54 protein-coding genes and 1 riboswitch (2 of these 55 only partly in view) are annotated in these 57,671 nt (G+C 56.4%); of the genes, 32 read left to right on the top strand and 22 right to left on the bottom strand.

Features of this window, described 5'->3' with window-relative positions; all coding sequences use genetic code 11:
* Positions 1–19, top strand: the end of a protein-coding gene (locus ACR0EV_RS04985) for a cytochrome D1 domain-containing protein (RefSeq protein WP_480799064.1). The gene continues 1,607 nt to the left of window position 1, outside the view; the window shows 19 of its 1,626 coding nt (coding positions 1,608–1,626); the start codon falls outside the window, past its left edge; its stop codon occupies positions 17–19.
* On the top strand, positions 1–239 hold the 3' portion of the coding sequence (locus ACR0EV_RS04980; RefSeq protein ID WP_480799063.1) for a hypothetical protein. 25 nt of this gene lie to the left of the window's left edge; 239 of the gene's 264 nt are visible here — the last part of the coding sequence; its start codon lies off the left edge, out of view; its stop codon occupies positions 237–239. The genes ACR0EV_RS04985 and ACR0EV_RS04980 overlap by 44 nt, the downstream gene beginning before the upstream one ends.
* Before the next feature lie 88 nt (positions 240–327).
* Entirely contained in the window at positions 328–792 is a 465-nt protein-coding gene (locus ACR0EV_RS04975) for a DUF2946 family protein (RefSeq protein WP_480799062.1), read from the top strand.
* Positions 793–836: 44 nt separating this feature from the next.
* Positions 837–2,960 (top strand): 4Fe-4S binding protein, encoded by a 2,124-nt coding sequence (locus ACR0EV_RS04970; protein ID WP_480799572.1) that lies wholly within the window; start codon positions 837–839, stop codon positions 2,958–2,960.
* 17 nt (positions 2,961–2,977) lie between these two features.
* Positions 2,978–4,885 carry a TAT-dependent nitrous-oxide reductase gene (nosZ, locus tag ACR0EV_RS04965; RefSeq protein ID WP_480799061.1) on the top strand — a complete coding sequence of 636 codons (1,908 nt, stop codon included), beginning with the start codon at positions 2,978–2,980 and terminating at the stop codon, positions 4,883–4,885.
* A 3-nt stretch (positions 4,886–4,888) separates the two neighbouring features.
* Positions 4,889–6,145, top strand: a complete 1,257-nt coding sequence (locus ACR0EV_RS04960; RefSeq protein WP_480799060.1) for a nitrous oxide reductase family maturation protein NosD — start codon at positions 4,889–4,891, stop codon at positions 6,143–6,145.
* Complete coding sequence (locus ACR0EV_RS04955; protein WP_480799059.1) at positions 6,135–7,028, top strand: ABC transporter ATP-binding protein; 894 nt, start codon at positions 6,135–6,137, stop codon at positions 7,026–7,028. The genes ACR0EV_RS04960 and ACR0EV_RS04955 overlap by 11 nt, the downstream gene beginning before the upstream one ends.
* Positions 7,025–7,846, top strand: a complete 822-nt coding sequence (locus tag ACR0EV_RS04950; protein ID WP_480799058.1) for an ABC transporter permease — start codon at positions 7,025–7,027, stop codon at positions 7,844–7,846. Before ACR0EV_RS04955 ends, ACR0EV_RS04950 begins: the two co-directional genes overlap by 4 nt.
* Positions 7,843–8,358 carry a nitrous oxide reductase accessory protein NosL gene (locus ACR0EV_RS04945; protein ID WP_480799057.1) on the top strand — a complete coding sequence of 172 codons (516 nt, stop codon included), beginning with the start codon at positions 7,843–7,845 and terminating at the stop codon, positions 8,356–8,358. Before ACR0EV_RS04950 ends, ACR0EV_RS04945 begins: the two co-directional genes overlap by 4 nt.
* Complete coding sequence (locus tag ACR0EV_RS04940; protein ID WP_480799056.1) at positions 8,355–9,251, top strand: FAD:protein FMN transferase; 897 nt, start codon at positions 8,355–8,357, stop codon at positions 9,249–9,251. Before ACR0EV_RS04945 ends, ACR0EV_RS04940 begins: the two co-directional genes overlap by 4 nt.
* A 142-nt stretch (positions 9,252–9,393) precedes the next feature.
* Positions 9,394–9,900, top strand: coding sequence for a ferredoxin-type protein NapF (gene napF / locus ACR0EV_RS04935; RefSeq protein ID WP_480799055.1), 507 nt, complete (start codon positions 9,394–9,396; stop codon positions 9,898–9,900).
* Positions 9,897–10,190, top strand: a complete 294-nt coding sequence (locus ACR0EV_RS04930) for a chaperone NapD (protein ID WP_480799054.1) — start codon at positions 9,897–9,899, stop codon at positions 10,188–10,190. Before napF ends, ACR0EV_RS04930 begins: the two co-directional genes overlap by 4 nt.
* Entirely contained in the window at positions 10,187–12,679 is a 2,493-nt protein-coding gene (napA, locus tag ACR0EV_RS04925) for a nitrate reductase catalytic subunit NapA (protein WP_480799053.1), read from the top strand. The genes ACR0EV_RS04930 and napA overlap by 4 nt, the downstream gene beginning before the upstream one ends.
* Positions 12,680–12,707: 28 nt before the next feature.
* A complete protein-coding gene (gene napG, locus ACR0EV_RS04920; protein ID WP_480799052.1) occupies positions 12,708–13,526 on the top strand; it encodes a ferredoxin-type protein NapG in 819 nt (272 codons plus the stop codon).
* Positions 13,523–14,440, top strand: a complete 918-nt coding sequence (gene napH / locus ACR0EV_RS04915) for a quinol dehydrogenase ferredoxin subunit NapH (protein ID WP_480799051.1) — start codon at positions 13,523–13,525, stop codon at positions 14,438–14,440. Before napG ends, napH begins: the two co-directional genes overlap by 4 nt.
* A gap of 12 nt (positions 14,441–14,452) precedes the next feature.
* Positions 14,453–14,890, top strand: a complete 438-nt coding sequence (locus tag ACR0EV_RS04910) for a nitrate reductase cytochrome c-type subunit (protein WP_480799050.1) — start codon at positions 14,453–14,455, stop codon at positions 14,888–14,890.
* A gap of 29 nt (positions 14,891–14,919) precedes the next feature.
* Positions 14,920–15,612, top strand: a complete 693-nt coding sequence (locus tag ACR0EV_RS04905) for a NapC/NirT family cytochrome c (protein WP_171185653.1) — start codon at positions 14,920–14,922, stop codon at positions 15,610–15,612.
* Positions 15,613–15,625: 13 nt separating this feature from the next.
* On the top strand, positions 15,626–15,883 hold the full coding sequence (locus tag ACR0EV_RS04900) for a hypothetical protein (protein ID WP_480799049.1): 258 nt from the start codon (positions 15,626–15,628) through the stop codon (positions 15,881–15,883).
* A 57-nt stretch (positions 15,884–15,940) separates the two neighbouring features.
* Here the strand turns inward: ACR0EV_RS04900 and ACR0EV_RS04895 are convergent, their stop codons facing one another.
* On the bottom strand, positions 15,941–16,987 hold the full coding sequence (locus tag ACR0EV_RS04895) for a glycosyltransferase family 8 protein (RefSeq protein WP_480799048.1): 1,047 nt from the start codon (positions 16,985–16,987) through the stop codon (positions 15,941–15,943).
* 69 nt (positions 16,988–17,056) lie between these two features.
* Entirely contained in the window at positions 17,057–17,755 is a 699-nt protein-coding gene (locus tag ACR0EV_RS04890; RefSeq protein WP_480799047.1) for a hypothetical protein, read from the bottom strand.
* 469 nt (positions 17,756–18,224) lie between these two features.
* Between ACR0EV_RS04890 and ACR0EV_RS04885 the strand changes: the two genes are divergently transcribed.
* Genes ACR0EV_RS04885 through ACR0EV_RS04865 form a run of 5 tightly spaced genes read left to right on the top strand, consistent with a single transcriptional unit; the run spans position 18,225 to position 26,368 of the window.
* On the top strand, positions 18,225–21,422 hold the full coding sequence (locus ACR0EV_RS04885; protein ID WP_480799046.1) for an adenylate/guanylate cyclase domain-containing protein: 3,198 nt from the start codon (positions 18,225–18,227) through the stop codon (positions 21,420–21,422).
* Positions 21,423–21,475: 53 nt separating this feature from the next.
* Complete coding sequence (locus ACR0EV_RS04880; protein ID WP_480799045.1) at positions 21,476–22,360, top strand: encapsulin; 885 nt, start codon at positions 21,476–21,478, stop codon at positions 22,358–22,360.
* A gap of 14 nt (positions 22,361–22,374) precedes the next feature.
* Positions 22,375–23,199, top strand: a complete 825-nt coding sequence (locus ACR0EV_RS04875) for a DUF3237 domain-containing protein (protein WP_480799044.1) — start codon at positions 22,375–22,377, stop codon at positions 23,197–23,199.
* Positions 23,192–25,294, top strand: coding sequence for a hydroxysqualene dehydroxylase (locus ACR0EV_RS04870; RefSeq protein ID WP_480799043.1), 2,103 nt, complete (start codon positions 23,192–23,194; stop codon positions 25,292–25,294). The genes ACR0EV_RS04875 and ACR0EV_RS04870 overlap by 8 nt, the downstream gene beginning before the upstream one ends.
* A 3-nt stretch (positions 25,295–25,297) precedes the next feature.
* Positions 25,298–26,368, top strand: coding sequence for a polyprenyl synthetase family protein (locus ACR0EV_RS04865; RefSeq protein ID WP_480799042.1), 1,071 nt, complete (start codon positions 25,298–25,300; stop codon positions 26,366–26,368).
* On the opposite strand, the gene ACR0EV_RS04860 is transcribed toward ACR0EV_RS04865, so the two are convergent.
* The 4 genes from ACR0EV_RS04860 to ACR0EV_RS04845 all read right to left on the bottom strand — a co-directional run bounded on the left by ACR0EV_RS04860 (position 26,359) and on the right by ACR0EV_RS04845 (position 30,857).
* Positions 26,359–26,829 (bottom strand): hypothetical protein, encoded by a 471-nt coding sequence (locus tag ACR0EV_RS04860; RefSeq protein WP_480799041.1) that lies wholly within the window; start codon positions 26,827–26,829, stop codon positions 26,359–26,361. The genes ACR0EV_RS04865 and ACR0EV_RS04860 overlap by 10 nt on opposite strands.
* A gap of 66 nt (positions 26,830–26,895) precedes the next feature.
* Positions 26,896–27,675 (bottom strand): carnitinyl-CoA dehydratase, encoded by a 780-nt coding sequence (locus ACR0EV_RS04855; RefSeq protein ID WP_480799040.1) that lies wholly within the window; start codon positions 27,673–27,675, stop codon positions 26,896–26,898.
* A gap of 3 nt (positions 27,676–27,678) precedes the next feature.
* Positions 27,679–29,694: an acetate--CoA ligase family protein gene (locus ACR0EV_RS04850; protein ID WP_480799039.1), complete on the bottom strand. Its 2,016-nt coding sequence runs from the start codon at positions 29,692–29,694 to the stop codon at positions 27,679–27,681.
* 2 nt (positions 29,695–29,696) lie between these two features.
* Positions 29,697–30,857, bottom strand: a complete 1,161-nt coding sequence (locus tag ACR0EV_RS04845; RefSeq protein ID WP_480799038.1) for an acyl-CoA dehydrogenase family protein — start codon at positions 30,855–30,857, stop codon at positions 29,697–29,699.
* 80 nt (positions 30,858–30,937) lie between these two features.
* Between ACR0EV_RS04845 and ACR0EV_RS04840 the strand changes: the two genes are divergently transcribed.
* Positions 30,938–31,870 carry a GlxA family transcriptional regulator gene (locus ACR0EV_RS04840; protein WP_480799037.1) on the top strand — a complete coding sequence of 311 codons (933 nt, stop codon included), beginning with the start codon at positions 30,938–30,940 and terminating at the stop codon, positions 31,868–31,870.
* 22 nt (positions 31,871–31,892) lie between these two features.
* Here the strand turns inward: ACR0EV_RS04840 and ACR0EV_RS04835 are convergent, their stop codons facing one another.
* From ACR0EV_RS04835 to ACR0EV_RS04785, 11 genes are all read right to left on the bottom strand, one after another.
* Complete coding sequence (locus ACR0EV_RS04835; protein ID WP_480799036.1) at positions 31,893–32,192, bottom strand: DUF202 domain-containing protein; 300 nt, start codon at positions 32,190–32,192, stop codon at positions 31,893–31,895.
* Between the two features lie 43 nt (positions 32,193–32,235).
* Entirely contained in the window at positions 32,236–32,598 is a 363-nt protein-coding gene (crcB, locus tag ACR0EV_RS04830) for a fluoride efflux transporter CrcB (protein ID WP_480799035.1), read from the bottom strand.
* Entirely contained in the window at positions 32,591–32,977 is a 387-nt protein-coding gene (locus ACR0EV_RS04825; protein ID WP_480799034.1) for a fluoride efflux transporter FluC, read from the bottom strand. Before ACR0EV_RS04825 ends, crcB begins: the two co-directional genes overlap by 8 nt.
* Positions 32,978–33,066: 89 nt before the next feature.
* Positions 33,067–34,647: an FMN-binding glutamate synthase family protein gene (locus ACR0EV_RS04820; RefSeq protein ID WP_480799033.1), complete on the bottom strand. Its 1,581-nt coding sequence runs from the start codon at positions 34,645–34,647 to the stop codon at positions 33,067–33,069.
* Between the two features lie 40 nt (positions 34,648–34,687).
* Entirely contained in the window at positions 34,688–36,430 is a 1,743-nt protein-coding gene (locus ACR0EV_RS04815) for a thiamine pyrophosphate-dependent enzyme (RefSeq protein WP_480799032.1), read from the bottom strand.
* Between the two features lie 325 nt (positions 36,431–36,755).
* On the bottom strand, positions 36,756–37,811 hold the full coding sequence (locus ACR0EV_RS04810) for an ABC transporter ATP-binding protein (RefSeq protein WP_480799031.1): 1,056 nt from the start codon (positions 37,809–37,811) through the stop codon (positions 36,756–36,758).
* Positions 37,811–39,058 (bottom strand): MGH1-like glycoside hydrolase domain-containing protein, encoded by a 1,248-nt coding sequence (locus ACR0EV_RS04805; RefSeq protein WP_480799030.1) that lies wholly within the window; start codon positions 39,056–39,058, stop codon positions 37,811–37,813. Before ACR0EV_RS04805 ends, ACR0EV_RS04810 begins: the two co-directional genes overlap by 1 nt.
* Positions 39,059–39,063: 5 nt before the next feature.
* The gene (locus ACR0EV_RS04800) at positions 39,064–40,272 is read right to left on the bottom strand and encodes a carbohydrate ABC transporter permease (RefSeq protein ID WP_480799029.1); all 1,209 of its coding nucleotides are present in this window, start codon (positions 40,270–40,272) and stop codon (positions 39,064–39,066) included.
* Positions 40,272–41,504 carry a carbohydrate ABC transporter permease gene (locus ACR0EV_RS04795; RefSeq protein ID WP_480799028.1) on the bottom strand — a complete coding sequence of 411 codons (1,233 nt, stop codon included), beginning with the start codon at positions 41,502–41,504 and terminating at the stop codon, positions 40,272–40,274. Before ACR0EV_RS04795 ends, ACR0EV_RS04800 begins: the two co-directional genes overlap by 1 nt.
* Positions 41,505–41,561: 57 nt before the next feature.
* Entirely contained in the window at positions 41,562–42,917 is a 1,356-nt protein-coding gene (locus ACR0EV_RS04790; RefSeq protein ID WP_480799027.1) for an ABC transporter substrate-binding protein, read from the bottom strand.
* A complete protein-coding gene (locus tag ACR0EV_RS04785; RefSeq protein ID WP_480799026.1) occupies positions 42,914–44,071 on the bottom strand; it encodes a LacI family DNA-binding transcriptional regulator in 1,158 nt (385 codons plus the stop codon). Before ACR0EV_RS04785 ends, ACR0EV_RS04790 begins: the two co-directional genes overlap by 4 nt.
* A 217-nt stretch (positions 44,072–44,288) precedes the next feature.
* Positions 44,289–44,491, top strand: a riboswitch (cobalamin riboswitch).
* Between the two features lie 129 nt (positions 44,492–44,620).
* On the opposite strand from ACR0EV_RS04785, the gene ACR0EV_RS04780 reads away from it, so the two are divergent.
* Genes ACR0EV_RS04780 through ACR0EV_RS04760 form a run of 5 tightly spaced genes read left to right on the top strand, consistent with a single transcriptional unit; the run spans position 44,621 to position 48,033 of the window.
* Positions 44,621–45,406 (top strand): DUF4198 domain-containing protein, encoded by a 786-nt coding sequence (locus ACR0EV_RS04780; RefSeq protein ID WP_480799025.1) that lies wholly within the window; start codon positions 44,621–44,623, stop codon positions 45,404–45,406.
* A gap of 5 nt (positions 45,407–45,411) precedes the next feature.
* Entirely contained in the window at positions 45,412–46,023 is a 612-nt protein-coding gene (gene cbiM, locus ACR0EV_RS04775; RefSeq protein ID WP_480799024.1) for a cobalt transporter CbiM, read from the top strand.
* The gene (locus tag ACR0EV_RS04770) at positions 46,020–46,598 is read left to right on the top strand and encodes a cobalt ABC transporter permease (RefSeq protein ID WP_480799023.1); all 579 of its coding nucleotides are present in this window, start codon (positions 46,020–46,022) and stop codon (positions 46,596–46,598) included. Before cbiM ends, ACR0EV_RS04770 begins: the two co-directional genes overlap by 4 nt.
* On the top strand, positions 46,598–47,380 hold the full coding sequence (gene cbiQ, locus ACR0EV_RS04765) for a cobalt ECF transporter T component CbiQ (protein ID WP_480799022.1): 783 nt from the start codon (positions 46,598–46,600) through the stop codon (positions 47,378–47,380). The genes ACR0EV_RS04770 and cbiQ overlap by 1 nt, the downstream gene beginning before the upstream one ends.
* Positions 47,377–48,033 carry an energy-coupling factor ABC transporter ATP-binding protein gene (locus ACR0EV_RS04760; protein WP_480799021.1) on the top strand — a complete coding sequence of 219 codons (657 nt, stop codon included), beginning with the start codon at positions 47,377–47,379 and terminating at the stop codon, positions 48,031–48,033. Before cbiQ ends, ACR0EV_RS04760 begins: the two co-directional genes overlap by 4 nt.
* Positions 48,034–48,142: 109 nt before the next feature.
* Here the strand turns inward: ACR0EV_RS04760 and ACR0EV_RS04755 are convergent, their stop codons facing one another.
* Both ACR0EV_RS04755 and ACR0EV_RS04750 read right to left on the bottom strand, forming a co-directional pair.
* Positions 48,143–49,189, bottom strand: coding sequence for an aromatic ring-hydroxylating dioxygenase subunit alpha (locus ACR0EV_RS04755; protein ID WP_480799020.1), 1,047 nt, complete (start codon positions 49,187–49,189; stop codon positions 48,143–48,145).
* A 99-nt stretch (positions 49,190–49,288) separates the two neighbouring features.
* Positions 49,289–50,212 carry a LysR substrate-binding domain-containing protein gene (locus ACR0EV_RS04750; RefSeq protein ID WP_480799019.1) on the bottom strand — a complete coding sequence of 308 codons (924 nt, stop codon included), beginning with the start codon at positions 50,210–50,212 and terminating at the stop codon, positions 49,289–49,291.
* Between the two features lie 96 nt (positions 50,213–50,308).
* On the opposite strand from ACR0EV_RS04750, the gene ACR0EV_RS04745 reads away from it, so the two are divergent.
* The 3 genes from ACR0EV_RS04745 (at position 50,309) to ACR0EV_RS04735 (ending at position 53,878) form a co-directional block, all read left to right on the top strand.
* A complete protein-coding gene (locus ACR0EV_RS04745; protein WP_480799018.1) occupies positions 50,309–51,394 on the top strand; it encodes a hypothetical protein in 1,086 nt (361 codons plus the stop codon).
* Positions 51,395–51,547: 153 nt separating this feature from the next.
* Complete coding sequence (locus ACR0EV_RS04740; protein ID WP_480799017.1) at positions 51,548–52,126, top strand: carboxymuconolactone decarboxylase family protein; 579 nt, start codon at positions 51,548–51,550, stop codon at positions 52,124–52,126.
* A 234-nt stretch (positions 52,127–52,360) separates the two neighbouring features.
* Complete coding sequence (locus ACR0EV_RS04735; protein WP_480799016.1) at positions 52,361–53,878, top strand: cryptochrome/photolyase family protein; 1,518 nt, start codon at positions 52,361–52,363, stop codon at positions 53,876–53,878.
* 49 nt (positions 53,879–53,927) lie between these two features.
* Here the strand turns inward: ACR0EV_RS04735 and ACR0EV_RS04730 are convergent, their stop codons facing one another.
* The 3 genes from ACR0EV_RS04730 to ACR0EV_RS04720 form a co-directional block, all read right to left on the bottom strand.
* A complete protein-coding gene (locus tag ACR0EV_RS04730; RefSeq protein ID WP_480799571.1) occupies positions 53,928–54,938 on the bottom strand; it encodes a cytochrome d ubiquinol oxidase subunit II in 1,011 nt (336 codons plus the stop codon).
* A 5-nt stretch (positions 54,939–54,943) separates the two neighbouring features.
* Positions 54,944–56,329, bottom strand: coding sequence for a cytochrome ubiquinol oxidase subunit I (locus tag ACR0EV_RS04725; RefSeq protein WP_480799015.1), 1,386 nt, complete (start codon positions 56,327–56,329; stop codon positions 54,944–54,946).
* A 228-nt stretch (positions 56,330–56,557) separates the two neighbouring features.
* A complete protein-coding gene (locus ACR0EV_RS04720; RefSeq protein ID WP_480799014.1) occupies positions 56,558–57,550 on the bottom strand; it encodes a helix-turn-helix domain-containing protein in 993 nt (330 codons plus the stop codon).
* Positions 57,551–57,671 lie beyond the last annotated feature (121 nt).

Here is a 57,671-nt window from a genome sequence, read left to right as displayed (position 1 = left end):
GGAAGGCACCAGTCACTGACGGCAAATGGCCGGTTTGGAAACTCGCCATTCTGCTCTATCCCGCCACGGCACTGACCGTGGCCATCAATCTGTTTTTGCTGGGCCTAATTTTACACAGTGCTGGTTTCGGAGCGATTGAACCTGTTCCCGCACTTCTGTGGTCCGTCCCTTTAGGCATTCCGGCGACATGGCTGGCAGGGCGCTGGGTACGCGGATTGATGGACGAGGCAGACGGCTGAGCGAAAAACCTGCCTGCCTAACGAAAGTCAAGTATCGGAAAGAGAGAATCCCATACGGTTCAGGAAAGACTTCCGAGTTGGATTCTCCATGTCCGCCTATCAATTTCTCCACATCCTCCCTGACCGCGTCTTCCGCGCGGCGTGTGGATTGGCGGGCATCCTTCTTCTGTTGTTACAAATGCTTGCTCCGGCGCTGGCGAGTCCCGGGCAAAGCATGTGGGTGGAGATCTGCTCGGAGGCAGGCGCGGTTTGGGTTGAGGTTGACCTTGAGGAGGAAAACACCGATCCAACCGCGCCCTGCCCCAAATGTGCCGACTGCGCACTTTGCGCGGTCACATCTGCAGGACCCGTGCCAGACGCTCTGCTGCTGGTCACAGACCGCAACGAGCATGTTGTCCGCGTTTTGCATGCGAGTCTGTGTGGTGTGTACAGTTCGAAAGGACTGTGGCCTGAAACCCGAGGCCCCCCGTTAGCGACCCTAGAAGAATCTGAACGCGCCCTGCGCGCGTCCATGGCGTCCACCCAAGTAACCGGAGGTGCGCCGTGGTCGTAAGTCGCGCAATCCATTTCCTGCTGGCTGTTTTTCTGTCCTGCCTGATGCCCATCAGCGCTCATGCGGACAGCCTGGCCAGTTTCCTGCCTGAAATTGAACCCGCCAATCTGGCCCCCGGTGCCGATGCCTTTGGTCCGGTGCGCGATGACATTCCGGTTGCGCCGGTCCTGAAGGATGGCGAGACCATCGCCTGGGCTTTCCTGACATCTGATTTTGTCGGCACGACGGGATATTCCGGCAAACCCATCCATGTTGTGGCCGGCATCGATGAAGAAGCGGTGCTGACTGGCGTTCAACTGGTCAAACACTCGGAACCCATCGTTCTGATCGGTATCCCCAATTCCCGCATGGTTGAGTTGACCGAGGGCTATGCCGGTCTGGACCTGAAGGTCGAGGCCGAAACCGGTGGTGAGGGGCATGACCTCGACATCATCTCAGGCGCGACGGTCACGATCATGGTCATCGACGACAGCCTTGTACGTGGCGGCATCAAGGTCGCGCGCGCGCTGGGGTTGGGCGGGCTGTCTCCGCTTCAGTCGGATGGGCCTAAGCGTGAAGTCGATATGGCGCAAGACACGGTCTATGACTGGACCAGCCTGTCCGGGGACGGATCGGTACGGCGGTTGACGCTGGATATCGGGCAGGTCAATGCGGCGTTTGAAGCAACCGGCGATGAGCGCGCGATCAAACGCCCAGAACCTGGCGAACCCGATGACACCTTCATCGACATGCATATGGCGCTGGTTTCGGTCCCATCGATCGGCAAGTCACTGCTGGGTGAGGCAGAATACCAGAACCTTGTGAATTGGTTGGATGAAGGCGAGCAGGCCATTCTAGTGTTGGGTCGAGGGGCCTACAGCTTCAAAGGGTCGGGTTATGTTCGGGGCGGAATTTTTGACCGGATACAGCTGATCCAAGGCGATGCCTCGGTACGCTTCTTCGACAAGCAACAGCGCCGATTGGGTGCAGTTGCCGCGCCGGATGCGCCGAGTTTCACTGAGCTGGATATCTTCAAGATCCCTGCCGATGCCGAGTTCGATCCGACCGAGCCGTTCCGCCTTCAACTGCTGGTACAGCGCGCGATTGGTGCAGTCGAAAAGACGTTCTTAACGTTCGATCTGGGCTACAAGCTACCGGAACAGTACCTGCTGCCTGTCGCCGCGCCCGTGGTGGTCGACGACGCCACCGGTGAAGCCGCCGCCAAAGCGGCACTGTGGCAGCGTATCTGGAAGGATCGCACCGTCGAGATCGCGATTCTGGGTGTGATGCTGCTGGTTCTGACTGCCACCTTCTTCTTCCAGTTCCACGCCACGATGAACGCACGCGTCTTCTACTGGTTCCGCATCGGATTCCTGACCATGACGCTGTTCTTCATTGGCTGGTACGCCAATGCGCAGCTGAGCGTCGTGAACCTGATGGCGCTAGCGGGCAGCCTGCGAACAGGTTTCTCTTGGGACGCCTTCCTGCTCGACCCACTGGTGTTCATCCAATGGTTCGCCGTGGCCGCTGCGCTGTTGTTCTGGGGTCGTGGGGCCTATTGCGGCTGGCTCTGCCCGTTCGGTGCGCTGCAAGAGCTTACCAACAAGATCGCGCGGGCCTTCAAGGTGCCTCAATGGACCTTGCCATGGGGCTTGAACGAACGCCTTTGGCCCGCAAAGTACATGATTTTCCTTGTGCTTTTTGGCATCAGTTTTGTCTCGATCCCGCTGGCTGAAAAATATGCCGAGGTCGAGCCGTTCAAGACCGCGATCATTCTGAAATTTATGCGCGACTGGCCGTTTGTGGTCTTTGCGCTGGCTCTGCTGGGGATCGGGCTTTTCATCGAACGGTTTTATTGCCGCTACCTCTGCCCGCTGGGCGGAGCGCTGGCGATCCCTGCCCGAATTCGCATGTTCGATTGGCTGCGCCGTTACAAGGATTGCGGCACCCCCTGTCAGACCTGCGCCAACGAATGCCCCGTTCAGGCGATCCACTCCACCGGTGAGATCAATCCGAACGAGTGCGTCACCTGCCTGCATTGTCAGGTGCTCTACCAGTCCGAGGACAAATGTCCCGTCGTTATCCGCCAGTTGAAACGGCGGGCCAAGACAGGGTCGGTCCGGATGAAGACCCCACTCGGACAGCCACCGGCGAACCATCCGAACGCCAAACCGCAATCCGTTTCCTAAAAAAAGGAGGAACGATCATGTCGGAACACGATAAGAAACTGAACATCACACGCCGCGGGATGCTGGGGGCAACCGCCACCGGCGCGGTGATCGCGGGAACGGGTCTGGGTTCAACCCTGATGACTGCGCGCGAAGCCAGTGCTGCCGCGAAGGCGCATTTGGAGCCCGGCGAGTTGGACGAATACTATGGCTTCTGGTCCTCAGGCCAAACCGGTGAGCTGCGCATTCTGGGCGTGCCCTCGATGCGTGAACTGATGCGGGTACCCGTTTTTAACCGCTGCTCGGCCACCGGCTGGGGTCAAACAAACGAGTCTCTGAAGATCTTAACTGAAGGTCTGCTGCCGGAGACTAAGGAATACCTGGCCGCAAACGGCAAGGTCACATATGACAACGGCGACCTGCACCACCCGCATATGTCTTTCACCGATGGCACCTATGACGGCCGCTATCTGTTCATGAACGACAAGGCCAACACCCGCGTGGCCCGTGTGCGCTGCGATGTGATGAAGTGCGACAAGATCATCGAGATCCCGAACGCACATGACATCCACGGCCTGCGCCCGCAGAAATATCCGCGCACCGGCTACATCTTCGCCAATGGTGAGCATGAGGCACCGCTGGTCAATGACGGCCAGATCCTCGACGATCCGTCGCAATACGTGAACATCTTCACCGCCATCGATGGTGATACGATGGAGATCGCATGGCAGGTGATGGTGTCGGGCAACCTGGACAACACCGACTGTGACTATCAGGGCAAATATGCCTTCTCTACCTCGTATAACTCGGAAATGGGTATGAACCTGGCCGAGATGACCGAGAATGAGCTGGACCACGTGGTCGTGTTCAACCTCAAGGCCATTGAAGATGCGGTTGCTGCCGGGAACTTTCAGGAATTGAACGGCGTCAAAGTTGTGGACGGCCGCAAAGAGGCCGGCGGCAACCTGACCCGTTATATCCCGATCCCGAACTCGCCACACGGTGTGAACGCAGCACCCGACAAGAAGCACATCATGATCAATGGCAAGCTGTCGCCGACCGTATCTGTGATTGATGTGGAGAAAGTCGATGCGCTGTTTACTGACAACGCTGATCCACGTTCCGCAATCGTCGCTGAACCGCAGCTGGGTCTCGGCCCGCTTCACACCGCGTTTGACGGGAAGGGCAATGCCTTTACCACCCTGTTCCTGGACAGCCAGGTGGTGAAATGGGACATCGCCAAAGCCATCGAAGCCTATGGAGGAGCGGACGTCGACCCGATCCTCGATAAGGTGGATGTGCAGTATCAGCCCGGTCACAACTCGACCTCGATGGGTGAGACCGCCGAAGCGGATGGCAAGTGGTTGATTTCGATGAACAAGTTCTCGAAAGACCGCTTCCTGAACGTAGGCCCGCTGAAGCCGGAAAACGAGCAGTTGATCGACATCTCGGGCGACAAGATGAAGGTGGTCCATGACGGCCCAACCTTTGCGGAACCGCACGACTCGATCCTTGTGCACCGGTCCAAGGTGAACCCGGTCAATGTCTGGGATCGTAATGACCCGATGTGGGAGGACGCACGCAAACAGGCCGAGGCCGACGGCGTTGATCTGGACGAAGGTGCCGAAGAACCTATCCGGGACGGCAACAAGGTCCGAGTCTACATGACCTCGACCGCGCCTGTCTTCAGCATGGAGAAGTTCACTGTCAAACAGGGGGATGAGGTGACCATCTATGTCACCAACCTGGATGATGTGGATGACGTGACCCACGGGCTTTGCCTGTCGAACTTTGGTATCGCGATGGAAATCGGGCCGCAGGCGACCGCCTCGGTCACCTTCATCGCCGACCGTCCGGGTGTGCACTGGTACTATTGCCAGTGGTTCTGCCACGCGCTGCATATGGAAATGCGCGGCCGGATGTTTGTTGAGCCGCGGAGCGCATAAGCCATGCGTTGGTCCCTGCTCATACCGCTCCTGCTCGGCTCGCCCCTTTGGGCGGCGGACTGGGATGTGCCCAACCGGGCGGGGGCCATCAACGAGATACTGGCGCAGGCGGCGGATGGAGACACCCTCCGCCTGCGCCCCGGTGTTTACACTGAAACGCTGGTTCTGGACCGGCCCGTCACCATTGACGGGCTGGGACAGGCCACGATTGACGGACAGGGCGAAGGCAGCGTCATTACCGTAACCGGGCCTGGTGTGACCGTGCGCGGGCTGACGGTGATCGGGTCGGGCTCGGACCATGACGGGATCGACAGCGGCATTCAGTTGACCAAGACGGCATACGCGCCGGTGGTCGAGGATAACGTGCTGATGGGCAATCTCTACGGCATCGACATTCACGGCGCGAAAGACAGCATCGTACGGCGCAACCGGATCGAAGGACGGCAAGACCGTCACATGAACGCGCGCGGCAACGGTGTTTATGTCTGGAACGCACCGGGTGCAGTGGTTGAAGAAAATGATATAAGGTTCGGCCGCGACGGGATTTTTGTGAATTCGTCGAAGAAGAACACCTTCACCGGCAACCTGTTCCGCGATCTGCGCTTTGCCGTACATTACATGTATGCGGATAATTCGGTGGTCAGCGATAATGTCTCGATCGGTAATGATCTGGGCTACGCGGTAATGTTCACGACCAATGTGACCGTGGCCAACAATGTCTCGATCGGCGACCGCGAGCATGGCGTGATGCTGAACTACGCCAACAAGAGCGTTATCACTGGCAATGTGGTGAAAGGTGCGAAAGAGAAATGCACCTTCCTCTATAACTCGAACAAGAACGAATTCACCGACAACTGGTTCCAAGGGTGCGGCATCGGCATCCATTTTACCGCTGGCAGCGAGCGCAACCGTATCGTTGGCAACTCTTTCATCGGCAACCGGACGCAGGTGAAATACGTCTCGACCAAGTGGGTCGAGTGGTCTGAAGACGGGCGTGGAAACTACTGGTCCGATTTCGCCGCCTTTGACGTGGATGGCAACGGCATTGCCGACGCCCCCTATCGCCCCAACGACTCTATGGACCATGTGCTGTGGACCCAACCCGCAGCCAAATTGCTGCTCGGCTCGCCAGCCGTGCAACTGGTGCGCTGGTCGCAATCGGCCTTCCCGGCCCTACTGCCGGGGGGTGTGATGGACAGCAATCCGCTGATGCAAGCCCCTGAACCCCCAGCTATGAAAAAGGTGCCTCATGACGGATAAGGCCCTGACGATTGACCATGTTCTCAAGGACCGAGGGAAAACCCGCGTTCTTGACGATATCACCCTGTCTCTTGCCCCCGGACAGCGCGTTGCGCTGCTAGGCCATAACGGAGCAGGCAAGTCGACCCTTATCAAATCCATCCTCGGCCTGACGCGGATCCAAGGCGGAGCCATACGGATCGGTGACGCCACGCCCGGCAGCGCGCAAGCGCGGCGCGAGACGGCGTATCTGCCCGAGGCGGTGTCGTTTCATCCCGCCCTGACAGGGCGCGAGCAGTTGACTCTGTTTGCTAAACTGTCCGGCGCGAAGGCCGATGTGCCCGGTCTGCTGGACCGCGTCGGTCTGAGTGACTCTCTGGACCGCCGGATCGGAGCCTATTCCAAGGGGATGCGACAACGTCTGGGTCTGGCGCAGGTGCTGCTGGGCCAGCCGAGTGTGGCGCTGCTGGACGAGCCGACAAGCGGTTTGGACCCGATTTCACGGCAGGATCTTTATGCCATCATCGACGAGCTGGCTGCTCAAGGCACCGCCGTGCTGATTGCATCCCATGCGCTGACCGAGGTCGAGGCCCGCACAGATCGCATCGCCATCATGCGCAAAGGCCGGATGGTCGCCGACGACACGCTGAACAATCTGTCGGCTCTGGCCGGTCTACCGATCCGCTTGAAAGTACGTGCCAGCGCCAACCCTGATGCGCTGGCCGCTGAACTGGGCGGTAACCGGATCAACGGCGCGTCGGTGGAACTGCTCTGTACCCCGGCTGACAAAATGGAAGCCCTGCGCCGCATCGCTGGTATGGGCGACGCAGTGGCGGATGTCGAGATGACGCCACCAAAACTGGAAGACCTCTATCGTCACTATGCACAGGAGGAACTGCAATGACCCGTTTCCTCGCCATCACCCGCACTGAAATGCTGATCCTGCGCCGTAACCGCTGGCTGCTGGTCGCTACGTTGATCATGGTGCTGTTCGCTTTGGCTCTGACTTTTGCGGGCAGCGCGCCCACCGGTACGCTAGGCGTCGACATGCTGACCGTCTCGGTCGCGTCCATGACCACTCTGTCGGTCTATCTTGCGCCGCTATTGGCTCTGATGATTTCCTTCGACGCTATTGCGGGCGATGTGGACCGGGGCAGCCTGTCGCTGCTTTTGTCCTACCCGGCGGGACGTGGAGAAATCCTGTTGGGTAAGTTCACCGCCCATCTGGCTGCGTTGGCCTTCGCCATGACCGTCGGTTTTGGCACCGCTGGCGCAGTGGCCGCTTTCTTTGGCGGCGCAGGACCGGAGAGCCTGATGGCGCTGGCGCGTCTGATCCTCACATCCATCCTGCTGGGCGCCGTCTTTCTGGCGCTGGGATACCTGCTGTCCGCCCTGGCAAAGGGGGCCACGGCGGCGGCGGGTCTGTCGGCCGGGCTCTGGCTGGTTTTTGTCGTCCTCTATGATCTGGGCCTGTTGGGGGCTGTCGTCATGGACAGGGGCGGCAGCTTCACCCAATCCGTCTTTCCATGGGTGATGGTGGCCAACCCGGCTGACGCGTTCCGGCTGTGGAACATTGCCGCGACCGAAGGCGTCGCCATGGCCTCCGGCATGACCGGTGCTGCGCAGGCTTTACCAGTTTGGGCCGCACCTGCCTCACTGTTGATCTGGCCCGTGCTGGCCTTCACGCTTGCGCGGCTGGCGTTCCGGAGGGTTGAGCCATGAAACATCTCGCCCTGATAGCGCTGGTCGCACTGGCGGCTTGCAAGGAAGAAATTGCCGAAGCCCCCGATCCGGTCGACCTAACCCCGGATGCGCTGAGCTATTTCTGCCAGATGAACATTGCCGAGCATGGCGGTCCTAAGGGTCAGATCCATCTGGAAGGCTACCCCGCCCCACTGTTTTTCGCACAGGTGCGTGACATGGTTGCATACCTCAAAAGTCCCGAACGAGATGCAGACATCACGGCTGTATACGTCAGCGACATGGGCGTCGCGCCAAGCTGGCGACAGCCGGGAATTTCGAACTGGATCGCTGCTGATGGCGCGACCTTTGTTGTCGGTGCCAATGTCGCTGGTGGTATGGGCGCACGAGAAGTGGTGCCGTTTTCCGATCCTGCGGACGCCGAATCCTTCATCACTATTTACGGCGGCGCGGCGATGAGCCTGCCGGACATCCCGGATTCCGAAGTGCTTGGTCCTGTTGATCTCGATCTACCGCTGGAGACACCCGTATGACTGCCCTGACTCGCCGTCGTTTTTTGTTCATCTCGGCTGCCTGTTCCGTGTCCGGCCCGGCGTTTGCGTCGGATGCACGGTGGAATGGAACAGCGCTTGGTGCTGCCGCAAGTCTGCGGCTGGTTGGACTATCGGATACGGACGCTGCACCAATCATCAACGCCGTTGAATCCGAGATAGCCCGGTTAGAGGATATTTTCAGCCTCTACCGCCCTGCCTCGCAGCTCTGCCAATTAAACAGGCATGGTACACTGAACGCACCGGCTCCTGAGTTGTTGAGTGTATTGGGCGTATGCACAGCACTGCATCGGGCTTCGGAAGGTGCGTTTGATCCAAGCATTCAACCTCTGTGGTCGGCTATAGCGACACAACCCCCTTCTAAAAATCTGGATGAAGTTCAGCGGCTAATCGGTTGGGAAAATGTCTATTTCGACACTTCAGTGGTGCGCCTGCCTGTGCCCGGTCAATCAGCGCTGACATTGAACGGTATCGCGCAGGGTGCGATTACCGATCGGATCGCTGCACTTCTGCGCGGATTTGGTTTGCGTGATGTTCTGGTAAACATGGGTGAGGTCGCCGCTTTGGGGACAAGAGGCGATGGTACGGCCTGGAACGTCGGGATCGCTGCACCGGATCAAAGAGTGTTGAAAAGCATTTCGTTGCAGAACCGTGCAGTTGCCACATCGTCGTCCTTAGGCTCGGAACTGGGCCCTGGGCTTGGCCACATCATCACCTCAAACGGGCCAGCGCGCGACAACAGGACGGTTTCGATATCAGCCCCAGACGCAAGTCTGGCGGATGGTTTGTCGACGGCGCTTTGTGCCGCTCCATACCGGCAAGCCAACGAAATTGCACGACAGTTTCCCGGTGCCCGGATCGAATTGGACGTATGAAAAGCGCCCCTCAAGTCTCAAGGTGATCAATAAAATTTCTGAACGAATATGACTTAAGTCAAATCGCGCCGACTACAGGGCGGTTATGAAAACAAACACGCGAACAAAACTATCCAACTTCGAGTCACCAGCAATGAGCCAGATGACGAGTAGACGCGCTTTCCTAAGCGCGCGCATCCTTCGGGAAGATCGCAATGCGATCCGACCGCCGGGCGCTGTCGCGTCGGACTTTGCCGATCTTTGCACACGTTGTGAGGATTGCGCTGGCGCCTGCCCCGAAGACATCATCACGTTCGACGATAGTGGTTTTCCGGTACTGGACCTTTCCGCAGGCGGCTGCACCCTTTGTGGTGAATGTGCTGACGCTTGCCCTACACCTGCGCTGTCGCCAGAGCTTGTCGCCGAGTGGCCGTGGCGCGCGCAGGTTGATGCCGCGAATTGCCTATCAATGAATGGGGTAAGCTGTCGTCTCTGCCAGGACAATTGCGAGCAAGACGCCATCCGCTTTCGCCTACAACTGGGCGGACGGGCGGAGCCTGCGCTTGATACCGAAATTTGCATCGGATGCGGCAGTTGTTCCGCCGCGTGCCCTGCCGGGGCCATAGCGCTTCACCGCCCCACCCCACAACACCCGGAGGTGACTTTATGAATATCTGTGGCTGTCTCGTCCACATCGCCCCCGATCACACCGACGCCGCACGCGCGGCGATAACCGGCACTCAAGGCGTCGAGCTTCATGCCGAAGCCGAAGATGGCCGGTTTGTGGTGGTTGTCGAGGATACCGCCGACCGGCTGGCCTCGGAAACCATCATGGATCTGCATCAGATCCCCGGCGTGATCTCCTTGTCGCTGACCTATCACCATTTTGAAGATCTCGCGGAGGCATCTCCGCAATCTAATGCCCAAAGCCAACCGACCAGCAGGAGGCCCATGCAATGACTGTTTCTGAATCCCGCCGTACTTTCCTGAAGGCATCCGCCGCTGCCGCGACGGCATCGGCTGCCGGCATTCCCATGGCGACCGGCCAGGCCAATGCTCAGACCGGAGCGCCCGATATCCGCTGGGACAAGGCCGCCTGCCGGTTCTGTGGCACAGGCTGCTCAGTTCTGGTCGGCACCAAAGACGGTCGCGTGGTCGCCACGCAAGGGGACCCGGACGCGCCGGTGAACCGGGGCCTGAACTGCATCAAGGGTTATTTCCTGTCCAAGATCATGTACGGCAAGGATCGCCTGACTACGCCTTTGCTGCGCAAAACCAATGGCGAATACGACAAAAACGGTGAATTCGAGCCCGTCAGCTGGGATGAAGCCTTTGATGTCATGGCCGCCAAGTGGAAAGAAGCCCTGGCCAAGAAAGGCCCGACCAGTGTCGGCATGTTCGGCTCGGGCCAGTGGACCGTCTGGGAGGGCTATGCCGCCGCCAAGATGATGAAGGCGGGCTTCCGGTCGAACAACATCGACCCCAACGCGCGGCACTGCATGGCCTCAGCCGTTGTGGGTTTCATGCGCACATTCGGCATCGATGAACCGATGGGCTGCTACGACGATCTTGAACACGCGGACACCTTTGTGCTGTGGGGTTCGAACATGGCCGAGATGCACCCGATCTTGTGGTCGCGCCTGACAGATACCCGCCTTACCAAGCCGGGATGCGAGGTGCATGTGCTGTCGACCTTCGAGCATCGCTCGTTCGAACTGGCCGACAATGGTATGGTGTTCGAGCCACAGACAGACCTGGCAATCCTGAATTATATCGCCAACTACATCATTCAGAATGGCGCGGTGAACGAATACTTCGTGCGTAACCACGTCAATATCACCAAAACCGCAACGGATATCGGTTATGGCCTGCGTGAAACCAATGCGTTGCAGCAGGAAGCGGCGAACCCGAATTCAGGTAAGCTCGAAACCATCAGTTTCGAGGAATATGCCGAGGCTGTCGCGCCCTATACGCTGGAATACACTTCTGAATTGTCGGGTGTCCCTGCGGACAAGCTGGAGAAACTGGCGCAGCAATACGCAGACCCAACACGCAAGGTCATGAGCCTGTGGACCATGGGCTTCAACCAGCACACACGCGGGTCCTGGGTGAACTCGCTAATGTACAACGTTCACCTGCTGGTGGGTAAGATTTCTGAACCCGGCAACTCGCCCTTCTCGCTGACCGGTCAGCCGTCTGCTTGTGGTACCGCGCGTGAGGTCGGCACCTTTGCCCATCGCCTGCCTGCCGACATGGTCGTCGCAAATGACGAACACCGGAAGATTTGCGAGACTGCTTGGAACATCCCGGAAGGAACCATTCCGCCCAAACCCGGCTTCCACGCCGTATTGCAGCACCGCAAGCTGAAGGATGGTGAGCTGAACGCTTACTGGGTTCAGTGCAATAACAACATGCAAGCCGCGCCCAACATCAACGAAGAAGGCTATCCCGGCTACCGCAACCCGGAAAATTTCATCACCGTGTCTGATCCTTACCCGACAGTCACGGCAGTGTCCGCCGACTTGATCCTGCCCACCGCGATGTGGGTCGAAAAAGAAGGTGCCTACGGCAACGCGGAACGCCGCACCCAGTTTTGGCGGCAGCAAGTTCCAGCACCGGGTGAGGCCAAATCTGACCTGTGGCAGTTGATGGAGTTTTCGAAACGCTTCACCGTCGAAGAGGTCTGGGGCGAGGAGTTGCTCGCCAAGATGCCCGAGCATCGCGGCAAAACCATGTATGACGTGCTGTTCGCCAACGGCAAAGTTGACCAATTCCCGCTGTCCGAAACCGCGGAGGGCTTCGACAACGACGATGCAGAGCATTTCGGCTACTACGTCCAGAAAGGTTTGTTTGAGGAATATGCCGAGTTCGGGCGTGGCCACGCGCACGACTTGGCTCCGTTCGACATGTACCATCAGGCGCGCGGCATGCGTTGGCCGGTCGTGGACGGTAAGGAAACGCTCTATCGCTTCCGCGAAGGCTATGACCCCTACGTTCCGGAAGGCGCTGATGTGAAGTTCTACGGTCACAAGGACGGCAAAGCCAAGATCATCTTCGCACCTTACGAGCCCGCCGCCGAAGTACCCGATGAGGAGTACGATCTGTGGCTGTCCACGGGCCGCGTGTTAGAGCACTGGCATTCGGGTTCCATGACCCGTCGCGTGCCGGAACTGCACCGCGCTTATCCGTCGGCTGTCGTCTACATGCATCCGCAGGACGCCAAGGATCGCGGTTTGCGTCGGGGACAGGAAATCGTTCTGTCCACTCGCCGCGGCGAGGTCACCAGCCGGGTCGAGACGCGAGGTCGGAACAAAGTGCCGCGTGGTCTGGTCTTCATGCCCTGGTTCGACGAACACCAGCTGACCAACAAATTGACGCTGGACGCGACCTGCCCGCTCTCGAAAGAGACCGACTTCAAGAAGTGCGCCTGTAAGGTCGAACGCGCGTAGCCAGCAAGGATTGCAAGGGTAATTCCGCATGTCTCTTGTCGACAAACCCCTTTCACCGCAGCGGCGCCGGTTCCTGCAGGACTCGGCGCGGGCGGCGGGCGGCTGTGTGGTCGCCGGGTCGGTGCTGGCCTATCTGGCCCGCGACGCCCGCGCCCTGCCGGCCGAGGCTTTGCGCCCACCCGGCGCACTGCCGGAAAAGGAGTTTCTGTCGGCCTGCATCCGCTGCGGTCTGTGCGTGCGGGATTGCCCCTACGACACCCTGAAACTGGCCGAGCTTGGATCGGATGCGGTGGCAACCGGGACGCCGTATTTCACCGCGCGGGATATTCCCTGCGAAATGTGCGACGACATTCCTTGTGTCGCCGCATGTCCAACAGGGGCTTTGGACCCCGGGTTGGACAATATCGACGATGCCAAAATGGGCGTTGCGGTGCTGGTTGACCAAGAGAATTGTCTGAACTTCCTCGGCCTGCGTTGCGATGTGTGTTACCGCGTTTGTCCGGTGATTGACGAGGCGATCACGCTCGAGACCGAGCATAATACTCGATCCGGTCATCACGCGCTGTTCATTCCAACCGTTCATTCCGATCGCTGCACAGGCTGCGGCATGTGCGAGAAAAGCTGTGTTCTACCTGAAGCAGCCATCAAGGTTCTGCCGGCAAGGTTGGCACGCGGTCGTTCGGCAGAACACTACCGCAAAGGCTGGGAAGAAAAGGCCGCCAAGGGCGCGCCAGTGATCGAAGGGATCATTGATTTGCCCGACCGCTTGCCAGGACCCGGCACCGACAACTTGGTCGCGCCGGGCGGGTTTGCACCCGTGTATGATTTGCCGGGGGTCGGACAATGAGTGCCCGCACACATATGCCTGTCGGTCAGGAAGCTGTCGAAAGCAAAGGCTGGATCGGTGCGCATCGGTATCTGCTGCTGCGCCGCGCAAGTCAGCTGTTCTTTCTGGTCCTGTTTCTGCTGGGCCCATGGTTCGGCATCTGGATTGTCCAAGGTACTCTGGCAGGATCGCTGACGCTTGGCGTGTTGCCTCTGACTGACCCGTTCATCCTGTTACAGAGCTTCGTTGCGGGTCATTGGCCCGAAGTGACAGCGCTGATCGGGGGGGTGATCGTGCTTGCGGCCTACGCGCTGATCGGTGGCAGGGTCTATTGTTCCTGGGCCTGCCCCATCAACCCTGTGACCGATGCCGCGAACTGGCTGCACCGAAAGCTGAACCTGCCAAAAGGTTGGCAGCCCAAGCGCAGCACGCGCCTATGGATACTTGCGACAGTCCTGCTTGTGTCGGGCCTGAGCGGTGTGATCGCGTGGGAGCTAGTAAACCCAATCACCATGCTTCATCGCGGGCTGGTTTTCGGCATGGGCTTTGTTTGGGCCATGATCGCAGCCATCTTCGTCTTTGACGCTTTCGTCTCGCGCCACGGCTGGTGTGGTCATCTGTGCCCTGTAGGTGCGTTCTATGGACTGATCGGTGCAAAAAGCCTGTTACGGGTCAGCGCCACCAATCGCGCCGCCTGTGACGACTGCATGGATTGTTATGCGGTCTGTCCGGAAAATCAGGTGATCTCACCTGCGCTGAAAGGCAAGCCGGGACATACACCACTGATTCTGTCTTCCGACTGCACAAACTGCGGACGCTGCATCGATGTCTGCGCAGTCGACGTCTTTAACTTTACTCACCGGTTCGACGACCACCTCGTCCAACCTTCCGATCCAGTTGCCGCGCCTGAGCCGCGCGCTGCCAGACCTATCTAGGGGAGTGCCAAGATGAAAAAATCAATCGTTACAGGCGGATTTGCCCTTCTACCCGTATTATTGCTGAGCGGATGGGCCCTTGCCCAATCCGCTCAGGTCGAAACCCTGCGAGGAGCGGAAGTCGATGAGCCGATCCCTCTGGATCAAATACACAAAACAGTGGAAGGGCGTATGCAGCGTAACTATCGTCAGCAGCCGCCTTTGATTCCACACTCGATCGAGCAGTACCAGATCGATGTGCGAACCAATCAATGCCTGTCCTGCCATGACTGGTCCAAAGCCGGTGAACGCAATGCGCCGACACTTTCGATGACCCATTATCTGGATCGCGAAGGTCGCGAATTGGATCGCATCGCCGGGACTCGTTACTTCTGCAACCAATGCCACGTCCCACAAGCTGACGCGCCACCGCTGGTCGAAAACGTGTTCCAGCCCTCCACCGGCAATTGATCCAAAGCAAGACTGAAAGGAGCACCAACATGGCAGACTCCCCTGAAAAACGCGGCATGCTGGGTCGCCTGTGGAACGCGATTTGGACACCGGCAGTGATGTTCAGCTCGGGTTTTCTGATCCTGGCCGGCTTTCTGGCCGGTATCCTGTTCTGGGGTGGATTTCACTGGACGCTGGAATTGACCAACACTGAAGAGTTCTGTGTCTCGTGCCACACGATGGAAACCAACCTGGGTGAATACCGCGAAACGATCCACTACAACAATCACTCTGGTGTGCGCGCGATTTGCTCCGACTGCCACGTTCCGGATGAGTGGAACCACAAGATCAAAGCCAAGATCATGGCCGTGAAAGACGTTTATCACGAGCTGGCTGGCACCATCAGCACACCCGAGAAATACGAGGATCACCGTCTTGCAATGGCCTCTGCCGTTTGGAAGAAGATGAAAGCTTCAGACAGCCGCGAATGTCGTAACTGTCACAACTTTGATTACATGGACTTCACTATTCAGGAAACCCGCGCCGCGTCGGAACACCAACGCGCCATCGATACCGGCATGACCTGTATCGATTGCCATCAGGGCATCGCGCATAGTCTGCCGCCGAACTATCTGGAAACATATGAGAATGTGACCGCAGGGCTTGAAGGCGAAGTTCTGGAAGAACATGCGAATGCATCGGGTGACGATATCCGTGACTTCCTGAACAACAGCTCGAATTGATGGGGGAGCGGAGATGCTAGAGATACTGGGAACCATTGGCGGCAACATCTTGAGCCTGCCCGGCATTCTGGGGCTGGCCCTTGGCATGATGACCCGCAAGTTGTGGCTTGGAGCGGCACTTGGCGGTGCGGTTGGAGTGTTTGAAACGCTGGTTTTTGCTGGCTTTCAATTCGCGCACGTCGAAGGGTTGGAACTGATTATCGCGGTTGTTGTTGGTGTCTGCGCAGGCAGTTTGGGGACAGCTATCCGACTTAAGGGGGCTACGGCCTGACACAGGTCCGGTTCCGCCACTCCGGCGGGACCGACACACACGAACAGACCTTCGGGCTCAATCTGGCTTCAATCCAAGGAAGTTAAACAGGTCAGGAAACGGAAAATCCTGCCTGTCGGCATCAGCCCCAAAAGCAAGAATGCCGGATTGGCGGTCGGCAAATGTTCCATCTGAAAAGTAGGGCAAGCTTTTGTCGTACCTAGATAGGGTGTTTCCTGAAATGCCATGCGTTCTTTTCATGTAATGCGTCAGGCGTTTCTTCGGATAATTCTCGACCGTCATCGCATTGTGTACATCTTCCAGTCCGAAGTGCTTTAGAAAGGCCAAAAAGGACAGGGTATAGATCTCTTCTATTTCGCGGGTCGTGTTGGCCCAGGGTTTGACCGGTCCTGTAAAGTGCACATAGCGGGGGTTCAGCAATGCTATGATCTTGCCTGGCAGGTATGAGTGCTGCCAATTCCACGATGGCGACAACTCAAGCCAGTTTCCATCCACAGCAATGTTGAGTGCGCTTTGATCGGCCAAAGGCAGAGGATCAATCGCACCCGTCAACGCTTCAAGCGCCTTTTCAAAGATGTTTTCCGCAATCAAAGCCCTGCTGTTGACGAACAGCATGCCAGCATTGAAGTACTTTTGCTGTGCGCCTGCAGGAAGCAAATTGAAGTCTGCGTTTTTCCAGAACCGGCCTTGTGTCCAGCGGGTGTTATCAGCCACGGCCGCAATGGGCTGTTCGAAACCCTGCAATTGCATCAGATCTGACGGTGACCCCCAACGCTGCACAATGTCATTATCGAGATACAGTACAAATTCGTGCAAGTGAGACAGATCGCCTATTGCTTTCAGCCTGAGTAAAGTCGCTTGGGACACGTAACCATGCGATTGGAATTTTTCGGGCGGAACGATGCCGTCCAAACAATAAACGATCCTGAAATACCTTGAAAACAGAGTTTCCAACCGCGGATCGACCTTAGCCGAAACATAGAGATAATGCTGAATCTCGTTGGTCGTGTCGAGTAAGTAAGACCGTACCAGCGCATAGGCCGCCTGCCAAATCTGGTTTTCGTCCGTGCACAGCACGACGGCCATTCTTTTATCGCTTGTCATCTGGCACAATCCTGTGGGTCACAAAATGAACGCACAATTGGTCCGAAAGGTATCAAGAGCGGTGGGCTATCAATCATACTGACCAAGTACTTTTTGCATCGCCAGGATTTTGGGTGTGCCGCGTCGCTTGAACTGGTCAGGGAAGACGAAGGCAAATCCGATTTCATCCGCGAGTGCATTCAGGTCGCGCTCGATCTCTTGATCAGAGTGCCTAAACCTGCGGGTGCGTTGGAAGTCATGGAACAGATCGCCAGTCTTGGGAAAATCCGGGTTCTCAAACGTGCCCGGTTGCCAGTGGAGGTCCTCGATAATGTAAATCCCGCCATCTTTGAGTATTGACCACATCTCCAAAAGCCCGAATTGCTGATGATGCGAGGCGTGAGAAGCGTCATCTATGATCACATCAAAGGGCTGTTCAAACTGGGCGGCTGCAGCTTTGATGTTTTCACGTTTGTCCATATCGCATTGGACGAAATCAAACCTAGGCCCCTTGCGCCAGGAAAAGTCCGAGATATCCAAACCCGTGACATGCGCGTGTTCGAAATACTCCAACCACATATCGACAGATGGAACGCGATCCGTTTCACGGTCGGCCTGACGTCCCCGCACCTCGGGGCCACCACGCAACAAACCCATTTCGAGAAGTCGAATAGGTTTATCCCGAAGCGAGTGAAACAGAAGCTCGTATAGCCGTGTGTAACCATGAGCCAGATCTGTCAGCCCTTTGTCAGTACCGTGTTTTTTGGCCAGCTGAGTGAGATTAGGCATTTTGGGACTGCGCTCCGTGAATTCAGACTTGTGATCATCCCTACCGAATTGAGCGAGGGCCATGAAATTGTCAATCGGCGAAACTACTGCTCTTGAACGCAGTCAAGGTTGAGCACTATCAGGGATGGGCAGAGGCTCCAAATAGTCTCTTTGCTGTGTGGTCTGGCAGGATCAGATCGCTTCTTATGCTGAATTCCATTGGAACGCAGGGAAGCTTGAACAAAGTAGAAGAGCGAGAAATGAATCTCCCGAAGGATCATATTGAAACTTAATAACTCGGTTCTTTCACAAAGGCAGTCAAAGCGTGTTGTAATTTCATCAAAATTTTTTCAAACAAGATAACTCGTTAACGAATGCGCCGTTGCGTTATGTGGATTCAATAAAAATTCCTCTCTATTTTTGCCTATACAAATACAATATAAAAAGTCTTGAGCGATGAGGGGAAAAATATGAGCGGGATCGCAGAACAATGACGCGAGTCCTTGAGGCAAGACGAATCTCCAATGTTCTTAATCTGGCCGGTCTGAAGGATCATCTTTCGATGTTCCGGCAAGAAGGTGTGGACGACCAGCTTTTGGACGACTTGACAGACCCCGAACTACGCGACCTTGGGTTAAGCGTTGGGGAAAGAAAGCGGTTCCGCAAAGCACAAGCGGAGCTAAGAAGCAGAGACACTTCGAACAAAGATGGTGTGCGGTCCGAGGCTGAACGCAGGCAACTAACCCTTGTGTTTTGTGATCTCGTCGGATCCACCCAGCTGGCCCAACGGTACGACCCTGAAGACCTGATGCAGATTATGAATCTGTATCTGGATACGGCGATCGGCACATTGAAACAGCATGGTTGTCACCTGGCCTATCGTCAGGGCGATGGAATCATGGTGTATTTTGGTTACCCCAAAGCCATGGAGGACGACGCAGAACGCGCCGTGCGCGCGGTTCTGGAGACGATAGAGGCAGTTCAGAACCTCGAGAATAAGTTCGGCGAAAAATTGAATCTACGTGCGGGAATCGCAACAGGTATGGTTGTTGTGGGGGTCGTGTCGTCGAAAAGTTTGGGGTCAGAGGAATTTCTGGTCGGCGAGACAGCGAATCTGGCGTCTCGGCTACAAGGGCTGGCCGATCCTGGCGAGGTGATTGTATCGTCAGAAACCATGCGCCTTACGCATGGCACGTTCGAATTCGAACCTCGTGGCAGCCACGATCTTAAAGGCTTCGAAAATCAGCGCAAAGTTTATTGCGTGCTAAAGGAAACGGTATCCACCAGTCGGTTCGACGCCCGGACCGGTCGGTCTGCCGTTAAGCTTGTAGCTCGAAACGATGATCTGTCGGCTCTTAGGCAGCTCTGGTCTGAAGCGCAGGAAGGGGCCGGCCGGATGGCCCTTGTCGGCGGTGCAGCAGGTATTGGCAAGTCGCGACTCATCAAGTCGTTGTCGGAAGCAATTGGGGTTAGGCCACTCACATTGCAGTGCACACCGCATCTGGCCAGCCTTCCTTTGCACCCCGTGGTCAGTGAACTGAGGCGCGTGTCAGGCGACCAAACAGACGACAATATCCGGGCTGCAATATCTGGTTTTGTTCAATCTGCGCCTCGAGTCAACGAAATGGACTTGCCTGTCCTGCTGGACTTGGCGGGCATCGACTCGGGCGCACCTGCCGAACCGGACCCTCTTAAAAAAGCACGCAAATCCATGGATGTACTGCTGCGCAGCCTCGGCAGCATATGCGACAGACGCGGCACATTGTTGTTGGTGGTCGAGGATATACATTGGGCCGATGCAACTACGCTCGATTTGCTAGACGCGCTTGCGAACAATCTGGTTGGCTTTCCTGTTCTTGTGGTTCTGTCACATAGACCTGAGTACGAGCCGCCCGCGCATTTTCAGGACAAGGCGACAAGCATTGATCTATCACCGCTGGCACGCACCGAAGCGTCCGAATTGGTTCGCCGCGTGGCCGAGCCTTACAGCCTGCCAGTTATTCTGATCCGTCAGATCATCGAAAAGGCGGATGGGGTGCCTCTGTATATCGAAGAAATGACCAAAGCGGTTCTGGACCAACTGCCCGCCGACGCACCGATCAACGCCGAAGTTCTGGACGCACTCAGCGTGCCATCCACACTTCAGGATTCGTTGATGTCGCGTCTTGACCGGATGGAAAACGCCAAGCCGGTTGCGCAGCTGGGTTCCGTCATCGGGCGAAGCTTTACCGCCCGTATGATCAAAGCGGTCGCTCAGGCTGATATGGATGTCGACCGCGCCTTGCTGCAACTGATAGCCGCTGGTGTTTTGTTGGCCACCAGCGATGAAGGATCGGCCACCTATACGTTCAACCACGCACTGGTTCAGGACACAGCGTATAACTCGCTGTTGCGGGAAGACCGGCAAAAACTTCACCTGAAAATTGCCGAGGCCCTGCTCGAAGGGAACAAGGCCTTTGGCAGCCCTGCCCCTGACACCATCGCGCATCACTGCGATTTGGGTGGGCTAAAGAACGAGGCCGTCACCCACTGGTTCACGGCTGGAGAACTGGCTCTGTCCCGACTGGCGAACCTTCCTGCGATATCAGCGTTTCGGGCGGCACTGCGCAACCTCGGGACTATGCCCGCAACTGCCGAACGTGACGGGTTCGAATTGCGGGTTCAGATGAACATTCTACCCGCCTATATGGCGATCTATGGCTGGTCCGCAGATCAGGTCGGAGAGACAGCCGCCCGTGCGATGGAACTTGCCCAGGCTCTGGGCGATGGAGAGACGCTTTTTGCGGCAACCTTCTGTCGCTGGACGAACTTCTTCGTCGGCGGTCAAATGAACCACGCCATGGAGATGGGGCAGGCGCTGAATACAATGGCCGGGATGACCGGAGACCCGGTCGCCAACGTTCTGACGGCCCGAGCCCTTAGCTTTACCCACTATTTCCGTGGTGAGTTCTCTGAATGTGAACACCAGCTTGACCGCGCCTTTGCTCTCATCACGCCAGAACTTGATATGGCCATGATGCCGATGACCCAGTCGTCGACTTTAGCCTCGCTGTTGGCCATCCAAGGTTGCCTGTTGTGGCAACAGGGCAAGTTCGACGACGCCGAAGCCGCACGCCTGCAATCTATCGAGGTAAGCAAAGCGCTGAACCATGCGCCTAACCTTGTCTATATTATGGGGGCTTGTTGTATGTTCCTGCCCTATGCGGGTGAATGGGACAGAATGGACGCCACAATGAAGGAAGCCCGCAAAATCGCGGATGAAGAAGGGTTCCTGTATCTGCATGCCATGCAGGACATCTATATGGGTCTTGCACAGGCCGGAAAAGGTAACCTTGCTGGCGTTCCGGAACAAATCGAAGCGCGTATGAACCTTATCTCCAAATCGGGCGGTAACTTCACATTCCCGCAAAACCAGATCGTGCTGTCGGAAATCATGATCGACCATGGTGACATCGATAAAGCTCTAGACCGTCTTGAGGCGGTCTGCACCCCGGGCTGGGAACGCGGAGAAACGCTGAACAAACCGGAATATCACCGAGTGCGAGCCAAAGCCTTTGCCGCACGCGGAGAATTAGGCGCCGCCCGGGATGAAGCAGAATTGGCACTGAAGCTGGCCAGCAGTATCGGCGCTGTTGTCCAGGAAGATCGCGCCAAGCGACTTCTGGATCGACTGAACGAAGCAAATTGAACAAAAACCAAGTGCCTCACCGATGAAGGCAGCACAACCAAGAGGGATTTGAAATGACCGACGCATTGGACTGGGGCGACGACCAGTGGAACGCTGTAAACAAAGCCGTCCATGATGAAGCGCTGCGTGCTCGGGTAGCCGCAAGTTTTCTGCCACTGTACGGGCCGTTGCCGGCTGACACGCAATCGGTCCCGCTGAACCGGCTTGAGTTGATCGATAACGAAAACGGCACCGCAAAACGTCTTGGTGTCAATGACTTTGACACCACGCGCCTGACCACAGTTTCAGTAAACGTCTACTTGAAAAGTGCGCAGATGGCCGACTCCGAATTGTCGGCAGCCATGATCATGTTCCGTCGGGCTGCTGCAATTGTGGCCCGGGTCGAAGACGACATCATCTTCAACGGTCAACCCGGCACAGGAGAAGGCCCTAAACCCACCGCTGGCGCGCCAGCCTCGTTGCCGCCGATTTACACCGTCACCGGAGGTGGCAAATATGAAGGCTTACTGGAAGCGGGCGAGAAATCTTCTGGGTCGTCGTCTTCCAAGAAGAAAACCTGCACTGGACCCGAAGTGTTCGAAGCCGTGGTTGCGGGTATCAACGAATTGGAATCGCGCGGGTATCTGGGCCCATACGCTTGTGTGATGGGCAACGGCCTGTTCCAGGCAGTCACAACGCCGATGGACAACTCGATGGTCCTGCCACGCGACAGCATTCTGCCGTTTCTGGATGGTCCGTTGCTGCGCTCGGGCACTTTGCCCGCGAACAAGGCAACGCTTGTGTCACTGCAAGGGGCACCGGTTGAAATCGTTGTACCGTCCGAAATCTCGGTCAAGTATCTGCAAACTTCGGCCGAAGGCGAGCATGTCTTCCGCGTGCAGCAGAAATTCCGCCTGCGGATCAAGGAAGAACAGGCAATCCACACCCTCACCTGCTGACCGAGGATCTGGTCGTGCGCGAGTTTATAGACCGCGGTGTCACCCTGCGCTGGTCAGAAACGATCAATGCGGCCGGAGACAAACGCGCCTTGATCGAGGCCGGACCATCCGTATCGCCTCATGACACTGTGCGGCTGATCTGTTCGCAAGCTGGCGGCCCCGAGCGGGCCATTCGCGGTTGGCCTCTGCACCGCGATCTCAAAACAGGTCTTCAGCACTTTGCGGCCGCCTTACCATTCGTGATGCAGGGCAAGTCGTTCAGTTGGCGTCCGGTTTTGACGTCCGGTGGCCGCGAATATGACCCGGGACCCGAAACTGCCCCGAATGCGGCACCAGTGCAGCAGCCAAAGCCAGCGCAGCAGTCACCGGTTCTGGAGCATATCGCCAAATTCACTGTGCCCTTCACCGGCGACTTTCATCCCTCGGGCGAGACACCAGACGGAGTCTGGCTGCATTTTGCCATCAAAGAAGGCGGAACAGTCGAAGGCCCACACCTGAAAGGGATGATCGAGCCAGTTGGAGGAGACTGGATGCGCGTGCGCCCTGACGGCGTGGGGCTGCTTCATGCCAAGGCGCTGATCACGCCAACAGACGGGGGTGCGCCGATCCTGTTTGAAGATACCGGTGTGTGTGAATTCGGCCCAGATGGCTATGCTGCATTGCTAAAGGGTAACCTGCCCGCCACGGCCCCTGTGCGGCTTGCACCGCGTTACTTAACCTCGAACCCGAGTTACAGCTGGATGAACCGGGTACAAGGTTTTGGCATTGGCGAAGCCAGCCTGTCAGATATCACCCTGCGCTTTGACGTCTATTCCGCGAAAGGAACATCAGATGGCTGAAAAAGTTATCATTCTTGGCGGCGGCGTGGCCGGTATGAGCGCCGCGCACGAACTGATTGAACGCGGGTTCGAGGTTGAGATCCACGAACGTCAAATGATCCCCGGAGGCAAGGCACGCAGCATTCCGGTGATGAAGGGTGAAGGCGATCACGGCTCGAAGGCGAAGCACATCAAGGCGCTGGAAAAATGGGCCGAGATGGACGGGGCCAGCTATCCGCCCGGCGTGAAGCGCCCATGGTTGCCGGGCGAGCATGGGTTCCGGTTCTTCCCGAACTTCTATCGCCATATCACCGATACGATGGCCCGTACGCCTTATTACGATAAAGGCACGTGCTATGATAATCTGGTGCCGACCACTCAGGTTCTGGTCAGCCAGTTCGACAAGCCTGGCATCATCGTACCCGAGCGATTTCCACGCACCCTCAAGGACGTGGCGGATGCATTCAAGACGATTGCCTTTACGCTCTCGCCTCGGGACCAGATCGCATATGAGGATGTCGAGCACTTCGTTGCCTGCATGTGGCGGATTGCGACCTCGTGCAAGGAACGCCGGTTTGACGAATATGAGCGGATCGGATGGTGGGATTTCATCGGGGCAGAAGGCCGTTCGGAAGCGTATCAGAAGTTTCTTGCCATCGGCCTGACCCGGTCTTTGGTGGCCGCCAAAGCCACTACTGCCAGCACCAAGACCGTGGGCGACATTGCTGTACAGTTGCAGTTGGCCATCGCCACCCCTGAACCGCAGTGCAACAGGTTGCTGAACGGGCCCACAAACCTTGTCTGGATTCAACCCTGGCTGGATTACCTCAAAAGCAAGGGGGTCGTTTACAAGTTCGACTCCAAGGTGACTGGCATCGAATGCCAAAATGGGCGGATCACCGGAGCGACGGTCGAACAGGATGGCAAAGAGCAGAAAGTCACAGGCGACTGGTTCATCAGCGCCATGCCGATCGAGCGCATCGCGCCGCTACTCACGCCCGAAATGATGGCAGCCGATCCGGCACTTGCCAAGTTGCCGCTTCTTGCAAACGACGTGCAGTGGATGAACGGCATTCAGTTTTATTTGACCAAAGAGGTCACGCTGACCAACGGCCACGTCATCTTCATCGATAGCCCGTGGGCTTTGACCGCCGTGTCGCAAAAACAGTTCTGGCCGGGGATCAACTTTGACAATTGGGCTGAAGGCAAAACCAAGGGTCTGCTTTCAATTGATATTTCGGAATGGGACAAGCCCGGTCTGAACGGCAAGACCGCGCGAAATTGTAGCCGGGAAGAGATTGCAAAAGAGGTTTGGGAGCAGCTCAAGCGCAGCCTCAACGTGGATGGTGAGACTGTGCTGCGGGATGAGGATATGCACTATTGGTTCCTTGATCCTGACATCGTGCAGGATCCCGAAGATCCCAAACGCCAAAGCAATGTGGAACCTCTGCTGGTCAACCGCATCAACAGTTGGCGGTTGCGGCCAGATGCGGCCACGCTGATCCCGAACTTCTTCTTGGCCTCCGATTACGTCCGCACCTTCACTGACCTTGCCACCATGGAAGGGGCGAATGAGGCCGCGCGCCGGGCGGTCAACGCGATCCTGCAGCGCAGCGGTTCGGGTGCTGAACCCTGCCAGATCTGGGATCTGCACGAGCCTGATATACTGAAACCGCTGCGCGCCTATGACTATGCTCGCTATCAGGCGGGTCTGCCTTGGGACAACAGGTTCGCGGTGGCGGTCGAGGCCGCCTTGAAAATGGGTCAGGATTCAACCGGGGTAGATCGCGGCGGTGATGGGCCCTTGGCGGTCATTGGGGAACCGGCTGCTGAATACTCTAAACCCGGCGGTATCATCGAAGACCCAGCCATTGCCGAAGCGCTGCGCATGATTTGCCCGCCGAAAGAGCTTTTTGATCTGATGGCCAGCTATGAACCCACCGCTGATCTTCCGATCCCCGGAGATGAGGTGGCCGAAGATCTAGCCTATGATCTGGGTCGCGACAGCGGTCAGTCTGATGTTCTATCCAGGGCCCTGCCAATGACGGATGCACCCTTTGCCTCCGACCGTGCGCAGGGCAGCAAACCCCGCGTGACCATCACGCAGAAGGGTTAACCTTTGAAACCCGGAACCGCGCATCTAGACCCTGCGGCACAGCAGGAGTTTCTGAACCAACTGACCTCTTACGGGAATCGCGCGCGTGAAACTCTGTTGGGGCTTTTGCCAACAGGTGAACCCCAGGCTTATCTGTATGGTCCGATACGGGATTACATCGAAACATCAGGCAAAGGACTGCGGCCCGCGCTATTGCTGGCCACCTGCGAAGCCTTTGGCGGCAATACCGAGGAAGCACGGGTGTCCGCAGCTGTGCTGGAGCTTCTGCATAATGCCTTTCTGATCCACGATGACATCGAAGATCAAAGCGATTTCAGGCGTGGGCGCGCGTGCATGCACCAGCGGCTTGGTGTCCCTTTGGCCATAAATACAGGCGACGGGATGCAGGCGCTGGCCTTGCGGCTGTTGCGGCAAAATCTGGGGTCGCTTGGGCTGGAAACCGGAATGCGCGTGGTGGATGAGTTTGACCATCTGCTTCAGCAATCCATTGAAGGTCAGGCGTTGGAGCTGGGTTGGATACGGGACAACAGACTGAACGTGGACGCCTCGGACTATCTGCGTATGTGTCTCAAAAAGACCTGCTGGTACAGTTTCATTCACCCCATGCGGATCGGCGCATTGATTGCACGGCCGCAGGATGTCGCCCAGGGCACACTGAATTTGGACGACTTCAACGCGTTCGGTTTCTTTCTGGGCGCGGCGTTTCAAATTCAGGACGACGTTCTGAACCTTGTTGGTTCGCAGGACACATATGGCAAGGAAATTGGCGGCGACATCTATGAGGGAAAGCGCACACTGATGTTGGGGCAGCTCGGCCTGCACGCTGATGAACCGGAACAGATGCGGTTGGCCGAGATGCTATCAAACCCGCGCGAAAGCCGATCGACCCAAGATGTTGCCTGGGTGCTTGAGCGCATGGATCACTACGGCAGCATCCGCTTCGCACAAGATGCGGCCAACGATCTGCTTGCTTCTGCCCGTCAGGAGTTTTCGCAGGTGTTTGCAGGCACCCAAGACGCCCCCCGCGCATTTTTAGGACAGTTTATGGATTACCTCGTGAACCGTCAGGTCTGAGCACTCGCAACGTCAAAAACCACCACGATAGAAGTCTGCTCGGTACCCATGCAGGCGATCCGGCCATGATAAGCGCCTGGTTCCGTCAAATCCGGCACGGTGACCACAACCGCTACATCTGTGTTCTCTCCGGCGGCAAGTTGGATTTGGGATGGAACAACGTTTACGCGGTTTGCAGGAAGAATATCCCCATTCGGATTGGTCAGATCACCGGGTTCGAACTGCATTTCAACTGGCTCGTCACCTTCAGCCGCAGCAAAGGACAACAAGATTGTGGCCGTACCGCCAGGGTGGCAAATCTTGCGACAGGTAAAAGGCCCTTCGAGGTGTTTTTGATTGCCGCGCTCTGTCTCAAGCACGCGACGCGCGATATCCGAAATCGGTTGAGTGTCCGGCTGCGAAGCAACAGAGCTAATTGCGCGTGACGGGTTTTCGTAGGGTTTACGCTCAAAATAAGGCATGACTTAATGTGCACCCGCAGCGTGGATCAGTAAATGGCAAATCCACTTACTGATCGCCGGGATTGTTTATTTTCCTTTCCAAACCGGATCGCGTTTTTCGGCAAAAGCGCGGGCCCCTTCCAGTTGATCTTCGCTGGCATAGAGTACGTCTACAGTACGCAGCTGACGTTTGGTGATGTGGTTCATCGCATCCTGGAATTTGGTATCCTCGGCGTCGCGCACGATTTCCTTGATTGCGGCGTATACCAGGGGCGGTCCCGAGGCCAGAAGCCGGGCAAGTTCCCACGCACGGTCCATAAGTTGATCGGCGGCGACGATCTCGTTCACCAGCCCCCAGCGATTGGCTTCTTCAGCATCGAACCAACGTCCGGTCAGCAGCAGCTCCATTGCGATATGATAGGGAATGCGTTTAGGCAGCTTGACGCTGGCTGCATCGGCAACAGTGCCAGATCGAATTTCCGGCAAGGCAAAAGTGGCGTGATCAGCAGCCAGGATCATGTCTGCGGACAAGGCCAGCTCCAGCCCGCCCCCACAGGCGATGCCGTTCACGGCAGCAATCACGGGCTTGTTCAGGTCGCGCAGTTCTTGCAGACCACCAAAGCCGCCGACACCATAGTCCCCGTCCACTGCGTCACCATCGGCGGCAGCTTTCAGGTCCCAACCAGGGCAAAAGAACTTTTCGCCCGCGCCGGTTAGAATGGCCACTCGAAGCTCTGGGTCGTCGCGAAATTCGGCAAAGACCTCGCCCATGATTCTGCTGGTGGCAAGGTCAATGGCATTGGCCTTGGGGCGGTCCAGCGTCACCTCAAGGATCGTTCCGTCGCGGCGGGTTTTGATCGGGTCCATTTCTCAGGCCTTTCTTATCAGAGCGTCCACCGCAACAGCCTTGTCGGGCGTGCAGAGGAGAGGGTTAATCTCAACCTCGCCGAGCGTGTCGGCATTTTGCAGAACATAGGCCTGAACAGCCTCGACTGCGGCAATGATCGAATCCATATCAGCCGCCGGTTGGCCGCGATAGCCTGCAAGCAGAGGCGCGATTTTCAGCATTCCAAGAGCCGTGCGGATGTCTTCGGGCGGGCTGGGCACCAGCAGAGAAACTGTGTCGCGCATGACTTCGGTCAGCACACCCCCTGCCCCCAATGTCAAGACAAACCCATGCGCGGGGTCACGAACAACACCGACCAGCAGTTCAGCGACAGTTCCCATGATCATCTCTTCGATCAGGATTGCTTCAGTGCCGATTTCGGCTGCCACATTGGCCACGTCTTCGGACATAACACCCAGCCGAACAGCGGCATGTTCCGACTTATGCGCAAGACCCACGCCTTTCACTGCAAAAGGCGCTTGCATGTCATGCACCGCTTTGCTGATTTCTTCTGCGCCACTGACTGTGCGGTTTTGAGGGATGCGCAAACCGCATTCAGCCAACGCCTGTTTGGACACCCCCTCGGTAAGGGTTCCGGACGCCTCGACGCTGCCTGGCAGCAAAACGGGCTGCAAACAGGGGGCACGGACCTGACCCGCCGCGCGCGTGGCGGCAAGCGCTTCACGGATACCCATAAAAGGCACGACGCCGCCTGTCACCAGGTCTTTCGCCACATCTTCAGGCAGTAACTCTGGCAGGGTCGCGACGATGGCAAACCGTGCCCCAGTGTCCGCACGAACTTGCAAGGCCGCCCGCGTTGCACAGGTCCAATCTGTGGCGTCGGTGGTTGGATAATCGACGATAGAAAACGTCAGGTCGATATCCTCACCTGTCATGCCAGACCATGCCTGCGACATCGCGCGTTCATCGCGCCAGATATAGGTGTGATAATCCAGCGGATTGTTCAGCGCCACCATAGGACCTAGCGCATTGCGTAGATGGGTCTTTTTATCATCACTTAGCGGTGGGAAGGTCAAACCGGTGCCGACCGCCATGTCTGCAATCAGGCTCGCCTCGCCCCCCGAACAGCTGATCGAGGCTATGTTACCGCTAGGTAATGGACCGTAGCAGTGCAGCAGTTTCAACGTTTCGAGGAAATCCGGTAGCGACGAAAGACGCGGGATACCAAGCCGGTCCAACAACGCCTGCGCGCCCGCATCACTTCCTGCCAGAGACGCGGTATGGGAAACGGTCGCTGCCTGCGCCTGTTCCGAAGCGCCGACCTTTAGGGCAACCAGCGGAATGCCCTTTGCATGGGCCTTTGCGGCCAGCGCCTCCCACTCGCGGATATCCTTGAAACCTTCGACATGCAGACCTAGGGCTGTCACGCGCGGATCATCAAGCAAGGCCGCAGCGATCTGCGCCTGACTGGTTTGCGCCATGTTTCCGCAAGCCACCATATAGGCAATCGGCAAGCCGCGTTTCTGCATGGTCAGGTTGATCGAGATATTCGAGCTTTGAGTCAGGATCGCGACGCCTTTGTCGATCCGCGTTGCCCCGTGCTGGTCCGGCCACAACAGCGCACCGTCCAGCGCGTTGATGTAGCCATAACAATTCGGGCCAAGAATGGGCATGTCACCGGCTGCGGCGATCAGCTGCGCCTGCAAGTCCCCGCCGGTGTCGTCTTCAGCGACGGCTTCGGAAAAACCCGAGGCAAAACAGACCGCCCCACCCGCGCCCATGCTGGAGAGGACCTGAACCGCCTCAATAGTGGCATGGCGGTTGATGCCAATGAACACCGCATCCGGGGCTTCAGGCAGGTCTTCGATCTGGCCATAAACTTTGTGTCCTGCGACTTCGTTGGCTTTGGGATGCACCGGCCAGATTTGGCCAGCATAGCCCATACGTTCGGATTGCAGAATAACCTGCTGACACCAGGCACCACCGCCAATGACAGCGATAGTTTTCGGGCGCAAAAGCCGGGTCAGGTCTTTGTTCATGGTTAGGCGCCCAGTGGACGCAGAAGATCACGGCTGATGATGTGGCGCTGAATTTCACTGGTGCCGTCCCAGATGCGTTCAACGCGTGCATCGCGCCAGAAACGCTCGATCGGGAAGTCGTCCATCAGACCCATACCACCATAGATTTGCAGCGTCGCATCCGTCACTCGCGCTAACGTTTCAGAAGCAAAAAGCTTGGCCGAGGCAATCTCACGGTTGGAAGGCAGGTTTTGGTCCAGACGCCATGCGGCGGCAAGGGTCAGCCAGTCGGCGGCGTCGATCTCGGTGATCATATCTGCGATCTGGAAGCCGACGCCCTGAAACTTGCCAATAGGCTGGCCGAACTGCTTGCGCTCGGCCGCATAGTTCAGCGCATAATCAAAGCATCGCCGCGCGCGCCCAACCGAGAACGCCGCAACCGTTAGGCGGGTTGCGTAAAGCCATTCGTTCATCACGGCAAAACCGCCATCTACTTCGCCCAAAACCTGGGCATCCGGCAAACGGCAATTGTCGAAATAGAGTATATAATTCTTGTAGCCCTTGTGGCTAACTGAGTTGTACCCTTCGCGCACTTCAAAGCCCGGTGTGCCGCGATCCACCAGGAAAGTGGTGATGCGCTTTTTGGGGCCTTTGGGGGTTTCGTCCACGCCGGTTGCGATGAAGACGATGAAGAAATCCGCATGTTCCGCGCCAGAAATAAAGTGTTTTGAGCCGTTGACTACCCAGTCGCCCCCATCGCGCACTGCCTGACATTTCATGCCGCGCACGTCCGACCCGGCATCCGGTTCGGTCATTGCCAAGGCGTCCATTTTCTCGCCCCGTACGGCGGGCAACAGATACCGCTCGCGCTGTTCATCATTGCAGGCCATCAGGATGTTTTGCGGGCGGCCAAAGAAATGCGTCAGCGCCATCGAACCGCGGCCAAGCTCGCGCTCAACAAGCGTGAAATCAAGATGGGACAAGCCGGCGCCGCCAACCTCCTCGGGGAAGTTACAGGCATAAAAACCCAGATTGATGCATTTCTGCTTGATCTCGTTGCCCAACTCCATCGGGACGGTGCCGCTGCGCTCGACCGCCTCTTCATGCGGGTAGATTTCGTTTTCAACAAAGCTGCGGACCGTCGAGACGATCATTTCTTGTTCTTCAGACAAACCGAACTGCATGGCGTGTATCCCTTGGATCAGTAGTTGACCCAGAGAACGTCATCCCCCAAGTTTCCGACATGCAATGTTAGGCGTTCATCATGCAGGATTCGAATATTTTACCGCAGCACTTCAACATTCTTCTTTTCAATGGTTACTCGAACCATTGCCTTGCAAACATGGTCGAGCCGCTGCGGGCAGCGAACAACTTATCCAGGCACATGCTCTATTCCTGGAAGTTCTGTTCGCTTGACGGGGCACAAGTACACAGTTCCAGCGGTCTGGCCGTCACACCGGATTGCGCAATCAAGGATCAGAGCGGCGACGTACTTGTGGTTATGCCATCTTATGGCTTCCTGAAACTCGATACCCGATCAACTGCCCGGGCCATTCTGACAGCGTCAAAACAGCATCGGCAGGTCGCAGGATTGGACACCGGAAGCTGGCTTCTGGCACGTGCCGGTCTATTGGATGAACGTCGCGCAACCATCCATTGGGACGAACTTTCGCGGTTCGAAGAGAGCTTTCCAGCAGTCGACGCGGTGCGCGAGCGATTTGTGATTGATGGCAATCGGCTGACCTGTTCCGGGGCATTGGCGGCGTTCGATCTCTCTTCTGCCCTCATTCGCCGAGACCATGGACCGCTTTTGTCCATGGAAGTGGCGCATCTTTTGATGAGCCGAAACAGTCGAGATCCCTATGCCCTGCCGATGAAATCTGAAGACACACTGGTCAATCGGGCATTGGACGTGATGCAGTCGAACATTGAGACTCCGTTATCAATCGCACAGATCGCGCGACGCCTAGGATGCTCGCAAAAACGGATCGAAACCCGAATACGTGCCGAACTGAAGACCACACCGCAGGCACTTTACAGGCGTTTGCGTCTCACACTCGCGCGCAATCTGGCGGAGGAAACAGAACAATCCGTCGCTGAAATCGCCGGGCGTTGCGGGTACGAAAACGCCAGCGCGATGACCCGAGCATTCAAGGCAGAATTCGGTCAAACCCCAACCGCGTTTCGGGCAAGCTGACCCTGAATCCGGAGTCTCACGCTCAGACCCGCGCGTCACGCTTCTCCTGTTCGATCTGGCGACGAATATGGATGTAGTCGATGATGCCGTAGACCAAAATCAGAACCGACACAGGCAGAACAGCCATTCCAACCCAAACAAATATCGAATCCGCGTCGGCAAACTGCATTAATCCAAATCCGGCAATCGCCACCCCCAGAGCGGTTTTCACATAAGCCAGCAAGGTGCGCCGGTTGGCCAACTCGGTTCGTAGAAAGGCCAGCACCGTGTTGTCCAGTGCGCGTCGGGAATTGAGATCGGAAGGAGAGGTTGAGTCAGCCATGCCTTATGGATGCGAAATTCGCAGCTGGACTCAAGAGAAAACGTTACCGGACGGCCTGAAGGCCAAGCCAGAATGCAATCCAGCACAAAGCCACGCTCAGCAGGATATTCCCTGCTGCCATCAGGATGGTACGTTCGCGATGGAGTTGCAGGGATTGATAGGCAAAGCTGGAAAACGTGGTGAACCCTCCACAGAAACCAAAGACCAAACGGCGTTCTTCCTCGGGCATTAAGTGGGGATCACCCATATAACCCACCCACAAACCCAGCAACAGGCAACCCACCACATTCACGATGAGTGTCGAAAGCGGCAGTTCATGCGTGATTATGCGGTTCAGCATATGCCGGGCGACGGCGCCCAGACCGCCGCCAAGAGCAAATGCGGCGTGTAAATAGAGGTCACTCATTCGGGTGCTCTCCAGAGTGATACTTGCGCCCGATCACTTCACCCAGGACGGCGGCGGCAAGGCCGAAAACAACCTCAAGGATCAAAGCCGCGACCATATAGGTGATATCTGCTTGGGACAGCCGGTCGAGCTCGGCCACGAATGAGGAAAAGGTCGACAACCCACCGCAAAACCCAACCGCGCCCAGATGGATGACATGGGCATGTACCCTGTGCCGCACCGCATAGAGCCAGCCGATGAACAGACAGGCGGCAATATTGATGCCGAAGGTTGCAGTCACGAAGGGCACGCCGGGTATCTCAAGCGACAGCACTTCGCGCAGCAGCGACCCAAGCGCACCGCCGAAAAAGACGGCGAGGTACATGAGTGTTCGCTGCAAGCCCTTGGCCCCCTGATCAGAATCGCATTCTTCGATCTATTTCCTTACAGGCTTGGGGGTTAAACGCCAATGATCGACCCGTCGATGCATTAGAACCGTTGGGCCGATGCACGCTCCCAATCGCTTGCAAATCCCGCAGGGACACTGTCTGCCAGCAACCCACCTTCCGGAACCCGTTCGTAAAGGTCTGCATATGTCAGCTCTTTTTCGTCCGTTGAGCGGCGCAGAATATCCGAAGGGTGCAGGTCCGTGACCTTTTCGTAGCCCATTGCGCCCAGAATCTCGCGGAAACTTTCCAGCGTTGCATCGTGATAGCGACGCACGCGCTGACGTTTTTGCGGCACATTCACGGCCTTCGCGCGTTCCTGATCCTGAGTGGCGATACCTGTAGGACAGCGGTTGGTGTTGCAATGAAGCGATTGGATACAGCCCACTGCAAACAACATCGCGCGGGCCGAATTGCACATATCTGCGCCTAAGGCGAGTTTTTCGATTACGTCATAACCAGTCGCGACCTTACCCGAACAGATGACGCGGACCTTGTCGCGCACACCAATGCCGCGCAAGCAGTTGTCGACAAAGATCAACCCTTCGTTCAAGGGCATCCCTAACCTGTTGGAGTATTCCACCGGTGCAGCGCCGGTGCCGCCTTCGGCCCCGTCCACTGTGACGAAATCGGGTAAAATCCCGGTATCCAGCATTGCCTTGCAGATACTCATGAATTCGGACCGTTTACCTATACACAGCTTGAAACCCACTGGTTTGCCGTCCGACATCTCACGCAGATGTTGCACGAATTCCATCAGCCCGGTGGGGGTGTCAAAGGCCGAATGTGCCGGGGGTGAAATTACATCCTTATGGGGTTCGACGCCTCGAATTTCAGCGATTTCTTCATCAACCTTTACCGCAGGCAGCACGCCGCCATGAGCTGGTTTTGCGCCTTGGCTCAGCTTGATTTCAATGGCTTTGACCACGTCCTTTCGGGCTCTTTCAGCAAACTTGTCCTTGTCGAACCCACCTTCGGGGGTACGGCAGCCGAAATAGCCCGTGCCAATCTGCCAAATAAGATCACCGCCTTCCGCCAGATGATGCGGGCTTATACCACCCTCTCCTGTGTTATGGGCAAAACCACCGTCCTTGGCCCCACCATTCAAAGCCCGGATCGCGGTATGGCTTAGCGCTCCGAAACTCATTGCTGAAACGTTCAGGCGTGACGCATCGTACGGCTTGGAGCATTGAGGACCGCCCAGCGTCACCCGCTCTTCGCTTTTTTCCACTTCTTTCGGAGACAAAGAATGGTTTGTGCGGTGATAGCCGACTTGCGTGATGTCGTATTGGGTGCCAAATGCCTGCGTATCCTGCTGTCCCTTGGCCCGGGCATAGACCAGACCACGTGTGATCCGATTGAAAGGTCGCCCACTTTCGTTGGTCTCAACAAAATACTGGCGGATTTCGGGGCTGACGAATTCCAGCATATATCGGAAATGGCCCAGAACCGGATAGTTGTTGAGCACATTGTGTTTCGTCGTCATCAGGTCATAGGCCCCGATTGCGATATAGGGCAGCACGATCACCAAAAGCCACAGTGCTGGGGTCCAGAACCAACCAAGCAGCAAGGTCAGTGGCAGGCCGAAAAAGGCAACCGCGTAGTATATGTTGCGTACAATCATGCGTCCGATCTCCGGTTTCTAACTTGGATTGGCGCCTGCATTACAGCTGCGCCTTGAGCTCTTTGACCCAATTGTCCCACTGGGCGTGGTCGCCCTTGGCCAGCAGTATTCCTTCTTTCAGTTTGGACATACCAAAGCCCCAGGCCATCTTGGTGTCCACATGTGGGGGCATCACCAGTTCACCCGGTGTGACCATGGCGTCGATAATGAACGGCTTGGTACTGGCTTTGGCCTGTTCTATGGCATCCTTGATGTCAGCTGCATGTTCTACGCGCACACCATCACCGCCGCAGACCTTGGCATATTCGGCAAAATCCGGGTTCACCAGATCGGTGGCGATTGGATTCACTGCGTAGCCCGCAACCTCCATCTCCATCTTCACGAAACCCAGTGTCTGGTTGTTGAACACAATCACTTTGATCGGCCAGTCATAGCGGACGGCGGTTACGAAATCCTGCATCGACATGCCAAAGCCACCGTCGCCGCAGAAGGTCCAGACCTCACGCGAGGGATCGAGCGCCGCTGCTCCTAGCGCCGAAGGCAAGCCAGAGCCCAGAGAGGAATGATTGAATGAACCCACCATACGACGCCCACCCTTCATTCGGGTCTGCCGCGCCACCCAGACGGTGCATTCACCGATATCCATCGCAAAAACTGCATCTTCTGCGGCCTGATTGGAAATCTCGCGGGCAAATAACTGCGGGTGCAACGGTTCGCTTGCGCGTTCGAGGCTGGCCTCTTTGTCTTGTTGCACCAACCACTTGTTACAGAGTTTGACCTGGTGATCGGCAAAGCTTCGGTCTTCTTTCTCGGTTACTTGAGGCAGCAGCCGGTCCAGCGTTGCTCCGACATCCCCCAACAAACCCGATGCGATAGGCGCACGGCGACCCAGATTTTCGACGCTACGGTCGATCTGCACGATCTTGGCCTTTTCTGGCAGGAACCATTCATATGGAAAGTCGGTGCCCAGCATAACCAGCACATCACAATCGCGCACTGCATGATAACCGCCGGGGTTACCGATCAGACCGGTCATGCCAACCACATTCGGGTCGTCGTAGTCGAAGATATCCTTGCCCTTCAACGTGTGCGCTAGCGGGGCGTTGAGCTTTTGAGACAGGGCCAACACCTGCTCTTTGGCCTCGCGGCAGCCAACGCCAGCGAAAAGCGCCACCTTCTTGCCTGCGTTAATGATCTGTGCGGCCCGAGTGATCTCTTCCTCGGGTGGGATCAGGGTAGAGGGCCGTTTCAAAAGTGGATGGTACTGGTGCAGGCTTGGCACCTTTTGCTCGGATACATCGATGGGCAGTTCAATCCTCACCACCTCGCGGTTGATGAGCGCGCGTTGCACAGCGATCTGGGCAAGACGCGGCATCTGATCCGGTGTGTGGATCACCGCCTGATAGTCGCACACATCATCAAACGCCTTTTCCAGGTTCACTTCCTGATGATAGCCTGTGCCGCGTTCCCGGTGGGCGATTTGGCCGGTAATCGCGACTACACCCGCACCTTCGCGTTTGGCGTTGTAAAGCCCATTGATCAGATGCAGTGCTCCGGGGCCAACCGTGCCGGCACAAATCCCGATACCACCTGTCAGATGCGACTGCGAATAAGCTGCATAAGCTGCGTTTTCTTCATGCCGCAGCCCTTTCCACTCAAACCTATCATCCCCGCGCATGGCTTCGAGAAAAGGGTTAAGCGCGTCGCCAACCACGCCAAAGATCTGACGACCACCTGCATCTGCCAATATGTCCAGCAGGACCTCACACACGTTTTTCGCCATGTCTCTCTTCTCTCGTTTCGAGCAAATTCAACAAGATGTAGCCAACATCGTGTCTGCCTTTAATTCAATAGCCATCCCCAAAAATCAAAGTCGCCTCACCGACTTTTCAAATCACGCAAGGGTCAATTGGATGTGACGGATAAAAACACAGTATGATCCTGTCGGCATATAGATTGCCACAGGATCCAAGAGTTTTTGACAATAAACCAGCCGATGCGGGCGAAAGCTGGCACAAAGCTGCACATGTTCTCAAAAAAAGAACGCGTTGCGGTTCATGAATTGAAACCGCAACGCGTGCTTGAAAAGCTATCGGCAGTGTATCGGACTATTCCCGACCGACAGCTTGACCATCTTCATCGAAAAAGTGCAGCTTGTTGGTCGGGAAATGCAAACCGATCTGTGCGCCCGGTTTGAGGTCCGTATCTCCATTCAAACGCACAGTGACCTTTTCTTCAGCACCGACATCTACGATTAAGAACGTATCGGCACCCAGGTATTCGATCACCTCGATCACACCGTCGGTCTGGCCTTCGCCCGCTGTAACCACTTCGATGTGTTCAGGGCGCACACCCAATCGGTTGGCTTCGCCGGAAAACGCAAATTGACCGCCCCTACCGTGTGCAAGCGTATAGCTGCCGCCTTGAGCGGAACAGGGCAACACGTTCATTTTCGGGCTTCCAATGAACTGCGCCACAAACAGATTGGCAGGACGTTCATAGAGCTCGCGGGGCGTGCCGACCTGAGCGATCTTACCGTATTCCAGAACCACGATCCGGTCGGCCAGCGTCATGGCTTCGACCTGATCATGGGTCACATAGATCATCGTGCGCTTGAGGCTTTGGTGCAGCTTGGCGATCTCGTACCGCATCTCGACCCGCAAGGCCGCGTCGAGGTTCGAAAGCGGCTCGTCGAACAAAAAGGCAGTGGGATCACGCACGATGGATCGGCCGATGGCGACGCGCTGGCGCTGTCCGCCTGACAAGTCTTTTGGTCGACGATCCAGAAACGGTCCAAGCTTCAAAACCTCTGCGGCTGTGTTGACCTGCTCTGCGATCTCAGCCTTTGGCACCCCGGCTACTTTCAGCGAGAACCCCATGTTTTCAGCCACCGTCAGGTGCGGGTAAAGCGCATAAGACTGGAACACCATCGTCAGCCCGCGTTTCGAGGGCGGATGATCGGTGACGTCAGTGTCATTGATCAGAAGTGATCCGCGCGAGATATCCTCGAGCCCGCCAATCATGCGCAATAAGGTGGATTTGCCACAGCCAGAGGGGCCGACAAACACAATGAATTCACCCTCTTCGATCTTGAGGTCCACGCCTTTGATGACCTGGGCTGACCCAAACCATTTTTCGACCGACTTTAGTTCAATGCTGCCCATTAGCTTCTCCCTGCCCAGTGAAGCCAGACGGCAGCTGTCCAAGTGAACGCTGTGCCACCGGCTGGGCTGCCGGTCTTTGGATCAAAATACTCAGCAAACCCGTAGTTCGAAATCAGCTTAGCAGTTTTTTGGCGTAAATCTTCTGCCTGCTGCATGTGGCCCATGTCTTCCAGTCCAAATCCGATCATCATGTTCATGATGGCCCAGGTCGGACCACGCCAATAGCGGCGCGCATCAAAGTTTGGCATCGACGGATCATAGCTTGGAACTGGATAGGGAACGGTCTCCAACACCGAATTCAAACGCTTCAACATCTTTTCTGAATCGATACCCGCATACCAGCACATGTATGACGCGTTCGAGATGCTACCCGCCCATTCACCCGTATGAGCGTCACGGGAATCAAAGCTGTCCAGTTCTTCGTTCCACAAAGACAGCCCGCCGCTTTCGAGCCGATCAACATCTGCACGCAATCCTTCGGCCTCAAGACCAAGTTCTTCGCTGATCGCCAACAGATCTCTTGCAGCACGCAACGCTGTGAATGTCATCGTTGGGTCGGCAACCCGAAACGGGTTCTTTTCCAGCAGGATCTGCTGATCCCATTCGGCCTCACGACCAATCTGAACCAGCTTGATGTACCGATCATAGTCGAACTTGGTTGGCCGGTCGTCGCTGTTTACGTGCGTTGTGTCTCGGCGTTGATATTCACCGACATCTGAAGCGTCCATGCGGGCCATCGACTTGTCCCAGTCAGGGGCGTTATCGCGGCCAGCTTCCCACGGATGCGTCGTGCAGACCGCGTCCTTGTCATCCAGACGCCACTTCATGATCCATCGATGCCAAGCCAATAGCTTTGGAAACAGGTCTCGCAAGCGTTGCTCGCCAGCAACGCGGTCCTGCTCCCAGATCTTGCGGACCATTGTCGCCGCGATAGGTGGTTGAATTATCCCCGAAGACAAAATCGGGCCGTTGCACCCCCAAACGTCCGGGCCGGGAAAATACCCGTCATCCTGCTGGTGGAACAGGATGTGCGGCACCATGCCGTCCGGCCATTGGCCTGAGAACAGCGTTTCGACCTCGGTCCAGGCGCGGTCGATGTCGAATTCCGCAAACCCCAGGGCAGCAATCGCGCTGTCCCAGTTCCATTGATAGGGGTACAGCCCCTCGGTCGGGATCGTGTAACCTCCGCGATCATTGGCAATCAGGATATTGCGCGCTTCGCGGTCTGGGTTTGTATGTTGGTTCATCTCAGTCATCCTTTGACGGACCCCGCAGTCAGGCCCTTGGTCATGAAACGTTCAAGTCCCAGAAACAACGCCATGATCGGCAAGGTTGCGATCACCGCACCGGCCATCAGGTGTTGTCGGGGAATTTCCGAGGAATTCAGCATTGTAACGCCTCGAGTCAGGGTAAATTTCGACGGATCGTCCAGCAGCATGAAAGCCAAAAGGAACTCGTTCCAGGCAATCATGAAGACATAAAGCGATACCGAGGCCAGCGCAGGCAGGCTGAGCGGCAGGGTGATCTTCCAAATCACGGCCAAACGCGACAGACCATCCATCAAACCGGCTTCTTCCACTTCGGTGGGCAGACCTCGGAAGTAACCCTGCAGCATATAAAGCGCGACGGGGATCGTCGTGACCGGGTAGATCATGACAATGCCAAGGATCGAGTTTCGAAGGCCCGTCAGCGAAAACGCGATGTAAATCGGCAGCGCCAGAACGATCATCGGCACCATGTAGATCAGCAGGATCGACCGCGAAAACGCCTTTTGCCCTTTGAACCGGAACCGCGCCACCGCATAGGCACCGGGAACACTGAACAGCAACGTAATGAACACCGTCAGGACCGAGACGTAGAAGGACGTCCAGAGATAGGTGCCGAAATTGAAATCGCGGAACAGTTCGGTATAGCTGCGGAACAACGCGGTGCCCTGGCTCAGGTCTACTGAGAAATCCAGCGGGTTCTGCAACAGCGCCTGTTGTGATTTTAGGCTGGTCATCACCATCACATAGAAGGGGATGACAACAATGGCCGTGAAAAAGATATAGCCAAACCCGGTACAAAAGCGGATCACCGCATCTTCGAATTCATGGCGTGTCAGTTCGGCGAAGGGCAGTTCTTTGAGGATCTCGGCCAATGACAAGTGCATGACAACCGCGACCGCGACGACCGTGATTAGGCTTGCCTGCGGCGTCGTATCCGGACCAATCAGAACGGGACCCAAACCACTTAGGCAAGACAAACCCAGCAGCACGGAGATCACCAATCGCGCCGGGGCGTGGCGCGCTGGAAACGCAACGTAAGTGAGACCTGCCACCGCGCCCCAAATCAGGCTCAACCCCACCTGCGGGCGAAACGCTGCGCCGGTGGCGAAGGACATGGTGACAGCGACGGTGCTGGCAATGATGACTAGCCAGAGTGCGCCCAGAACCGGGCCGGTGATGAAACCTTTGCGCATCACAGACCCTCCTCACGGCTGATGAAGCGGAAGAAGACAAAGCTGAAGGCAATCAGGCACATCAGGATCACCACGGCGACTGCCGCGCCTGCCCCGATATTCGAGATCGCAAACGCCTGCTCGTAGACATTCACAGTCAGAGTTCGGGTGCCCGCATTACCACCGGTCAGAAGGAAAATGTCGTCGAACTTGTTGAACGTCCAGATGAAGCGCAACAGGAACAGCACCGACAGGATGCCCAACAGTTGCGGGATGCTCAGCAACCAGAACTTCTGGAAGGGCGACGCGCCATCCATATCAGCCGCTTCATACATGCTGCTATCAATGGATTGCATCCGCGCCAGAATGAACAGGAAGGACAGCGGGAAATAGCGCCAGATTTCAAACACCGTGACCATGATCAGCGCCAGTGGGCGTTCGCCGAAAAAGTTGATCGGCGCGCTGGTCAGACCCATCTGGATCAAAAGCGCATTGGCCGACCCCGAAAACGGATCAAACAGGGTGACCCAGGTGAAAGCCACCGCAATGACAGGAGCGACATAGGGAAACAGGTAAAGACCCCGGATGAACCCCTGCCCTTTGAAGCTTTTATTCAGCAACAAAGCCGCAAACAGGCCCATGACCAAGGCGCCAATGGTCCCGAACACTGTGTAAAACAGCGTGACCCAGAGCACGCCCCAGAACTCAGCTCCATCAAAGACGCGGGCATAGTTTTCGAGGCTGAATTCAAGGTTGGTGAGAACGTTCGGCCCACTGCCAGTTACACGCGGTTCTGACGCTTCGATTACGTCTTCAAAGGCATCGGGGTCGCCGTCCACGTCAACGGGAATGCGTATGCGCTCGCGCTGCCCCCCTTCGAGAGTGCCGAAGTCACAAAACAGGTCCGGCCCGTCCAAAACACAGGGGGCAACAACCTCCCCCATAACGACGCCGTCGGGCAGAACGTCGGTGAGGGTGACGCCGTCGATTGCGATCTCCTGACTAGAGTTGCGTAAGCGGTATTCAATCCGCAGATCGTCGCCCGATCCACGCAGGCTTTCACGCACAACCGGTGCAGGAGGGCGTAGATCGGACAGGGTAAATGGCTTGAAGCTGATCCAGAAGATTGCCAGCAAAGGCAAGATCACCACAAGCGATACACTGATCACGGTCGGAGCCAGCAGCGTCCAGGCCAGACGCGCCTCGCGTTTGGCTAACGCCCCGGTTCCGGTCGGTGGGGTGGCCGAAGTCATGGGGTACCTCGAAGGGTTAGGTGCAGCGGCGCGCACGCCGCTGCAGATGCCACTTGATTACTGAACCTTCGCCAGCTCTTCGTTCATGGCTGCAACCGCTGCGGCTGCGTCGATCTCGTCATCAATGTACTGACGTACAACACGATTGATGGCCTGAGAGTTGATCATTTTCGACGCCAGCGCCAATTGCCCCTCGGCCACGCCCCAGCGCTGCGCCACGTCCAGACCGCCAACAATCTCATCGATCATCGCCTGTTCGTACAACTCGCCCAGCGGGGCCTTGCGATCAACACCGACGGGCAGTTCCGCCCAGGCTTCAGAGAACGCGGTCGGGTTGTCCGAATTGCCACGGCGAACCGGGAACTTACCCTCAGGCGCAATGGCAAGGGTCTGGGTATAGCCGTCATCCATGGCAAACTTTACGAATTCCATCGCCGCGTCGGTGTCCGCATCATTGGTGATACCGAAGTACCGAACATCACCCCAGGCCGCGCCATCGGGGTTCGACGGGCCGGACAGTTTGGTCACGATACCTGTCTTGCTGGCCAGATCGCGAGAGGTCGGGTCGTCGTTGATGGTTGGCGGGGCGCTGTCACGCAGACCTGCCAATTCGTCCAGAATAAATGGCGACCAGATGATCATCGCGGCTTTTCCATCGAAATACAGCTCGCGCGATTGCTTCCAGAAGAGTTCACCCGGAGGCGAGGCTTTGGAAATAGCCTTGTAGAAATCCAGTACCTCGGTGGTCTTGGCCTCATCCAGCGGCTGGAAGCCATCGGCGCCAACGGGTGAGACGCCATTGGCAAGGAAAACGTGCTCCAGAACCTGGCTCATGAAGTTCTCATCAACTTTGGTGGCCGAGACAAAGCCATACATTTCTGGCGGGTTGTGCAGCGCCTCAAGTGCAGCCTGAATGTCGGCAAAACTGTCAGGCGCTTCCAACCCGGCTTCATCGAACAGGTCTTTGCGATAGACAACCATTTGCGTCCAGCCATCTACCGGAACCGAAGCCGTTTCACCATTGAACGCTGCCATACCCAAAGCACCAGGCGCGAAGGTATCAGCGCCCAGTTCTTCGATCACTTCGGTCGCAGCTTCGGTGTCCAGAATTCCTGCTTCGGCCCATGGCAGAGCGTACTGCAACGGGTGGTAAACCACGTCCGGCAAGTCACCTGCGGCAAAGGCTGCGGTTGCGCGGGTGCCCAGATCCGTTTCCGTGACAGGGATCACTTCGACCGTTGTACCGGTCTCAGCCTTGAACTGGTCAGCCATTTCCTGCTGTTTCGCCAGACGCTCGGGCTGCTCTTCGGTCGTCCAGAAACGGATCGTGTCCGCCTGTACCGACATGGCCGTCAGCGCCAGTGCCAACGAAGAGCCGAGCATCAGCCTGGCTGCGTTTGGTGTAAGTTTCATGGTCGGTTTCCTCCCCGATTATCTTCCATGGTTCGTTTGATTTTTTTCGCCAACTCGCTCGACGTCAGCAGTGGCGGCCCGTCAGAGTCGCGTTCGATCAGCGCCGCCTGGCTAAGTTCACGCAAAGTTGCGGGTTCTTCCCCTCTGGTCTGACGAATCAGCATCGTTGCAAGGCGTTCACCTGCCCGTTTGGAGTCGACGCTGAACGTCGTCAGCCCAGGGCTGGCATATTGGCATTCCGGGATTCCGTCATACCCAAGGACCGAGACATCGCGCCCGATCTCAAGGCCAAATTCTGCACACACAGGGTAGCTTCCCAATGCCGCCTGATCCGTCGCAAATACAATCGCGGTCGGCGGGACAGACAAGCGCAACAATGCGCGCGCTTCAGAGGCCCCTTCTTCGCGGGTGCGGGCCCCGTCGCGGATCAAATCAGGATCGACCGGCAATCCTGCAGCCCTAAGCCCGTCGACATAGCCATCCCGACGCAGGTGACTATAGTTGAACTTCGGATCACTGCCAACAAAGCCGATGCGGCTGTGACCAAAACGGACCAAACGTCCGACTGCGTCGCTCATGGCCGTTTCGCCGGAAATATCAAACCACGACGTTTCATCCTGAAAACCGGTCCGACCATACCCTGTCCGACCATAAAGGATGAAGGGCACCTGCAAGTCGCTTAGGTACCCAACCCGCGCGTCATCGACTTCGGTACGTGGCAGGATGAATCCGTCGGCCTTTCGTTCTTCGACCAGACGACCCAAAACATTTAGCATGTCCTGTTTCGATTTCGCGGTCGAAATTGTCATCGTCCAGTCAGATGCACTGGCGGCTTCGCAAGCGCCCGCAAGAAAGTCCTGAAAGAATGGATTGTGCCGATCCGGTTCTTCACTGTTGATAACCATGGCAATGGCACGCACGCGCCCTGTTCGAATAGCTTGAGCGTGGCTGAGCGGGCGATACCCCATCTTGCGCGCCGTTACCTCGACCCGCTTTCGCGTTGTTTCTGAGATGTCGGAATACCCGTTCAATGCACGCGACACGGTGCTTTTCGAAAGGCCGAGGTGATCAGCCAATTCGTCAAGCTTCACCCGCCCACCCGACGCGGCGCGCCGGGATCGGATTTGTCGCTGTTGCAGTTCGGGATTCGCCATCATTCTTTAATTTAATTGTTCCGAAACCGGTTTCGGCAACAAAAAAATGACATCTGCATCCCGCATCTGACAATCGACCCCAACCAGCGAACAGGTCGCAACACCCCTCTCTTGGACATGATCGAAGTCGAAAAGATGCAATCAGAACACCTCCGGAATTCGCAGATGACCCTCTCAATGCCGCAATCGGGAGTTGACCGTATCCAAGTTTTTCTGTCATCAACGCGCCATGTTCGGTTCCGGGGAGTCACCCGGAGGCAATAGGGAATGCAGTGCGGCACATTCTTGGCCAAATCTGCAACTGCCCCCGCAACTGTAAGCGGCGAGCGAGACTGATGACGCCACTGGGTTACACCCGGGAAGGCCAGTTTAGCGTGAAGACCCGCAAGTCAGGAGACCTGCCGAACATGCGCCCCCGGAAGGGGTGCTCATCATCGGCGACGGGGTGTGCGCCGGATCTGTTTGCCCGTTGGGGCAAATGGTTTCGCATTCCCCAATGTCAAAAATCAATGCGTGCCGGGGAAGGCGCGACGTGAGAAGGACGTATTTGTGAAACACTTTTTGTTGGCCGCGGCAGCTGCTGTGGCAATGCCTGCGCTGGCGCAGGCTCATTTCCTGCTGGAATACACCGAAGATACCATGATCGAGCGTCCGGGTGACGTTCCGGTCAAGTTGGTCTTCTGGCATCCGTTTGAAGCCGGGCACGCGATGATCCTGGAAAAGCCGGAAGAGTTCTATGTGATCCACAACAGCGAAAAGATCGATCTATTGGGTACGTTGGAAGAAACCACATTCGAAGGCCCCGAGAACAGCGCCAAAGCGTTTCTTGGGTCGGTCCCGGTGAAACGGTCCGGCGACTATGTGCTGGTGACGGTACCTGCGCCTTATTACGAAGAATCCGAGGATATCTATATCCAGCAGATCACAAAGGCTTACCTGAACCGCAATGAACTGCCCACCGACTGGGATCAACCGCAAGGTCTGGCGACCGAAATTCTGCCGTTGAACAAGCCCTATAACGTCATTGCAGGGTCCACCTTTACTGGCCGCGTATTAAGCGAAGGTGAGCCAGTTGCTGGTGCCGAGATCGAAATCGAATACATGGCAGCAGAGCCAGACTTGGCCGGAAACGGTGCAAAAGATGCTACTACATCCCCTCTGCCGGGCGGCGCATTGGTCGCGATTTCAGATGAGAACGGCTATTTCACCTTTGGCGTGCCGAAAGCGGGTTACTGGGGTTTTGCTGCTCTGGGTTCAGGCCCAAAAACCGAACATGAAGGCAAAGAACTGAGCCAGGATGCTGTGATCTGGATCCGCGCCTGGGATCTGGAGTAGCCCCTATGCACATCGTGGACGGAGCCCTTTCGAACCCAGTTGTGATCGGCGGCGCAATCGCAGCGGCTGGCGGCATTGCTGTGGGGCTGAAATCGCTGGACCTGGACCGCATTCCCACCGCGGGCGTGCTGTCGGCCAGCTTTTTTGTAGCTTCGCTGATCCATGTGCCGATCGGTCCTTCCTCTGTGCATTTGATCCTGAACGGTCTAGCCGGGCTTTTGCTTGGCTGGGCCGCTTTTCCTGCGCTGTTTGTTGGCCTGCTGCTTCAAGCCGTGTTTTTCGGCTTTGGCGGTTTGACTGTGCTTGGGATTAACACGGTCAACATCGCACTTCCGGCAGTGCTGACATGGATGATCTTTGGCCGTCTGATCGCACGCGGCTCTCCTGTACAGGGCGCTATTTGGGGCGGCATCGGCGGAGCGTTTTCGATTGCGGCCACGACGGCATTTGTCGCTGTTTCGTTGGCTCTGTCTGGTGACGCGTTTCTACCAGCCGCGAAACTGGTCTTTTTTGCACATATTCCCGTCATGGCAATCGAAGCGGTACTTACCGGTTTCGCTATTCTATTGGCCCGCAAGGTCAAGCCTGAACTCTTTCTTAGAGGCGCCCCCGTATGAGACAGCTAATTTTCGTTGTTGCGGTATGGCTTACCCCACTTCCTGCGCTGGCCCATAAAGTTATCGCAGGGGTCTTTCCCGCAGGCGACGCGATTGAAGGGGAGTTGGGCTTTTCCAACGGCGACATGGCTGAAAACCAAGAAGTTGTTGTTTACGGCCCCAATGGCGCTGAACTGGGGCGAACAGTCACCGATACCGATGGTTTCTTCCTCTACACCCCCACCGAACCTGTCGCGCACACGTTCAAAGCAGATCTGGGCGCTGGTCATCTTGCCGAGGTCACCATGCCCGCCGAGGAAGTGGCTGAGATTTTGGGCGTGGATGCCGAGCTTGTAAAACCTGTTACGCAGGTTGAAACCACAAACGATACCGCGACGACTGTCGCGTCATTAACCGACGAGGAGCGCGCGGCCATTGCCCAAGCGGTACGAGACGAAACCCGCCCTCTGCGTCGTGAGATTGCCGCCTATCGCGAACAAAACGACTTGCAGACCGTTCTTGGAGGGATCGGCTACATCATAGGTCTGTTCGGTATCGGCTTTTATGTCGCTGCACGCCGAAAAATGGCCGCCTGATGGCCCACGCTCTGGAACCTCAGGCAAAGACACTGGCCGAGGCTGATGCCGGCGCACCTTTCGGGGTGATCGGGGAGTTGGACCCTCGGATGCGGATCGTAATGACGTGCTTTTTTGCTGTTGTTACGGTTTCGCTATCCAGAATCCCCACGTTGCTTGTGGCTCTGGCGGTCTCAATCGGACTGCTTTTGATGTCCCGCCTCCCCGTGCGCCGCACACTCAAACGCATGGCAATGATGGACAGCTTTATCATCTTCATGTTGGTACTTTTGCCTTTTTCCATGCCCGGCGACGCGATGTTCACTATGTTTGGGTATCCGGCCAGTTGGCAGGGACTCTGGAAGGCCATTGAGATTGCCCTGACAGCCAACGCGGTGGTTCTGGCGCTGATGGTTCTGGTCGGCACGTTGGAGCCCGTCACTCTGGGGCATGCGTTGTACAAACTGCGCTGCCCAGAGGTTCTTGTGCATTTGCTGATGTTTACCATCCGATATATCGAAGTCTTGCGCGAAGAATATCTGCGCCTTCGCGGAGCCATGAAAGTTCGTGGCTTCCGCCCCGGCACCAACTGGCACACGTATCGCAGCTTTGGCTATCTGGTTGGCATGATGCTGGTGCGTGCCATCGAACGGTCAGAACGCATACTGGGCGCTATGAAATGCCGGGGGTTTTCTGGGCGGCTACTTTTGCTTCAGGATTTTTGCCTGACCCGACGGGATTGCATGTTTGCTGTGACCTTGGGTTCGATCTGCTTCGGTCTTCTTTGCCTGGATTTCCTATGACGATCCTTAAACTCGAAGATATCCATTTCGCCTATCCCGGGCAGACTTCCGTCCTGGACGGTGCATCACTTTCACTTGAGCCGGGTCAACGCCTGTCAATTACCGGGCCCAACGGGGCGGGAAAATCTACGCTGTTTCGCATTGCCCTTGGGTTGCAGAAACCGACCGCAGGACGCGTGATTGCCCTTGGCAAGGACCGACGGGCCGAAGCAGATTTCCACGAGGTACGCCGAGAGATCGGGCTGGTGTTTCAAGACCCCGACGACCAACTGTTTTGCCCCACCGTCGCAGAAGACATCGCGTTTGGACCGCTCAATCTGGGCCGCAGCAAGGTCGAGGCGCTTGCCATTGTTGATAAGGTTCTGTCCGATCTGGACTTGATGCACCTGCGAGACCGCATCACGCATAAATTGTCCGGGGGCGAAAAGCGGCTTGTGACCCTTGCCACCGTGCTGGCGATGGAGCCGCAGGCGCTGTTATTGGACGAACCGACCAATGCGCTCGACACCAAGAACGAAGCCCGCCTGCTGGAGATTTTACAGGGCTTGCCTCAGGCCATTTTGTTGGTCAGTCATGCCCCATCCTTCCGTCAGGCATTGGCGCCAGACACGCTTGACCTGAGAAATGGAAAGCTGGTTTCGGCTGGGTATTGACCTGCAAGACACCAGTTCAGCTTGCTAATTCACTGCTCCAAGATCCTGCCGATCTGCACTATTTCCGGCCACGTTTCCCATCATTTGAAGTGGTTCGTTAGACCAGAGCTCAGGCTTGAACAGCAAGTTCGGCAGATGTCGTTTCAGCTTCAATGGCGCTGTCCAGTGCCTTACGGAACAGTTTGGCACCCTTGTCCAAGCCAAGATCGATATGAGGTGTCTTGGCGTGCTTCATGCCAAGATGCACCTCTTCCAACACCTCTTTGTCCTCAAGAAAGGCCATACGCGCACCGTCATTCATGAACTTCGAGACTTCAGCGTTGTCTGGATCCGTATTGCGATGCTGAAACCAGAAATAGCGGGTCCGGTCTTCGTCAATCGGCGTCATGAAATTGTATGAGATATTGACATAGGTCTCATCAACATGGGGTTTTCCATAGCCACCAGTTCCAACGGGCGTATAAACGGATTTGTTCAGCGCGATGGCAGGCAGGCACATCTCGTAGTGCTGCAGCCGATCACAGTCGCCCTCAAACGCAACCAAGTTGGCATAATAAGGTGAAGGCGGTTTGTTTTCGATCCAGCGTGACACGATCACACCACGATCGGTTTTCTCAACATTCAGCGGTTCTTCATCCGTGCCCGCGCCCGCAAAAGACGTGACATGAACCCAGGCCACATGGCTGGGGTCCAGTAGATTGTCGCAGACCCACAGGTAATGGCAGTCGATATCCATCACACCACCATCGGTTTTGCCCCAGCTTGGGTCATCAAAGTTCTCAATCGGAAATATCTTGTCCGGATCCGCCAGAGCAGGATCACCCATCCAAATCCAAAGATACCTGTACCGATCCACCACTGGATAGGATTTTACGACCGCCCGGCGCGGGGTCATTCCGCGCTGAGTTGGGCTGTCGGTACATTTGCCTGAACAATCGAATTTTAAGCCGTGATAGCCGCATTCGACGACATCGCCGATCAGATTACCCTTTGAAAGTGGTAGTTTACGATGGGGGCAGGCATCCTCTAGCGCAACCGGCGTACCGTCCTGTTGTCGGTAGAGCACGATGTTTTCACCTAGAAACGTTTCGGCCTTCAGTTCGCGCCCGACGTCCTTGCTCCAGGCCGCGACATACCAACAGTTTCTCAGAAACATTCAGCTCTCCAACGTTCTAGGTACCTATTGCCACTATGAGTGGCTGAGCGCCCATATGCTATGCCAGAGTTTTAATGGCTTATATAAGCTTGACTAATTTCAAAAAGACGCAGACTGCGGGATTTCGGGTTGTGTGGCGACTTCGGAGTGAATCCATGTCAGGAACTCGGACACTTTGGCGCTGTCTTTGGATTCATGCGGTCGCACCAGCCAATAAGACAACGGTGATTGGGTCATTTCTTTGAAGGGTCGAACCAAGCGGCCGTCGCTCATCATATCAATGACCAAAGGTTCCCGCCCCAATGCCACACCTAAACCTTCGATTGCCGCCTGCACAACCATATTGGACTGTCCCAATCGGCGAGTTCGAAGCGCGGTTGGCAGAGTCAGACCGCAGCGCCGCGCCCAGAACTCCCATGTGGGGCTGGCTGCCCCGTGATGCAGGTTCTCATCCACCAGCATTGTGTGTCTGGCGAGGTCTTCAACGTTTCGCAGATCGGGCAACAGCGACGGCGCGCAGACCGGGAACAATTGCTCATTCATAAGCAAATCGACCTGATAGCCAGGGTAATCGCCCAACCCGTACCGAATTCCGATATCGGCATCCGCACCAGAAAATGGAAATTGCCCGGTGTCCGTTGCAATAGAAATCGACAGGTCCGGATGAGCCATATCAAAGCGTAAAAGGCGTGGAAACAACCAGTTGAAGGCAAAACCCGGTAGGCATGAAATCACAATTGTCCTGTCTGAGCGGGTTTTGTCCCTGAGTTGTGCGCACACATCTGAAATGCGCCCTAACCCTTCTGAGATCGCAAGCGCGAGCAACTCTCCTTCGCGGGTCGGGCGTGACTGGCGCGCGCCGCGCACCAACAGCTCGCGCCCCAGCCATTCCTCAAGGCTGCGTACATGCTGGCTGACCGCACTTTGGCTGACACCCAGTTCCGTTGCAGCAGGCGAAAACCCCGAATGGCGGACAACGGCCTCGAACGCTCTTAGTGCAGAATAGGGCAAGTTCAAGATCATATTAGTAACTCTAATGTCACTCATAATCACTTTCAAATAGATAGGTGACGTCGCCGGTTGGTAATCTCTACAAACCCAAACCCTCAGGAGACGCGAATGTCGGACATTACGCCCGAGCGCGGCGCGCGAAACCTTTTGACAAACTGTGCGCAAGCAACCGCCGGTGACCGGCTGCTGATCGCATACGAGCCGCCGGAATTTGGGTATTTCGACGCGGATAGCGTGAAAATTGTTTCCGGGGTGGCCCGGTCCATGGGCTTGTTCGTGGATACGGTTGATGTGGGGTTCAACCCTGACAAACCGCATTTGTCCCCAGAGCTGCTGGCCCGGTTCGAGACTGCTGACATTATCCTGTTTTTGGCGCGCCTCGGGGATCAGTTGCGTTTTTCACAGATGCCAAAAGGCAAAAAGATCATTGTCAGTTTTGCCCTAAGCCGGGAACAATTCGGATCCGGTTTTTCAAATGGCCATCATGACGCCTTCATGGAACTCAAGGCCGGGATCAATGAAGTCTTGAACACCGCACAGGAGGTACGGTTCACCTGTCCTTTGGGCACCGATGTGCGTGGAAAACCTGAAATGAACCTCGACCCGTCAGGCGACACTTCGGTCCTGCGGTTCCCCATGTCAGTGTTTACGCCGGTACCGGCGCACAGCTTTTCTGGCCGTGTTGCGCTGACGTTTCTAACGGGGACGGGCTCGAAATATTATGAAGACTACACAATCGAATTCGCTCACCCGGTTCTCGCCCGCCTTGACCAGGGCCGCCTGACAGGGTTTGAAGGGCATCCGGCGGATGTTGCACAGGCCGAAGCGCACTATGATCGGGTGGCCGAACAGTTCGGCATTGACCGAAACTTTGTGCATTCCTGGCACGCAGGCATCCATCCCGGATGCGGCTATCCTTGGGACATGCGCCAGAACTACGAACGTTGGGGCGGGGCTGCCTTTGGCAATCCACGTATCCTGCATTTTCACACGTGCGGCACCTACGCGCCGGGTGAAATCAGCTGGAACGTGATCGATCCCAGCATTGTCATCGATGGCACTACCTATTGGGAAAACGGGCGTTTCTATGCCGATCGTCTTCCGGGTGGTACCGAAATTCTAAGTCGGTATCCTTGCGCTGCGGGGCTGTTTGCCCATCCCGACATGGATATCGGGCTTCGAAAAGCTGGCTGACTTCGTTGCACAGCCAAACCTTCAGGCCCAGTACAGAACCGCACAAGAATCAATCCGATTGCTTAGTAGGCAGGGCCTGTTCATACATTGGCGGGATAACGCACTGTCCTGCCCCAAATACAGCTCTCATGACTTAGGAAAGGGAACCGTTTCATGTCTGCCTGGATACGGATGATTTCTGACGAAGATGCCGATGCACCGCTGCAGGCGGTGCTGGACCTTGCCCGGACACCGCACGGTACCGTGGACAATGTAATGCGGGTGCATTCCCTGCGCCCTAACACCATGAAAGGGCACGTGGTGTTGTATCGCGCTTGCCTGCACGACGACAGCAACACGATCCCCATGTGGTTTCAGGAAGTGATCAGCTCTTATGTTTCGACACTGAACACGTGTCCCTACTCCTATGCCAATCACTGGGCCAACGCCCGACACCTGATTGGCGATGAGGCGCGGGCGGACAAGATTGAGGCCGCACTGAAAGCCCACAAACCGCAGGATGCCTTCGACGGCGCACATCTGGCGGCTTTGATCTATGCCGAGAAGTTGACAGTGGCCCCGGCCAAAATGGTTGAATCCGACGTTACTGCGCTCAGACAATCGGGTTGGGACGACGGCGAGATTCTCGAAATCAACCAGATCGTCGGCTATTTCAACTACGCCAATCGATTGCTGAACGGCCTGGGTGTAACAACAGATGGCGATGTGGTTGGCTACTACGCCAGTGAGTGAACCCAAGAGCTTTTCTGCCAGACTAACCTTCGTTCATTTGAATCCGTCCAGTGCTGTGGCTGTAACGGATGCGTGTCGACCGTTTTCAAACTCCTGAAACTTTTTGCCAAAGTCTCGGTGCAATTCTTACTTTTACCTTTTCTGGGGCCACGGGTGTTATGCTGCCGCATCTGCACAATCTTTGGCGCGCAAGTTGGTCTGGTCGACTGACGCTAACGTTCTAGCTCCGCGTTTATGAATGAAACGCGCCCCAAACTAATTGTCATCCTTGGCGATCAGCTTTCCACCCAGATGGTTGCGCTGCGTCAAGGTGTTACTGCGCGCGACGTCGTGCTTATGGCAGAGGTCCGGGACGAGACACGCTATGTTCCGCACCACCCGAAGAAGATTGCCTTTGTTCTGTCAGCAATGCGTCACTTTGCACAGGAACTTGAACAGGAGGGCTGGTGCGTCCGGTATGTAAAGTTGGATGATCCAGACAACACCGGCAGCCTTGTGGGTGAAATCGACCGCGCCCGAAAAGCCTTGGGATTGAAAACGGCCGTCGTCACCGAACCCGGCGAATACCGCCTGTGCCAAGCCTTTTCCGAATGCGGCGACCTGGAAGTCTTGCCCGATGACCGTTTCATCGCTGATCATGCCGAGTTTCGCCAATGGGCCGAGGGGCGCAAACAGCTGCGGATGGAATTTTTCTATCGCGAAATGCGCCGCAAGACCGGGCTTTTGATGAACGGCGACGCGCCCGAGGGCGGCAAATGGAACTTTGACACAGAGAACCGCAAACCCGCCAAATCAGATTTCTTCATGCCGCGGCCTGTGCATGTCGAACCGGATGAAATCACCAATGAAGTGCTGGACCTGGTCGACGCTCGTTTCAGCACCCACTTCGGCACGCTGCGCCCGTTTTGGTTTGCCGTCACACGGGACAAAGCCCTTCAAGCGTTAGAACATTTTGTGGAAACTACATTGCCGTATTTCGGCGACTATCAGGATGCAATGTTAACGGGTGAACCGTTCCTGTATCACTCGGTTCTCGCGCAGTATTTGAACGCAGGGTTGCTATCGCCGTTGGAAATCTGCCACCGGGTCGAGCGCGCCTATTATGAAGGCCACGCCCCCCTAAACGCGGTCGAGGGTTATATCCGTCAGATCATCGGCTGGCGCGAGTTTGTGCGCGGCATCTATTGGATGCGGATGCCGGGCTATACACAACAGAATTTCCTGAACGCCACACGCCCCCTGCCCGCGTTTTATTGGACTGCAGAAACTGACATGGCCTGTATGAAACAGGCAATTTTGCAGACACGGGATGAAGCCTATGCCCATCACATTCAACGCCTGATGGTCACGGGCAATTTCGCCATGTTGGCAGGTATTGACCCGGCGCAAGTGCATGAATGGTATCTGGCCGTCTATACCGATGCTTATGAGTGGGTCGAAGCCCCCAATGTCATCGGCATGAGCCAATTTGCGGACGGGGGGTTACTGGGGTCGAAACCTTATGCAGCCAGCGGCAACTACATCAACAAGATGTCGGATCATTGCGACACATGCCGCTATGATGTGAAACAAAAAACCGGCCCGAACGCTTGCCCGTTCAATCCTCTCTACTGGCATTTCCTGGTGCGCAATGCAGAAAAACTGCGCGACAATCCCCGGTTAGGCCATGCCTACAGAACGTGGGGCCGAATGGCCCCTGAAAAACAGCAAGACTATCTTGAAAGCGCGAAGATGGTTTTGGACCAACTTTAGGTTGCCCGCACCACCTTCTATTTTTTTCCGAGCGTCTCGACACGCAGGCTCAGTCATAACGCAGCTCAGTCGCCTTGCCCCGGAAGATCGTGTAGGACAGCACCGTGTAACCCGCGATAACGGGAAGCACAAAGATCGATCCGATCAGGATAATGAACAGACTTTCCGGCGCACTCGCGGCCTCGTAAATCGTCAATTGCTCAGGGACGACGTAGGGATAGAAACTGTAAGCCATCCCGAAAAAGGCAAGCGTGAATAAAACGATAGATGCCGCAAAAGGAAACCAGGCCCAGTTGTCATTCCGCGTTGGAAGATGGCGTAACGCATACCACAGCAAAGCGATCAGAATGCCTGACATGAGCGGTAAGGGCAAAAGCAGGAAGAACTCGGGGAATGTGAACCATTTGCCAAAGATGCGCGGGCTGACCCAAGGGGTGGCCAGCGAAACGGCACTCAGGCCCAAAACCAACCCCCAAATCCCACCTTTTGCCCAACCCACAGCCTTCTTCTGCAACGCGCCGTCGGTCTTGAGGATGATCCAGCAAGCACCAATGAAGGAATACCCCACGGCCAAAAAAACGGCTGTGATCATGGCAAAGACCCATGTGCCGAAACTGCCATCCAGCCCCATGATGTATTTGCCCAGCATGAAGCCCTGCGATAGCGCGGTCATGGCGGAGCCTGCGAAAAAGGCTTTGTTCCAGAGATGTTTGTGATGTGCCGGAGCTTTGACGCGAAACTCAAACGCGACGCCCCGCAGGATCAGGCCAATCAGCATAATGGCAACGGGTAGATAAAGTGATGTTAGGATCACGCCATGCGCCGTTGGGAAGGCCACCAGCAAGATACCGATGGCCAGAACCAGCCAGGTTTCATTTGCGTCCCAGAATGGGCCGATTGATGCGACCATACGGTCCTTTTCGGCGTCATCGGCGAAGGGGAACAGAACCCCAACGCCCAGATCGAACCCATCCAACACGACATAAACCAGAATGGATAGCCCCATCAAAGCTGCAAAGGTCAGAGGCAGCCAGTGTGTCGGATCACCAAAGAATTCCATCATGTCTACTCCGCCGGGACAGTCTGCGCCTCATTGGACACGGCATTAGTGGGTTTAGGGGCCGTGGGGCCAGACCTGCCCGCCTTTCTGGCTAGGTAGAACAGCACGCCAATGTAAGCAGCAAGCAACAGTGCATAGATCAGCAAATATACGGCCAGCGTGGCGCCAACCATCGGGGCGGGAACATCTGCCACCGCTTGTTCCGTTGTCAGTACGCCCTGTACAAGCCACGGCTGGCGACCGATTTCCGTGGTGTACCAACCGGCCAGTGTGGCGACCCAGCCCGAAAACGCCATCGGTACCAGCGCCAGTTGCATTACCTTCGGCACCCCACCGGGCCCGCGACCGCGCCGCATGAACCACAGCGCTGACCAGCTCAGCAGCAACATCGTCATACCCGTACCCACCATTATGCGGAAAGACCAGAAAACCGGTGCAACGGGTGGGTGTAGAACTGTACCATCCTCTGCCACAAAATCGTTCAGCCCCGGCACAACACCATCGGCTTTGTGCGTCAGAATGATCGAAGCGAGGTTGGGGACACTGATCTCATGACGGTTTTCGCGCGCGACCTGGTCCGGTATGGCAAACAGCACCAAAGGCACGTTGGACTGCGTGTCCCAGTTCCCTTCCATTGCGGCGACTTTCTGAGGCTGATGCTCCAACGTATTCAGGCCATGCAGATCGCCCACGTAGATCTGCGCAGGGATCAGTACGGCACCTATCCACGCACCGGTTTTGAACGTGGCGCGCACGTCCTGACCACGATCTCCGTTCAGCCAACGGTAGGCAGAAAAGCCAAGGATCAGGAATGCCACTGTCAGACCGCTCGCCATCAGCATATGTGCCAGACGATATGGCATCGACGGATTGAAGATGATTGCCCACCAATCCGTGGCAAAGGCCACACCCTCACGCATCTCGAATCCGACTGGCGTGTGCATCCAACTGTTCAAGACCAGAATCCAGAAGGCGGACATCGTGGTACCAAAGGCCACAAGGAAGGTCGCTGTTGTGTGCAACCAATTTGGTACCTTTGAAAACCCAAACAGCATGATCCCCAGGAAAACGGCCTCAAGAAAGAACGCCGTCAGGATTTCATAGGCCAGCAACGGACCGGCTATATTACCGACTGTCTCCATGAAGCCCGGCCAATTGGTGCCGAACTGGAAGGACATCGTGATCCCGGAGACAACTCCCATCGCAAAGGACAGGGCAAAGACCTTCACCCAAAAGCGATACGCCCCCATCCATTTGTCGTCCCCAGTTGCGTTGTAGCGCAGCTTGAAGAAAAGCAGCACCCAACCCAGAGCAATCGTGATCGTCGGGAAAAGAATATGGAAAGATATGTTTGCCCCAAACTGTATTCGGGACAGAATTAACGCGTCCATCTCACACCTGTGTTCGCCTTGTTTGAAACACAGATAGAGTTGTAATTCGGACCTTGAAGAGCCCCTGCGACAGCCCGTCCTGCGGCAGATTGGCCTAAATCTGAGTAGCTTGGAACGCGATCTTTGGTGGTCTGGATTTGGCTCTCAAGCCACTGCGCGCGATATGTTTCTCAGATCTCAATGCATTCCGGGCCCGCCGCTTGGAAGCTGCGTGTTCGCCGTTTTGCCTCAATCGAGAGCATGCCCAAGAAAGCGCCCGTTCCGTACCTGCTCTGGGCGCGACTTATAGCGCTTGAAAAAGGCCCGCGACATCGCCGTTCTGGAGGAAAAGCCCGTCGCAGACGCAATCTCGACAAGCGGCATATCTGTGTATTTCAACAGGCTGTTTGACCGCTCCAGTCTGAGTTCCTTGTACGTGTCCAATAGCGTCGCACCGGTCTTGCACAGAAATCGCCTTTGAAGCTGTCGGATGGATGTCCCGACCAAATCTGACAGATCTGAAATTCTCAGCGGGTCTTCAATGTTCTCAAGCATTTTCTCAACCGCAAGGGTTACAATCCGATCTCCATTGGATTTACGGATAAGCCGGTTTGCAAGCTGGCTTTCAGTTGTTCGTCGGGGTTCGGTCAAACCGACATAGCGCCGTAGTGTATCCGCCAAATGCTCGCCATGATCCAAGGACACGAACTCAGTCAGAAGGCGAAGGGCACTGAGGCGCGTATTGGCGCTGTGTATACGCCCGTCAGCGGAAAAGTGAGTCGAAGTACCGCTGTTTCTGATCCCCAATTCCAGAGCTGCCGCTTCAAAACCTGAATGTACTGCGGCGGTGCTGCATTTCGCGCCGCATAGTTGGGCCAGCAGCATGACCGCGCCTCCGACAACGATGGATCTGGGGGATAGGTTCAGGACCTGATTGATCCAGGATTTCTCTGCCGCGGTTGGGCACCAGGCGGTTTCGAAGCCGCCCCAAAAGATGGCTGTCCGCCCTGTCCAATAAAGCGGTCCGCCAACTGGGTCTTCAGCGGGTACACGCAAGTTCACCACATAAGAATGTTTGTCCACCAATGTGTTCAAGGCCCGGTAAAATTCCAAAACCATTTCTGCCGAGGCTTTATCAGAGCTCCGGTACAAAATGACGTCGATGCACCGCAACCGTTCCGAATTCGGGGCCGTACCTGTGACCGCGTTCTCGCGATCATTCGTGACAACATAGTGTTTCATTTTATGTACCAACCTTGTTTCGGTCAGCGCCACATCGGAACGATTGTTTCCGATTGGCGAAAACCCCGCCATTGATTTGGCGGGGTTTTGTTTTGGGTTTACTCGGCTGCGTCGAGGTATT

It is taken from the genome of Ruegeria sp. CF8 (genome assembly GCF_056537285.1).
The sequence above is the reverse complement of the archived record's forward strand: the minus strand, read 5'-3'. Positions and strand labels throughout refer to the sequence as shown.

Bases quoted from the DNA above. Each gene is read 5' to 3' on its own strand.
- ACR0EV_RS04975 (WP_480799062.1), top strand. From the start codon at position 328: ATGTCCGCCTATCAATTTCTCCACATCCTCCCTGACCGCGTCTTCCGC.
- ACR0EV_RS04970 (WP_480799572.1), top strand. From the start codon at position 837: ATGCCCATCAGCGCTCATGCGGACAGCCTGGCCAGTTTCCTGCCTGAA.
- nosZ (WP_480799061.1), top strand. From the start codon at position 2,978: ATGTCGGAACACGATAAGAAACTGAACATCACACGCCGCGGGATGCTG.
- ACR0EV_RS04960 (WP_480799060.1), top strand. From the start codon at position 4,889: ATGCGTTGGTCCCTGCTCATACCGCTCCTGCTCGGCTCGCCCCTTTGG.
- ACR0EV_RS04955 (WP_480799059.1), top strand. From the start codon at position 6,135: ATGACGGATAAGGCCCTGACGATTGACCATGTTCTCAAGGACCGAGGG.
- ACR0EV_RS04950 (WP_480799058.1), top strand. From the start codon at position 7,025: ATGACCCGTTTCCTCGCCATCACCCGCACTGAAATGCTGATCCTGCGC.
- ACR0EV_RS04945 (WP_480799057.1), top strand. From the start codon at position 7,843: ATGAAACATCTCGCCCTGATAGCGCTGGTCGCACTGGCGGCTTGCAAG.
- ACR0EV_RS04940 (WP_480799056.1), top strand. From the start codon at position 8,355: ATGACTGCCCTGACTCGCCGTCGTTTTTTGTTCATCTCGGCTGCCTGT.
- napF (WP_480799055.1), top strand. From the start codon at position 9,394: ATGACGAGTAGACGCGCTTTCCTAAGCGCGCGCATCCTTCGGGAAGAT.
- ACR0EV_RS04930 (WP_480799054.1), top strand. From the start codon at position 9,897: ATGAATATCTGTGGCTGTCTCGTCCACATCGCCCCCGATCACACCGAC.
- napA (WP_480799053.1), top strand. From the start codon at position 10,187: ATGACTGTTTCTGAATCCCGCCGTACTTTCCTGAAGGCATCCGCCGCT.
- napG (WP_480799052.1), top strand. From the start codon at position 12,708: ATGTCTCTTGTCGACAAACCCCTTTCACCGCAGCGGCGCCGGTTCCTG.
- napH (WP_480799051.1), top strand. From the start codon at position 13,523: ATGAGTGCCCGCACACATATGCCTGTCGGTCAGGAAGCTGTCGAAAGC.
- ACR0EV_RS04910 (WP_480799050.1), top strand. From the start codon at position 14,453: ATGAAAAAATCAATCGTTACAGGCGGATTTGCCCTTCTACCCGTATTA.
- ACR0EV_RS04905 (WP_171185653.1), top strand. From the start codon at position 14,920: ATGGCAGACTCCCCTGAAAAACGCGGCATGCTGGGTCGCCTGTGGAAC.
- ACR0EV_RS04900 (WP_480799049.1), top strand. From the start codon at position 15,626: ATGCTAGAGATACTGGGAACCATTGGCGGCAACATCTTGAGCCTGCCC.
- ACR0EV_RS04895 (WP_480799048.1), bottom strand. From the start codon at position 16,987: ATGACAAGCGATAAAAGAATGGCCGTCGTGCTGTGCACGGACGAAAAC.
- ACR0EV_RS04890 (WP_480799047.1), bottom strand. From the start codon at position 17,755: ATGCCTAATCTCACTCAGCTGGCCAAAAAACACGGTACTGACAAAGGG.
- ACR0EV_RS04885 (WP_480799046.1), top strand. From the start codon at position 18,225: ATGACGCGAGTCCTTGAGGCAAGACGAATCTCCAATGTTCTTAATCTG.
- ACR0EV_RS04880 (WP_480799045.1), top strand. From the start codon at position 21,476: ATGACCGACGCATTGGACTGGGGCGACGACCAGTGGAACGCTGTAAAC.
- ACR0EV_RS04870 (WP_480799043.1), top strand. From the start codon at position 23,192: ATGGCTGAAAAAGTTATCATTCTTGGCGGCGGCGTGGCCGGTATGAGC.
- ACR0EV_RS04860 (WP_480799041.1), bottom strand. From the start codon at position 26,829: ATGCCTTATTTTGAGCGTAAACCCTACGAAAACCCGTCACGCGCAATT.
- ACR0EV_RS04855 (WP_480799040.1), bottom strand. From the start codon at position 27,675: ATGGACCCGATCAAAACCCGCCGCGACGGAACGATCCTTGAGGTGACG.
- ACR0EV_RS04850 (WP_480799039.1), bottom strand. From the start codon at position 29,694: ATGAACAAAGACCTGACCCGGCTTTTGCGCCCGAAAACTATCGCTGTC.
- ACR0EV_RS04845 (WP_480799038.1), bottom strand. From the start codon at position 30,857: ATGCAGTTCGGTTTGTCTGAAGAACAAGAAATGATCGTCTCGACGGTC.
- ACR0EV_RS04840 (WP_480799037.1), top strand. From the start codon at position 30,938: ATGCAGGATTCGAATATTTTACCGCAGCACTTCAACATTCTTCTTTTC.
- ACR0EV_RS04835 (WP_480799036.1), bottom strand. From the start codon at position 32,192: ATGGCTGACTCAACCTCTCCTTCCGATCTCAATTCCCGACGCGCACTG.
- crcB (WP_480799035.1), bottom strand. From the start codon at position 32,598: ATGAGTGACCTCTATTTACACGCCGCATTTGCTCTTGGCGGCGGTCTG.
- ACR0EV_RS04820 (WP_480799033.1), bottom strand. From the start codon at position 34,647: ATGATTGTACGCAACATATACTACGCGGTTGCCTTTTTCGGCCTGCCA.
- ACR0EV_RS04815 (WP_480799032.1), bottom strand. From the start codon at position 36,430: ATGGCGAAAAACGTGTGTGAGGTCCTGCTGGACATATTGGCAGATGCA.
- ACR0EV_RS04810 (WP_480799031.1), bottom strand. From the start codon at position 37,811: ATGGGCAGCATTGAACTAAAGTCGGTCGAAAAATGGTTTGGGTCAGCC.
- ACR0EV_RS04805 (WP_480799030.1), bottom strand. From the start codon at position 39,058: ATGAACCAACATACAAACCCAGACCGCGAAGCGCGCAATATCCTGATT.
- ACR0EV_RS04800 (WP_480799029.1), bottom strand. From the start codon at position 40,272: ATGCGCAAAGGTTTCATCACCGGCCCGGTTCTGGGCGCACTCTGGCTA.
- ACR0EV_RS04795 (WP_480799028.1), bottom strand. From the start codon at position 41,504: ATGACTTCGGCCACCCCACCGACCGGAACCGGGGCGTTAGCCAAACGC.
- ACR0EV_RS04790 (WP_480799027.1), bottom strand. From the start codon at position 42,917: ATGAAACTTACACCAAACGCAGCCAGGCTGATGCTCGGCTCTTCGTTG.
- ACR0EV_RS04785 (WP_480799026.1), bottom strand. From the start codon at position 44,071: ATGGCGAATCCCGAACTGCAACAGCGACAAATCCGATCCCGGCGCGCC.
- cbiM (WP_480799024.1), top strand. From the start codon at position 45,412: ATGCACATCGTGGACGGAGCCCTTTCGAACCCAGTTGTGATCGGCGGC.
- ACR0EV_RS04770 (WP_480799023.1), top strand. From the start codon at position 46,020: ATGAGACAGCTAATTTTCGTTGTTGCGGTATGGCTTACCCCACTTCCT.
- cbiQ (WP_480799022.1), top strand. From the start codon at position 46,598: ATGGCCCACGCTCTGGAACCTCAGGCAAAGACACTGGCCGAGGCTGAT.
- ACR0EV_RS04760 (WP_480799021.1), top strand. From the start codon at position 47,377: ATGACGATCCTTAAACTCGAAGATATCCATTTCGCCTATCCCGGGCAG.
- ACR0EV_RS04755 (WP_480799020.1), bottom strand. From the start codon at position 49,189: ATGTTTCTGAGAAACTGTTGGTATGTCGCGGCCTGGAGCAAGGACGTC.
- ACR0EV_RS04750 (WP_480799019.1), bottom strand. From the start codon at position 50,212: ATGATCTTGAACTTGCCCTATTCTGCACTAAGAGCGTTCGAGGCCGTT.
- ACR0EV_RS04745 (WP_480799018.1), top strand. From the start codon at position 50,309: ATGTCGGACATTACGCCCGAGCGCGGCGCGCGAAACCTTTTGACAAAC.
- ACR0EV_RS04740 (WP_480799017.1), top strand. From the start codon at position 51,548: ATGTCTGCCTGGATACGGATGATTTCTGACGAAGATGCCGATGCACCG.
- ACR0EV_RS04735 (WP_480799016.1), top strand. From the start codon at position 52,361: ATGAATGAAACGCGCCCCAAACTAATTGTCATCCTTGGCGATCAGCTT.
- ACR0EV_RS04730 (WP_480799571.1), bottom strand. From the start codon at position 54,938: ATGGAATTCTTTGGTGATCCGACACACTGGCTGCCTCTGACCTTTGCA.
- ACR0EV_RS04725 (WP_480799015.1), bottom strand. From the start codon at position 56,329: ATGGACGCGTTAATTCTGTCCCGAATACAGTTTGGGGCAAACATATCT.
- ACR0EV_RS04720 (WP_480799014.1), bottom strand. From the start codon at position 57,550: ATGAAACACTATGTTGTCACGAATGATCGCGAGAACGCGGTCACAGGT.